Origin of the sequence: Cryptosporangium phraense (assembly GCF_006912135.1) — a bacterium.
GTDB lineage: Bacteria > Actinomycetota > Actinomycetes > Mycobacteriales > Cryptosporangiaceae > Cryptosporangium > Cryptosporangium phraense.
On sequence record NZ_VIRS01000027.1, the window covers coordinates 54,374 to 97,394 of the forward strand.

The following is a 43,021-nucleotide window of genomic DNA, read 5'->3' on the forward strand; positions in this document are numbered from 1 at the left end:
ACGTCGACGCGGTGTTCGAGCAGCGTGTTCTGCGGGGCCTGCCAGTCGACGTGCAGCGTCCGGACGTCGGCCTCGGGGTGAAGGCGGCGGAGAGCGCGCACGGCGGGCGTCACGATGAGGTTGGCGGCGTAGCCGACCGTGATGCGGTTCAGGTCGGCGGCGACGCGGGTGCGCACGGCGGCACGCTCCATGGCGTCCAGAGCGGCGCGGGCGTGCGGGAGGAAGACCTCGCCGGCCGGGGTGAGGCGGGTGCCGTGCGGGGTGCGGTCGAGCAGGCGGGCCCCGACCTGCTGCTCGAGGCGGGTGATCTGGCGGCTGAGGGAAGCCGCGCGTCGGCGTTCTGCTGCCGGTTTCGTTCACCTCGACCCCTTCTCTGGACGCCCACCGGGCGGCCGTGGCGCGCCTGGAGAGCGCGGGGTACCGCGCCGCCTGGGTGAACGAGGTGATCGGGAAAGACGCGTTGGTGCAGGTCGCGGTGTTGCTCGCGGCGACGCGGGAGATGGTGTTCGGGACCAGTATCGCGAACATCTGGGTGCGGCCGGCGCCCACGATGAGTGCCGGGGCGGCGCAGCTGGCGCAGGCGTATCCGGGGCGGTTCGTACTCGGGCTCGGGGTGGGGTACCCGGAGCAGGCGGCGGCAGTGGGCCGGTCGTTCGGTTCGCCGGTGGTGACGATGCGGGCGTACCTGGAGGAGATGGACGTTCCGACCCAGCCGCCGGTGCCGTCGGTGGCGTACCCGAGGTTGATCGCGGCCAACGGGCCGCGGATGTTGGCGTTGGCCGGGGAGTCCGCGGACGGGGCGGTGCCTGCGGGCCAGTCGGCGGAGCGGACGGCGGCTGCCCGGGAGGCGCTGGGGGCGGGGAAGTTGCTGGTGGTGGGTACCGGCCCGGCGTTTGCGGCCGAGCATTTGGCGGCCGGCGCTGATCACGTCCTGGTGATGCTCGACCGAGGAATCGACTACGAAGAGGGCGTCGCCCAGTTCGAACGCCTAGCTCCAGAATTGACGGTTCTCTGAGCCCGGGTGCATGGCGTCGAGCTGTTTGTCGCTGTCCGGCTCCCGTGAGCGAGGATGCCCGGCGCCTGACGTTTGTCATGGGTGGGTGGTGATCGTTGGGACCGGAAGTGCGGCGGGCCGGCTCATAGCTTCGGTACATGACCCGCGCCACCTTCACCACGCTGAGCTGCTGGGCCGTCGGCACGATCCTGTACCACCTCGGAGCCACGGGACTCTTCCTCGCGATCCGCCGCGATCCGCACGCCCTCGCGCACGGCCAGGTCTGGCGCCTGATCTCTCCGGTGCTCGTGCAGCCCGATCCGTGGAGCGCGGTTGTCGTGCTCGCGGTCGGCGCGGCGATCGTCGGTACCGCGGCCGAGCGCGTGTTCGGCACCCCGCGCTGGATCCTGCTGTTCCTCGCCGGTGCCCTGGCCGGGCACACCGCGGGCGAGTTCTGGCAGCCCTACTCGAGCGGGATCTCGGTCGGGTTCGCCGGCCCGCTCGGCGGACTGGTCGCCTGGGTCCTACTGACCCGCGTGCGCGGCCGGCGCTCCGCCCCGCGCCTGGCCCGCGTGCGCGGCCGGCGGTATAGCGCAGCGCCGCTGGTGATCGGCTCGATCGCGATCCTGGCCGGGGCGATCTGGCTCACGATCCGGACCGACATCCACGGCCCCGCGCTCCTGGCCGGCGTCGTCGTCGGGGCCGTGCTCGTCGGCACGAGCAGTACGGTCCGCCAGTGGTCCCCACCGCCTGAACCCGGCCGACGTCCGGCGCCCCACCGTGAAGTGGGCGATGCTGGACGGATGCCGAGTGTGTACGACGAAGCCGGTGGTGACGCGGGCCTGCGTCGCCTGGCCGCGGCCTGGCACGAGCGTGTCCTGGCCGACGAGGTCGTGAGCCACGCGTTCAGTCACGGCTTCCATCCCGACCACACCGAACGCCTGGCCGCGTACTGGGCCGAAGCGCTCGGTGGCCCGCCCCGCTACTCGCGGGACTACGGCGACGAGACGACCGTCGTCCGCATGCACAGCGGGAACGGTCCGCACGAGGAGATGGACCGGAGGGCCATCGCCTGCTTCGACCAGGCGCTCACCGACGCGGGGTTCACCGGTCCGGTGCGCCGGACGCTGTACGACTACTTCGCCTGGGCCACCACGACGACGATGGCCCGGTACCCCGGATCGGCCGACGACGTGCCCGAGGGCCTGCCGATCCCGCGCTGGCCCCGGACGTCCTGATCGACGCCCGGTCAGCCGATCTCCTCGGCCAGCGCGACGATGATCTCAGCCGGGCCGCGGACGTAGCCGAGCCGGTAGCTCGGCTCGAATCGCGCGACCTCCCCGACCAGCTCGCCGCCGTGCGCCCGCAACCGCTCGACGGTGGCGTCGACGTCGTCCACCAGGAACATGACCTGCCGTAGCCCGAGCGTGTTCACGGCCTCCCGCGACCCGCCGACCGCGGCCGGCGCCCGGTACTTCGTCAGCTCCAGCCGGCTGTGCCCGTCCGGCGTCCGGACCATCGCGATGTCGGCCCGCACCCCGTCGAGCCCGCTGAGCCGGTCGACCGACGGACCCTCGACCGACGCCGTGCCCTCCAGCTCCATCCCGAGCTCGACGAAGAACGCGACGGCCGAGTCCAGGTCGTCGACGACAACGGTGGCATGGTCCATCCGACGGATCGTCACCCGGCGAGCCTAGGGGTCGATCGGCCCGAGCGCGGGAGTCCATTGGCGACTGCGCCTACCGTCGAGCTCATGGAGCGACTCGTCGGGGCAGCTGTCCGTCTTCGGGAGGCGTCCGCGCAGGACGTCGGGAGGTTGAGCGAGATCCGGGCCACGCCGGACGTGTACGCACGCTGGCGCGGGGGCGCGGACCTCACCGCGGAGGTGGCCGCCGAGCTCGTCGACGACGACGTCGAGGTGCTCGCCATCGAGTACGACGGACGGGTCGTGGGGGCGATCCAGTGGAGCGAGGAGTCCGATCCGGACTACCGCCACGCGAGCATCGACATCTACCTCGACCCCGCGGTCCACGGCCGAGGCCTGGGGGCCGACGCGGTCCGGACCCTGGCGCGCCACCTGATCGCCCGCGGCCACCACCGCCTGGTCATCGACCCGGCCGCCGACAACGAGGCGGCGATCCGCTGCTACCGCAAGGTCGGGTTCCGGCCGGTCGGCGTCATGCGCCGCTACGAGCGCAACGCCGACGGCGTCTGGTGCGACGGCCTGCTCATGGACCTCCTGGCCGACGAGCTGACGTGAACGACATTGCCAACCGGAGAGGTCTCCGCTAACTTAAGTGGAGAGCTCTCCGGAAGGATGGACGATGCAGTACATCAAGCTCGGCACCACCGGCCTCGACGTCTCCCCGATCGCGATCGGCGCGATGACCTACGGCGACCCCGGCCGCGGCCACCCGGTCTGGTCGCTCGACGAGGAGGTCAGCCGCCCGCTGATCAAGCACGCGCTCGAATCCGGCATCAACTTCTTCGACACCGCGAACCTGTACTCGTACGGCTCCAGCGAAGAGATCCTCGGTCGCGCGCTGAACGACTTCGCGAACCGCGACGAGGTCGTCGTCGCGACCAAGCTGCGCCACCCGATGCGGCCGGGTCCGAACGCGACCGGCCTCTCGCGCAAGGCGATCATGACCGAGGTCGAGCACAGCCTCCGGCGGCTCGGCACCGACTACATCGACCTGTACCAGATCCACCGCAACGACCACGCGACGCCGCTGGAGGAAACCCTCGAGGCCCTGCACGACCTGGTGAAGGCCGGCAAGGTCCGCTACCTCGGGGCCTCGTCGATGCGCGCCTGGGAGTTCGCCAAGGCCCTCCACCTGCAGAAACAGCACGGCTGGGCGCGCTTCGTGACGATGCAGCACCACTACAACCTGCTCGCCCGCGAGGAGGAGCGCGAGATGATCCCGCTCTGCCTCGACGAAGGCGTCGGCACGGTGATCTGGAGCCCGCTGGCCCGCGGCCGGCTGGCCCGCGCCTGGGACGACGCGAAGTCGACCGCCCGGGCCGAGACCGACGGCGCGTACGCGGACCTGCTCTACGTGTCACCCGACGCCGACCGGGCGATCGTCGACGCGGTCGGCGCGATCGCGGACGCGCGCGGGGTCAGCCGGGCGCAGGTGGCCCTGGCCTGGCTACGAAGCCAGCCGGTGGTCACCGCTCCGCTGGTCGGCGCCAACTCGATGGCCCAGATCGACGACGCCGTCGCGTCGCTGGAGATCGAGCTGACCACGTCCGAGCTCGAGCAGCTGCAGCGGCCGTACACCCCCCGCTACGACTGGCAGGGCATCTCCGACGAGGCCGAGCTGCAGAAGCTCAGGGAGCAGATCCCGGGCTACTGAGCCGCTCGACCGCGGCCACCAGCTCGATCAACGGGCGCCGGCTGTCGAGTTCGAGCGTCGCCCGCCGGCGTAGCAGCGGCTCGACCGACCGCACGTACCCCTCGATCTCGGCCCGCTGCTCCGGCGTCCGCCCGTACGGATTCGTCGACCGTCGGCGTACGCGTTCCAGCAGCACGGAGACCGGTGCGCTGAGCAGCACCACGTGCTCGAAGCGGTCGTAGAACCGGCCTTGGTTGTCGACGGCGCCGGACACCACGACGTCGGCATGCTCGGCGAGGAGCCGAGCCATCCGGGGTTCGTTCCAGCGGCCGTCGGGCCCGGTCCAACCGTCGTAGTCCGTGTCGACGGTGAGGTACCCCCGCGCGCGGAGCGCCTCGAGAAGCGACGTCTTGCCCGCACCGGACATGCCGGTGACCAGGATCCGCGCCATCTCAGCTCAGCGTGGCGGTGGCGGCGCGGAGATCGTCGAGGGCGGCCAGCGTGTGCTGGGCGAGGTCGGTGCCGTCGGTGCCGTCGGACCAGTCGGCGAAGCCCTGCTTGAACGCGAGAACCCCGAGCTCGGCCGCGAGTCGCGCGGTCGGGCCGGGGACCCCGCGGCCGACCAGCGCGTCGGTCATCGCGACGGCCAGCCCGACGTGCTTGAGCGCGTCCCGCTCCTGGAGCTCGGCGCTGGCCGCGACCGCGGCCTTGATGCGCGGGCCGAGCTCCCGGTTGGCCGGGCCCATCGCGCCGGACGCGCGCTCGAGGCCGGCCGCCACCGCTTCGAGCGGCGTGGCCTCCGTCGGCGCCTCCCGGATCCCCTCCGCGAGCAGCGTGCTCAACGTCTCCTGGCCTGCGGCCAGGACCTCCCGCTTGTCCGCGAAATGCCGGAAGAACGTACTTCGGGTGACGCCGGCCCGCTCGGCGATCTGGGCGACGGTCGTCTCGTCGTAGCCCTGCTCGGTGAACAGGTCGACGGCGGCGACGACGAGTCGCTCGCGTGCCCCCGGTTCCCATCGCGCCATGCGTGCCATTCTAGGCGATGCGACATGTGTCCCATCGCGGTGTACAGTGATGCGACATGAGTCCCATCACTGTTTTCGTCACCGGCGGTACCGGCACGATCGGCTCGGCCGTGGTCGCCGAGTTGCTCAGCGCCGGCCACTCCGTCGTCGCCCTCGCCCGCTCGGACAGCTCCGAGCAGGCCCTGAAGTCCGCCGGGGCCGAGGTCCTGCGCGGATCGCTGGCCGACCTCGACGTCCTCCGCGCCGGCGCCGCGCAGGCCGACGGCGTCATCAGCCTGGCCTTCGGCCGCGACTACGGCACCCCGGAGGCGCTGGCCGCCTCCATCGCCGAGGAGACCGCGGCCATGGCGACGTTGGGGGAGGCGCTGATCGGCAGCGACCGGCCGATCGTCAGCGTGTCCGGGACGCCGTGGGTGCCCGGGCGGGCGTCCACCGAAGCCGACCCGGCGCCGACCGACGGACCGGTCGGGCAACGCGGCCGGTCGATCAACGCGCTGCTGGCGCTGGCGTCGCAGGGCGTGCGCGCGACCGCGGTGCGGATGCCCCGGACCGTCCACAACCAGGGCCGGGGCGGCTTCGCCGGCCTGCTGACCGAGGCGGCCCGGCGGACCGGGATCGCCGGCTACCCGGGGGACGGGACCCAGCGGTGGCCGGCCGTGCACGCGCTCGACGCGGCGGTGCTGTTCCGGCTGGCGCTGGAGTCGGCGCCGGCCGGGACCGTGTGGCACGCGGTCGCCGACGAGGGGGACGCGGTGCGGGACATCGCGTCGGTCGTCGGGCGGCGCTTGGGGCTGCCGGTGGAGTCCGTGCCGGAGGAGACGTTCGGCCCGTTCGGCCCGATCTTCGCGATGGATCAGCCGTCGAGCAGCGTCCTCACCCGTGAGACGCTCGGGTGGCAGCCGACCCACCCGAGCCTGCTGACGGACCTGGAGAACATCGAGTGACCCGCCCTCGCCCGCGGTGAGTGGGTCGGAGCGTGTCAGGGGGCGGTCAGGGATGTCAGCGGGGTATCAGCGTCCTGGCAGCGGGGCGGGCCAGAGTTCTCACCATGACCACTGACCTGGTGATCGAGGCCGACGGCCTGATCAAGAACTTCGGCGCAACCAAGGCGCTGCAGGGCGTCGACATCGCCGTCGAGCGGGGAACCATCCTCGGCGTCCTCGGTCCCAACGGCGCAGGCAAGACCACTGCCGTGCGCATCCTCTCCACGCTCCTGCGGCCGGACGGCGGCTCGGCCCGCATCGCCGGCTACGACGTCGTCAAGAACGCCGAGCGGGTCCGCGAGGCGATCGGCCTCACCGGCCAGTACGCCTCGGTCGACGAGGACCTCACCGGCCGCCAGAACCTCGAGTTGTTCGGCGTCCTGCTGGACCTGGGCCGGAAGGGCGCCCAGAAGCGCGCCGCCGAGCTGCTCGAGTGGTTCGACCTCACCGACGCGGCCGGACGGCGGGCCAAGACCTACTCCGGCGGCATGCGACGCCGCCTCGACCTGGCCGCGAGTCTGGTCGGCCGCCCGGACGTCATCTTCCTCGACGAGCCGACGACCGGCCTCGACCCGAGCAAGCGCGAAGACATGTGGAACGTCGTCCGGACGCTCGTCCGCGAAGGCTCCACCGTGCTGCTCACCACCCAGTACCTCGAAGAAGCCGAGGCGCTCGCGGACGAGATCACGGTGATCGACCACGGCGTCGTCATCGCCCACGACACCCCCGAGGCGCTCAAGCGCGTCGTCGGTGGCTCGACCCTCGAGGTCCGGCCGTCGAACCCCGAAGACCTGGAAGACGCGGCGAACATCCTCAACCAGGTCTCCACCGGCGCCCCCGCCGACCAGATCCGCAAGGGCGTCCTCGCCGTCCCGGTCCACGACGACGAGGCCCTCACCGCCACCGTCGCCCGGCTGGCCACCGCCGGCATCCCGGTCACCGAGCTCTCGCTCCACCTGCCCAGCCTCGACGAAGTCTTCTTCTCCCTCACCGGCCGGACGGCCTCCGCCGACGACACCACCAAGGAGGTCGCGGCATGACCACCACGCTGACCAGCCCCGACGAGACCCGCACGACCACCGGGTCGGCCCGCACGCGCAAGCCGTTCCGCCTGGTCAGGCACTCGCTGGCGCTCACGAAACGCAGCCTGATCAAGACCTGGCACACGCCAGAGGCGCTGATCGACGTGACGATCCAGCCGGCGATCTTCCTCGTCATCTTCGTGTTCATCTTCGGCAAGTCGGTCTCCGGCACGACCCACGACTACCTGCAGCTCCTCCTGCCCGGCATCCTCGCCCAGAGCATCGCCACCGGCGCGATCGCGATCGGCGTCAACCTCAACACCGACATGGAGAAGGGTCTGTTCGACCGGTTCCGGTCGCTGCCGATCCCCCGCTCCGCGCCGCTGATCGGCGCCGTGCTCGGCGACGTCGTGCGGTACGTGATCGTCACGATCTCGACGCTCGCCGTCGGCTACGCGATGGGCTACCGGATCGACTCCAACCCGCTGGCGGCGGTGGCCGCGGCCGCGCTCGCGGTGGTGTTCGCGCTGTCGCTGAGCTGGGCCTCGGTGTTCGTCGGCATGATCGCCCGGACCTCCGGCGCGGTGCAGGGAATCATGTTCCTGATCGTGTTGCCGCTGAGCTTCGCGTCCAACATGTTCGTCGGCATCGACCAGCTGCCGGGCTGGATGCAGGGCTTCGTGAAGGTCAACCCGATCACGCACCTGGTCAGCTCGATGCGCGGGCTCTTCGACGGCACCCCGGTCGGCAACCACATCTGGTGGACCCTGGCCTGGTGCGTCGGCCTGGTCGCGGTCTTCATGCCGCTGGCGCTGCGCGCCTACCGGCGCAAGGTCTGACCCTCCCGAACGACGCCTGCGGCCTTTCGAGGCCGCAGGCGTTTTGTCATGCGGACGCCTGTCGCGCGCGGTAGTTGCGGGTCTTGTGACGATTGCCGCAGGACTCCATGCCGCACCAGCGTCCGAAGCCGTTGCGTGAGTTGTCGTAGAACGCCCAGCGGCAGTCGGGTGCCGCGCAGAGCTTGAGCCGCTTCCAGTCGCCCCGGGCCACGCTCTCGGCCACGGTCCGCAGTATTTCGTCCATCCACGGCGAGCCCGTGTCGCCGGTCGTGCGTAGCTGGCCCTCCGGGTCCGGGCGGAGTCGCAGCGGGTAGTTCGCCAGCGCGTCGGCATCGCCGGCGACGGCCCGCCGCAGCGCGGTGCGCAGGTCTCTGGCCGCGGTCAGGTCGTCCGACGGCTCCAGGCCGTGCGCGGCCAGCCAGTCCGAGAGCACCTCGGGGGACGTCAACCGGTCGCCGGGCACGTGGATCTCGCCGTGCCGGCTGAACGACCGCTCGTCGACCGTGTTGAGGAACTCCTCGACCACCTTCACGACACCACCGTACCCCGATACCGGTGTTGACGAAGCGGCGACACCGGTATTACGGTTCGCTGGTGTCGCTCACGACGTCTGGAGGAACGATGCTCACCGTTTCCGACGAAGACCTGGAAGACCTGCGGGCGCGCCTGCGCCGGACCCGCTGGGCCAAGCCGTGGCCGGTCGGCGCCTGGGACGCCGGCGTCGACGGTGACTACCTGCGCCGGCTCGTCGAGTACTGGGCCACCGACTACGACTGGCGCAAACACGAGGCCGCGATCAACGCGCTGCCCTGGCACGTCGCCGAGACGTCGCTGCACTACCTACGCTTCGACGCCCAGCGGGACGGCGCACCGGCGCTGCTGCTCGCCAACGGCTGGCCGAGCACGTTCCTGGAGCTGGTCGGTCTGGCCGAGCGCCTCTCGGCCGACTTCACGGTCGTCGTTCCGCTCCTGCCCGGCTACGCGACCTCGCCGCAGCGGCCGGCTCTCGACGGGCCGCACGTACACGAGCTCTGGCACCGGCTCATGCACGACGAGCTCGGCTTCGCCCGCTACGGCGCGCACGGCTCCGACGTCGGCGCCGGGGAGGTCAGCCGGTTGGGCCAGGCCTTTCCCGACGCGCTCATCGGCGTCCACCTGCTCAGCGTCAGCGAGCCGCCGGACGTCGACCAGAGCGAACTGACGGACTCCGAACGCGCCTACCTGAAGTCCCGCGCGGAGTGGGATGCCGCCGAAGGCGGCTACGCCCACGAGCAGCGGACGCGGCCGCTGACCCTGGCCCAGGGGCTGTCCGACTCGCCGTCGGGGCTGCTGGCCTGGATCGTGGAGAAGCACCGGGCCTGGAGCGACGACTTCGCGAGCTTCAGCGACGACTTCCTGCTGACGCAGGCGTCGCTGTACTGGTTCACCGACTCGATCTCGACGTCGTTCCGCCCGTACTTCGAGCGCGGGCACGGCCTGGTGCCGCGTCACGAGCGGGTCGACGTGCCGACCGCGCTGGCGAGGTTCCCGGCCGACCTCGGGGGCGTGCAGCCGCGGAGCTGGGCCGAGCGCTCGTACAACCTCGCCCGGTACCGGGTGATGCCCCGGGGCGGGCACTTCGCCGCGCACGAGGAGCCGGAGCTGCTCGCCGAGGACATCACCGAGTTCTTCCGTCCGCTCACCTGAGGTCGCGCACGGCCGCGGCGACCGCGGCGTAGTCCTTCTTGAGGATCGCACCGTGGTTGCTCGCGACCTTCGCGCTGATCTCGACGTTCGGGTTCCGGGCGGTCACCGCGTCCAAGCTCGCGCGGATCCGTTCCTGCTCGTCGCCCTTGCTGCCGAGCGACGTCCCCGACGCGACGACGTACCGGACCGGCACCGTGATCGCGTCCAGCACCGGGGCCAGCTCGCGTTCGCGGGAGAGCCGGCCGAGCTCGATGTTGCTGTCGGCCATCTCGTCGGCGGTCATCCGCGGGGTCAGACCGGTCGGCCGTAGCAGCGGCGTGAACCAGCTCATCCGTCGGAACAGCTTCCGGATGCGCAGCTCCATGGCGTCGTCGAGCCAGTCGTGCGGGAACGCGCCGTCGACCAGGACCGCGCCCGAGGCGCGCGCCGGGTTGCGGGCCGCCCAATGGGCGGCGAGTAGTCGGCCGAGCGTTTCGAGTGTTTGCCGCGAGCGCGCTCGTCGTAGGTGATGTGCCGGTAGCCGGGGCCCAGGTCGTCGATGACCCGGCGCCAGTAGCCCTGGGTGGCGAACTGGCCGTTGAGGTAGACGACCGGCGTGCCGGTGCCGCCGGTGTCGGTGACGGCCAGGGCGGTGTCGTCGATGGAGACCATGCTGGTGTTCGACATGTCGATTCCTCCGTTACCGGTTGCGGGTGCCGATGGTGACCCGGCCCAGGCCGGTGCTGATCCGGGCCGGGCCGGTCAGGTGGCCGACCGTGACGTCGCCGGTGTGGGCGGTCACCCGGACGCTGGCGGCCTCGTCGATCCGGACGACGCCGTTCGCGCCCTCGCAGACGACGTCGCCGAGGCGACCGACACCGCGGAACTCGGCCGCGACGGCCTTCGCCGCGACGCTCGACCCGGTCGGGACCTGGACGGTCACCTCGACCGAGCCGGACGGACCGACGAGCGGGTTCTTCTCGACCGGACCGGCGATCCGCAGGACGCCGGCGGCGTACTCGACCGTGGTGCGGTCGGCCGCTTTGGCATCGCGGCTCCTGGCGGCGTCGGCGGGCCGGATCTCGACCGTGGTGTCGGTGCGGTCGGCGGCGATGACTCGGATGCGACCGGCGGCGATGTCGAGGGAGAGGGAGATCGGGGCGGTGGTGGCGAAGCGCTTCATCGGGGTGTCCTCCTCGTTCTTTCTGACACCCGAAACGCTACGTTGCGTTTGAAAATTGCTCAATGTAACTGAGGTATTTATGGCGCATCTTGGCCGCTCATAGGCGTGATTTTGTTGCAACCGGGTTGGAATTCAACGCAACGGTTCGTTGCAATGAGATAGAGGGGAACGCTACGCTGACGCCGTGCCCGGAGGCAGACTCACCCAACCTGAACGCCAGCAGATCGCCGTCGGTCTGGCCGATGGTCTCGCCTACGCCGAGATCGCCAGGCGCCTCGACCGCCCCACCTCCACGGTCACCCGCGAAGTACTCCGCAACGGCGGGCCCACTGCCTACCGCGCCGACCTGGCCCAGCACGCCACCGCGCACCGCGCCCACCGCCGCAAGCGTCCCGCCGCCCGGCCGCAGCCCGCGCCGCCCCGTCGTGACGAGGCCGTCCGGGAGTACGAGGAAACGTTCACCGCGCTGTTCCGGCAGCAGGGCCTGCCGACAATGACCGCCCGGGTGCTGAGCTGCCTGCTGATCGCCGACGAGGGCAGCCTGACCGCAGCCCAACTGGTCGCGCATCTGCAGGTCAGCCCGGCCTCGGTCTCGAAGGCGATCGGTTTCCTCGAGGAACAGGGCCTCATCCAGCGGCGGCGCGACGAAGGTCGCCGCGAGCGCTACTTCGTCGACGACGACGTCTGGTACCACTCGACGATCGCCAGCGCCCGGGGCATCGGGCGGCTCGCCGAGACGGCCCGCCAGGGTGTCGACCTCCTCGGCCGCGACACCCCGGCCGGCACGCGCCTGCAGAACATCGCCCGCTTCAGCGACTTCATCAGCGAGAGCATGGTCAGCGCCGCTGAGCAGGTCCGGGAGGTCCTGCACACGAAGTCGTGAACTATCCTTCGTCCGACAAGAAGGACGGACATGGCCCGATTAGTAACGACCCGCGGCGCGGACTTCGCCGAGCTGCTCTTCGCCAGCTACGCCGAGCTCATCGGCGACCCGCTGGTGCCGGAGGGCACGCCTGACCCGGCCGCCTGGCTGTACGAGGCCCCGTTCGGGCTCCTCGCGCACAACACCGACCCCGACCCGACGTTCGTCTACGCGAACCTCACCGCCCAGCACCACTTCGAGTACACCTGGGACGAGTTCGTCGGCCTACCCTCCCGCCTCTCGGCCGGCGAGGAAGACCGCGAGGCCCGCCGGGTGCTGCTCGACGGCGTCCGGGCGCGGGGCTACTCCAACGACTACCGCGGTCCCCGCGTGGCGAAGTCCGGCCGCCGGTTCTGGATCGCCGACGCGACCGTCTGGAATCTGGTGACCGACGCCGGCCTGGCCGGCCAGGCCGCGCTGATCCGTCGCTGGGAGAACGAAGCGTAGGCCAGCGGGGCGGTCGTTGGGGGGTTCAGCTGCAGTAGCTGTAGTCCCAGCAGTCGTTGTGGTGGCGACGCTTGTGGTGGCGGCGGGGGCGGCAGTCGTAGTCGTACGAGTAGTCGTTGCAGTCGTACTGGTAGTCGTAGCAGCCGCTCATGTCGCCCAGCCTCCGTAAGTTCCGCGGGGTGCTTCCCCGTCCTGGAACCAGGTTCGCGCGAACCGGCACGGCTCTCGATCGCCACCGCGACCCCCGAAGCGTTCGGTCGCCGACAGAGTGTTGACGTAATGATTACGTCAACATATCGTCGAGCCATGCTGTTCCCGACTCCAGCGCTCAGCCAGATCGACGAGCGAGTGCTCGGTGAGATCGACAGCATGCGGGACGTGTTGCGACGTCAGCTGCGAAGTACACCGTCGAAATGGACTGACGGCCTCCGGAAATATCTGACGGCCGATGCCGTCGCCGCCTCGAACTCGATCGAAGGCTTCAAGGTGTCGACCGTCGACGTCGAGGATCTGATGGACGGCGAGCGAGACGTCGAAGTCTCCGACGAGAACCGCGCGGAGACCCTCGCCTACCAGCAGATGATGACGTACATCCAGTCGCTCCACGACTACGCGGACTTCAGCTACAGCAAAGGCCTGCTGAACGCACTGCATTGGATGCTCCAGGGACATCGTCACACCGCGCGGAAGCCGGCGGGCCAGTGGCGTCGGGGTCCCGTCTACGTAACTGATCCCCGCGACCCGAGCATCGCCGCCTACACCGGCCCGGACCCCGACACCGTCCCCGGGCTGATGGCCGAACTCATCGATTGGCTCAACGCGGACGACGGCGACCATCCGTTGGTGCGTGCCGCCATGGCGCACCTGCAACTGGTGTCCATCCATCCGTGGGCGGACGGGAACGGACGCATGTCCCGTTCGCTGCAGACGCTCATGATCGCGCGCGAGGGAGTCCTGGCTCCGGAGCTCTCGTCGATCGAGGCGTGGCTCGGCCGGCCCGGCAACACCTGGGAGTACTACCGCGAGCTCAACGCGCGGGGCGCGACCTACCTTCCTGACCAGCAAGTCTCGAGCTGGATCCGGTTCAACCTGACCGCTTACCACCAGCAGTCGCAGACCGTCCAGGGCAGATTCGACCGCTCCGGTCGCGTCTGGACCGCGCTCGTCGATTTCGCCGGGAGCTCCGGCCTCGACGAGCGAATGATGACCGCGCTGCACGACGTGGCGATGACCGGCCGGGTCCGCCGCTCACGCTATGAGCACGCGGAGGGCCTGAGTCTGCAGCAAGCGCAACGCGATCTCCGCGATCTCACCACTGCTCAGCTTCTCCAGCCCATCGGCCGAACGCGGGCGCGCTACTACACGGCCGGCCCGCGATTCCCGGAGTCGGCGCTCGGCGTCGCCCGTACGCCCATGAGCCTGCGCAATCCCTACGTCGACTAGAAAGCGGTGGTCAGGCGGCCGGAGATCACCGGGGACCAGTCGGTCGCGCCGGGGGCGCGGAAGTCCTTGGTCCAGGCGTAGCCGTCGGAGGACGGCGTGTAGGTCGTGCGCGCCTCGCCGCGCGCCGTGGCGCGGTGGAGCACGAGGGTGCCGTCTTCCCAAGTGCCGCGGGAGCACGGGTCCGGCGGGTAGCCGACCGAGTCGAACGAGTACAGCAGGGTCGCGCCGGTGGCCGGGTCGAGCTGGAAGACGTTGACCGCCTCGAACGTGACCTCACCGTCGCGCCGCTGAACCTGCCGTTGGACGACGATCGCGCCGGCGAGCTCGGCCACGCCGGTGACCTCGCCCTCGGCGTCGTGCCTCCCGGTCCACGGCGACGGGTGCACCTGCTCGGCGCCGATGAAGGTGCCGACGAGGAAGTCGAGTGACGACATGGTGATCCTTGGTCTCGACCAACGGTTGGTCAGAACCTAGCATCAGGAGCCATGGATCCCGAAGGGCTCATGGGGCTGACGATCTACCTGCTGTCGCAGACCGCGCGCCTCGGCAAGCGGACGCTGGACGACCGGCTGGCCGAGCAGGGGCTGCGGCTGCGGCACATGGCGGTGCTCGCCGCGCTGGCCGACGGCGGGCCGGTTGCTCAGCAGGAACTGTCGCAACGACTCCGGATCGATCCGGGTGACCTGACCGGGGTGGTCGACGTCCTGGAGGCACAGCACCTCGTGACGCGGACCGTCGATCCCGGCGACCGGCGCCGGCGGGTGGTGAGGCCGACGGACGCGGGGACGCGTCGGCTGGCCGAGCTCGAGGCGCTGGCCGAGGCGGTGGCGGACGAGCTCCTGGCGCCGTTGACCCCGGAGCGCCGTCGCCGCCTGCACGAGGACCTCGACGTAGTACTGCGCGCGGCCCGCGCGCGGCCGAGCTGACGCACCAGACCCCGGAGCGCCCTGTGCTAAAAACAACGTAGTAAGCGTGCTAAAAAGCTGGTTAGAGGTGTGTTAAAACGAAGGTGAGCACCTACGTCCCCCGACTGATCGACATCGAGCTCGCCGAGGTTCTGGCGGCCCACCCGGCCACCCTCGTCGTCGGTCCCCGCGCGTGCGGCAAGACGACCTCCACCCGTCGGCTGTGCCGGTCCGTTCTCCGGTTGGACGTCCCGGCGCAGGCCGCGGTCGTTCGAGCCGATCCTGACGCGGCCCTCCGAGACCTGCCCGAACCGGTCTTGATCGACGAATGGCAGCTCGTCCCGGAAATCCTCGGCGCGGTCAAGCGAGCAGTGGACGACGACCCCCGGCCGGGGAGATTTATCCTCACCGGGTCGTCACAGACGGACCTCACGGTGGCGGGCTGGCCGGCGACCGGCCGGATCGTCCGGCTGACCATGCATCCACTCGTCGGCCGGGAGCGTCACGGTGACCCGACGGCCCCGTCGTTGATCGACCGGCTTCTCTCGGACGGGGGCGACGGCTTGGTCAGTCCCCCGACCGATTGGAACGTGCATCAGTACGTGGCCGAAGCGCTGACCAGCGGATGGCCGGAAGCGCTTCGGGCACCGACCGATCGCGCCCGAGACCGCTGGCTGACCAGCTACATCGACCATCTCGTCACTCGCGAGGCGCCGGGCCTCCGCATCGTGCGAGATCCCGTTCGAATGCGGAGGTACCTGCAACTCCTCGCCGCCAACACAGCCGGGATCCCGACTCACAAACTGCTCTTCGATGCGGTCGGCGTCAGCCGGGAGACCGCCGTCGGCTACGACGACCTGCTGGACACGCTGATGATCACGCAGCGAGTTCCGGCCTGGGCGGGGAGTCGGACCGACCGGGCGATTCGGCAGCCGAAGCGATATCTCACCGATCCGGGATTGTTGGGTCCACTACTCCGCGTCGACCAACGTCGCGTCCTCCGGGACGGAGACCTTTTCGGGCGCCTTCTCGACACCTTCGTGGCCGCCCAGCTACGCGCCGAGTGCGACGCGAGCATCGTCGGTGCTGACCTCTTCCACTACCGGGATGCGAACGGCCGTCACGAGGTCGATCTGATCGTCGAGGCCCGCGACGGCAGCCTCGTCCCCATCGAGGTGAAAGCGGGCGCCGCGCCGTCTCTCTCCGATGCCAGGCATCTTCGATGGTTCCAGGAGCGCGCCGGGTCGAATTTCGCGGTCGGACTCGTCGTCCATACCGGACCGCGGGTCTTCCGGCTCGCCGACAAGATCCTCGCCGTTCCCATTGCCAGCCTTTGGACGTGACGGCTGACCCAGAATGGAGCCGTGGGCGACGTCGAATTGAGTGGTGGTGGGCGGACCTCGGTCCATCGCCGGGGGGACGTCGTCGTCCGGGACGCCGGACCGTGGACTCCGGCCGTCCATCACCTCCTCCGCCACCTCGAACGGGTCGGCTTCGACGGCGCTCCGCGCCTGGTGGGCTCCGGGTTCGACGCGGCCGGCCGCGAGACCCTGACCTTCATCGACGGCGAGTTCACCCAGCCCGGCCCCTGGAGCCTGGAGGGCGCCGCCGCCGTCGGCGACCTCCTCCGGCGGCTCCACCTCGCCACGGCCGACTACCGGCCTCCGCCCGGCGCGATCTGGTACCCGTGGCACAGCCGCGGCCGCGGGTTCGGGCACTGCGACGTCGCCCCCTGGAACATCGTCGCCCGCGACGGGCTCCCGGTCGCCCTCATCGATTGGGAGACCGCCGGTCCGGTCGACCCGGAGGTCGAGCTCGCTCAGGCCTGCTGGCTGAACGCCAAGCTCCACGACGACGTCGTGGCTGAGCGCGAAGGGCTTCCTCCGGTCGCCGACCGGGCCCGCCAGCTCCGCGCGATGGTCGACGCCTATGGTCTGCCGCGGAGCGCGCGCCAGGGTTTTTTCGACGTTCTGGTCGAGTTCGTCGTGCACGACACGGTCAACGAAACCGACGGGATCACGCCGGAGACGACGTCCCCGACCGCGCTGTGGGCGATCACCTGGCGGGCCCGGGCGGCCGGCTGGCTGTTGCGCAACCGCCGGGTGCTCGAGAACGCGCTCGTCTGATGCGCCTCCATCCCGGGGAGCCCGAGGCCACCGGCTGGCGGGTCGTGCCCATCGCGGAGGTCGTCGGGCGCCTGCGTGCGACCGCGCCCCGGATCATCGGGATCGACGGCCGCGGCGGCGCAGGCAAGACGACGCTGGCCGAGCGGCTGCGCGTCGCGGTGCCGAACTCGGCCGTCGTGCACACCGACGACGTCGCCTGGAACCACGCCTACTTCGACTGGGCCGGCGTGCTCACCGAGAACATCCTGCGGCCGGTGCGCCGGGGCGAAGCGGTGGACTTCCGCCCGGACGCCTGGGTCGCCCACGGCCGGCCCGGTTCGATCACGGTCCCGGCCGGCGTCGACGTCGTCTGGGTCGAGGGCACCGGGGTCATCCGCGCGGAGCTCGCCGAGTGGCTGGACGCGTCGATCTGGATGCAGGGTGACCTCGACGAACAGGAACGCCTCCTGGTGCTCCGCGACGGCGACTCGCCCGATCAGCGGGAGCACGTCAGGAGGTGGCTCGAGGAGGAACTGCCGTTTCTGCTCCGCGAGCAGCCTTGGGCCCACGCGACCCTGCTCGTCGCCGGGCCGCCGCACCTGCCCCACGACTCGGCTACCGAGCTGATCGTCACCGTTCCGCGACCCCCGGCTGGGGGGATGCTGGCTCGGTGACTCCCGTCGAACTGCTGCGACCTCGGGCTCTGACGCCGGGGGATCTCGTCGTCGTCGCGTCGCTGTCCGGGCCGCTGGAGGCGGCGTACGTGCCCGACCTCGAACGGGCGGTGGGCGTGCTCGAGCGGATGGGATTCCGGGTGCGTCTCGCGCCGCTGCTCCAGGCCGGGCGACGCCGCTGGTGGAGCGCGGCCGATCCCGCGGAGATCGCCGACGAGCTCAACGTCCTGCTGCGTGACCCCGAGGTCCGGGCGATCATCGCGCACGACGGAGGCCAGACGGCGTTCGGCTACCTCGACCTGATCGACGTCGAGGCGATCACCGCCGACCCCAAACCGATCCTGGGCTACAGCGACATCTCGCTGTTGCACCTGGTGCTCTACGCCCGCACGGGCTTGGTCGGGTTCCACGCCGACCTCGCCACGCCTGGTCTCGGTGGGGCTTGGCAGGCGGCGTCCGTGGCCCGCCAGCGGGAACTGGAGACGCTCTACGCAACGCTGCTGACCAGCGTCGAGCCGATCGGTGCGCTGCCGGGCGGACCGTCGTGGGAAACCTGGCGTCCCGGTCGCGCCGAGGGGGTGCTGATCGGTGGGGTGATCAATCGGATCGCGCTGGTTCAGGCGACGCGTTATGCGCTGCCGCTCGAACGGTTCGACGGGGCGGTGCTGTTCTGGGAGGAGATGGGCGGTCAGGCGGCCTACGTCTGGAGCTATCTGCAGGTGCTGCGGCACGCCGGCATCCTTGACCGGATCGCCGGCATGGTCGTGGGCATCCCGCGCGAGATCGCCGGACTCGACGGGTCGCCGACTCTGGCGGAGATCGTCCTCGACGTGCTCGGCGACCGCGACATCCCGGTCTTGGGAAACGTCGAGTTCGGCCACGCCGGGCCGAACCTGCCGATGCCGGTCGGCGTCCGGGTGGCCCTCGACGCGCACGAGCGGAGCTTGTCGCTCCTGGAGCCGGCCGTACGCCCTATGACGCCAGCTGAGCGCTGCGCGCCGGCTGGTTGATCTCGGCCCAGACGGCGTCGAGAGAGAGACCGACGACGTCGGCGATGGCGGCGACCGTCGGGAACGCCGGGGTGGCGACGCGGCCGGACTCGATCTTCCGCAGGGTCTCCGGCGAGACGCCCGCGTCGAGCGCGGTGTCGAGCATCGAGCGTTCGCCCCGGGCCCGGCGCAGCAGGGCCCCGAGGCGCTGCCCGCGTTCGACCTCTTCGGGAGTGAGCGGCAACCTGACCATGGTGGGATTCTAATACCGGGATACCATGGCCGGGATAGTTATTGGTTTCGCGAGTCGAGGCGCTACATGATCGAGATCCTGAACCCCACCGACCTGCCCCGCGCCCGGGAGACCGGTGCGCTGGTGGCGCGCATCCTGCAGACGATGAAGAGCCGGAGCACGGTCGGCACCAACCTGCTGGACATCGACCGGTGGACCCAGGAAATGATCGTCGAGGCCGGCGCGCAGTCCTGCTACGTCGACTACGAACCGTCGTTCGGACGCGGGCCGTTCGGCCACTACATCTGCACGTCGGTCAACGACGCCGTGCTCCACGGCAAGCCGTTCGACTACGCGCTCGCCGACGGCGACCTGCTGTCTCTGGACCTGGCCGTTTCTCTCGACGGGGTGGTGGCCGACTCGGCGATCAGCTTCGTCGTGGGCTCGTCCGGAACCCCGGCGGACCAGGCGATGATCAGCGCCACCGAGCGGGCGCTGAAGGCCGGCATCGCAGCCGCGCGCCCGGGCGCCCGGATCGGCGATCTGTCGTACGCGATCGGTACCGTCCTGAGCGAGGCCGGCTACCAGATCAACACCGAGTTCGGCGGGCACGGCGTCGGGTCGACGATGCACCAGGACCCGCACGTCTCGAACACCGGCCGGCCCGGCCGCGGCTACAAGCTGCGTCCCGGTCTCCTGCTGGCGCTGGAGCCGTGGATCATGGCCGACACCGCCGAGCTGGTCACCGACAAGGACGGCTGGACGCTGCGCAGCGTCACCGGCGCCCGGACGGCCCACAGCGAGCACACGATCTTCATCACCGAAGATGGGGCGGAAATCATGACGCTGCCGAAGTAGGAGATCGTTTCGTGCATACCGAACGGTGGGGGACCGGGCCCCGGCGCGCGCTGCTGATCCATGGAGTCACGTCTTCGGCGGCGACGATGTGGGAGCTGGGCGAAGGTCTCGCGGCTTCGGGCTGGTCGGCCGTGGCGGTCGATCTGCCCGGGCACGGTGAGAGCGGGCCGGCCTCGTCGTACCGATTCGCGGACGTTGCCGCTTCGGTCGCCTCCGAGGTGGGCGCGGGGTGGGACCTCGTTCTGGCCCACTCACTCGGCGGGGCGGTCGCGGTTCAGCTGCTGGAGCCGTCGTTCGCGACCCGGGCGTTGTTCGTCGACCCGGCGTTGGTGGTTTCCGACGACGTCGCCGACGGGCTGGCTCCCGAGTTGGAGCAGGACCAGATCGCGCAGACCGAGGCGTCGGTCGCGGCGGCGAACCCGCACTGGCATCCGCGGACCGTCGCCGAGCGGGTTCGGTCGACGCAGGCCACGTCGGTCGAGGCGGTGCGGGGGTACGCGTCGGACAACCGCCCGTGGGACGTCCGGGAACAGGCCCGGGCGGTGACCGTGCCGGTGCACGTCCTGGTGCCGACGGACGGGCCGGTCGTGAGTTCGGCGCTGGTGGACGAGTTGTCCGGGAAGTTCTGGACGTTCGAGACCGTCGCGGACACCGGTCATTCGGTGCACCGGGATCGGCCGGAGCTCGTGGTGGAGCGGGCGGTTCAGTAGGCGGTGCCCCCGGAAAGCGGGCGTTATTTCGTCGTCGAGCGGGCTATTCAGCGCGGTGCCGGAAACGGTCACTCGTGTAGCTCAGGTTCGAAGAGGGACGAATATGGCTTCGCAAGCTGGGGCGCCTCGCCGGCGTCGGTCGTGGTGGCTGCTGATCGTTTTAGTGGTCGTGCTGATTGTGCTGTTGTTGTTCGGTGTTTCCCGGTGCGGCAACGACTCTGATTCGGGCTCGTCAACTGCGTCGCCCGCGTCTGCGTCTGCATCCGACGGGTCGGCCGGCGGGCTCACCGTCGGGACGTCGGACTTGCTTTCGGACGGGTCCGCGACGGCGGACCTCTCGCAGTACGACGGGCAGCCGGCGACCGCGACGGCGGTGAGCGTGCAATCGGTCCCGGCCGACGAGGGGTTCTGGATCGGGACGAGCGAGACCGACCGGATCTGGGTGCAGCTCACCGGCCAGGGCGAGTCGCCGTTCAAGGTGACAGCGGGGCAGACGGTGTCGTTCACCGGGACGGTCGTCGCGAACGGGGCGGGCTTCCCGGCCAAGGTCGGCGTCACCGCGGCCGAGGGCGCGGATCAGCTGACCGCGCAGCAGGAGCACGTGAAGGTGGAACGCTCCGCGCTCAGGATTTCGGGCTAGCGCGGTAGCCGTCGAAGAGCGGGCCGCCGGCTCGGGCGAGGACGTCCTCGGCGAAGGCGGCCGGCTCCTCGCGGGCGGCGAGCCAGCGCTCGGCGAGGTCGGGGTCGAGGGCGCGGAGCTCGCGCAGCAGCGTCGTCGCGATCACGGCGCGCTCACCGACGTCGGACGTGTGCTTGTGGCGTCGTGCAGGTCGGTCAGGCCGTAGCGGAGCCAGTCGAGCTCGGCCGTGGTCAACGGCGGCGGGCCGTCCGCGAGGGTGCGCGCGCAGCGCGCCTGCAGGTCACTGGGGTCGCCGACCAGGACGACGCCGTCGGCGAGCATTCGGTGTGAGCTGGGCTTGCGCGCGGCCAGTTCGCTCGCGAGGAACGCCTCTAGCTGCGCGGGGTGGTGGACGAACAGCTCGACCGGCCAGCCGCGGAAGTACAGGCTCTCGCGGAAGCCGGGCGGGTCGAGGCGCATCACGACGATGTCGAGCGTCTTTCCGGGCGTTCATGTCCACAGTCGATCATGGCTACGGTGCGGGCTATGAAATTGCTGCTGACGTCGGGCGGGGTCACGAACTCGAGCATTCGATCGGCGCTGGTGGAGCTGCTCGGGAAGCCGATCGAGGAGTGTCACGCGCTGTGCATTCCGACGGCGCAGTGGGGCCATCCGATGTGTAATCCGGGGTCGGTGCGGCGCTTCATCAACGGGGGCTTGCCTGGATTGGGGTGGGCGTCGGTCGGGGTGCTCGAGCTGACCGCGCTGCCTTCGATCGGATCGGATCGGTGGGTCGACTGGGTTCGGCAGGCCGACGTCCTGCTGGTCGACGGCGGGGATGCGACGTATCTGGCGCATTGGATGCGTGAGTCGGGGCTTTTCGACCTGTTGCCGTCGCTGCCCGAGATGGTCTGGGTGGGGGTGAGCGCGGGAAGCATGGTGATGACGCCGCGGATCGGGGCGTATTTCGTGGAGTGGCCGTCGGCGCCGGATGATCGCGCGCTGGGGATCGTCGACTTCTCGATCTTCCCGCACCTGAACTTGTTTCCGACGAACACCCCGGCGGATGCGGAGCGGTGGGCGGCTGACATCGAGGGTCCGGCGTATGCGATCGACGAGCAGACCGCTATTCAGGTCGTCGACGGCCGGGTCGAGGTGGTCTCCGAAGGGGAGTGGACGAGGTTCTGACGGGTTCCTCGGACTACGACGAGCGCGGAGAAGATGGCCGCGGTGCACCAGACCGTCCAGGTCAGCACATGCCCGGCGGTGCTGTCGGGCGGCGGTAGGAGGATCATGCTGAGGCTCGCGCCGATCGGGACGACGAGTGAGGCGAGGAGCCCGGCCGGCCCCGGCCGTCGGATGGTGGCGCCGATCGCGCCGAGCGGGGGCCCGAGGATCAGGCTGGCGATCAGCCAGAACTGCTGAATCGTGCCGCAGACCGCTCTACCCAGTAGTGGACGGTCGGGACTGCCGACAGCGAGACGCAGGCGGCCGCTGCTGATCGGGAGGGTGCGCGGACCACCCATCCGACGGTCACGGCCATTGCGGCCCAGGCCCAGCCGGAGTCGAGGATCAGGCTCGCGAACTCGGCGAGTTGCGCCCAACCGCTCCGCTCGGCGCGAGGGGTGCCGACCTCGCCGAGCAGGCTCGGAACGGCGTTGGCCAGGCAGGCGCCGATGCTGAGCGCCGAGCCGGCGATCAGGGCGACTGCCAACCACCGGGCTGATCGCACCGGCACACACTAACGGCCCGGAGCTGTGCTCCGGGCCGGTGTTGTCGGGGGTTCAGCTGCAGTAGCTGTAGTCCCAGCAGTCGTTGTGGTGGCGACGCTTGTGGTGGCGGCGACGCGGGCGGCAGTCGTAGTCGTACGAGTAGTTGTCGTTGCAGTAGTCGTACGAGTTGTCGTAGCAGCCGCTCATGTCGTCCAGCCTCCGGGAAGTTGGTGGGTTCCTCGTGTGCCTTCAGCGTGGCCCGGGCCGGGCGACCACTCGATCGGCGTCGCAACGCCGGGAACGTTCGGTTGCGAACACAAGCTGGAACTGATTCCGACGTCCTACGCGGTGAACAGGTCGGAGAGGGAGTACGGAGCGCGCGGGCCGAGGAGCATCTCCTGCGTCCCATGCGCATCGGTGTAGGCGTCGGCCGCGCGGGAGAACATCGCCTTCTCGTAGACGGCCAGCGCCGCCTCGAGGTCCCCCGGATGCGCGACCAGCGCCAGCGCCAACTCGGCCCCGTCGAGCATCGCCAGGTTCGCGCCTTCGCCCGACGGCAGCATCAGGTGCGCCGCGTCCCCGAGCAGCGTCACGCCGGGCACGCGCTCCCATCGGTGGCCGTCCGGCAGCGTGTACAGCGGCCGCACCACCGGCGCGGTGTCGGAGTCGGTGATCAGCGCGGTCAACTCAGGCGCCCACCCGTCGAACTCGGCCGGGAGAACGGCGGGATCCCAGCTTTCGGGCCGGTTCACCTGGACGTAGGTGTGCAGGACCCCGCCGGCTTCCCGGTGCGCGATGATCCCCTGCCCCGGCGCCAGCGCGTACATCGCGCCTGCGCCGACCACGGCGGCGGTCCGCTCGTCGGCGTCGTACAGGTAGGTCTCGATCGACGTCGTGCCCGTGTAGGACGGCTCCGCGTCCGACACCAGCGGCCGAACCCTCGACCAGGCGCCGTCGGCGCCCACCAGTAGGTCCGTGCTCGCGGCCAATTCCGATGCCTCCGCGCGGCTGATCTTCGTGCCCCACTGGACCGTCCCGGCCGGTAACGACTCGAGCAGGATCCGACGTAAGTCGCCGCGCAGGACCTCGGGCTTCGCGGCGGCGCCATCGTCGGGGAGGTCGACGAGGACGGTGCCGTGCTGGTCGAGCACGCGCGTGGCCTCGGCGCCCGCGTGGACGATGCTCCGGAACTCGTCGATCAGGCCGGCCGCCTGGAGCGCGACCTGCCCGTTGTAGTCGTGGATGTCGAGCTGGCCGCCCTGAGTGCGTGCGGCGGCCGATTCGTCGGCTTCATAGATCGTGGAGGGAATGCCGTGGATGTGGAGGATGCGCGCGAGCGTGAGTCCGCCCAAGCCCGCGCCGATGATCGTGACCATGAGATTAGCATCGACCTAATTTTAGAACGATGTCAAGATTGACTCTGGTATAACTTTGGCGTGGGGCTCCGGGAACGCAAGAAGCGCGAGGCACGACAGCACATCTCCGACGTCGCCACCGGCCTGTTCGCCGTCCGCGGGTTCGACGCGGTGACGATCGTCGAGATCGCCGAGGCGGCCGGCGTCGCCAAGGCGACGGTCACCAACTACTTCGCGCGCAAGGAAGACCTGGTCCTCGACCGTCAGGTCGAGACCGAAGGACTTCTTGTGGACGCGATCGGCGCGCGAGCCGCGGGTCAGTCGGCGGCGGAGGCGGTCCGGGGGTTGCTGCACCGACTCTTGGACGAGGGGCACGGGCTGGTGGCCGGGGCGCCGAGGATGTTCGGGCAGCTGGTGGCGGACAGCCCAGCGTTGCTGGCCCGGGCCCGGGAGCAGCGGGAGCAGTTGGAGTTGTCGGTCGCGCGGCTCCTGTTGGACGAGGGCGACGACCCGGTGGCCGCGGATCTGATGGCCCGGGTGCTGCTGGCCGCCGTCACGACGGTCGTCGTGGTGCCGGCCCGGCGGTTGCTGGCCGGGGAGGATCCGGCGGCGGTCGCCGCGGGCCAGAAGGCCGTGATCGACCGAGTCTTCGACCTGCTAGGCGGCCAGCACTCCCAATAGAAGCTCAGCGAGACCGAGCCCGCCGAAGATCACCAGGGAACCGATCCGGATGCCGGTGACGGACTCCAGAGGCTGCTCGCCCCCGACTGCCCTGCGGTGACGATCGGAGAGGCGAGTCGCGGCTCCGCCGACGTCGAGCCCGCCGACGAGTCCGAGGGCCAGGCTCAGACCTCCGACGACGATCTGGATCACCGGCTGCCCCGGCGCGCGCACCACCATGGTGACGCACAGGACGAGGAAACCGATGACCGTCGCGAGCAACAGCGACCGATGAAGCATCGTCATACCGCCACCATGTGCGAGCACTATCCACAATACTCTCCATCGACACATCAATGGACGAGACGCGGCGCCCGGGATCGCCTACCGTGGTTCTCGTGACGAGCACGAACCCCTGGCGAATCAGCTAATCCGCCGGTCCCTCCGAGGCAGCGCCCGCGACCGGCGACGTGGGGCGGCGATCCGCCGTGCCATCCGCTGACGAAGGGTCTTCCGTGCACGTCCTCGTCCCTGGTCTAGTTCTCCCTCCCATCACCGTCGGATCAGCCGGGCAGCGCGTTCGAGAGCTGACCGCGCAGCGGGCTCGCGAGCTGGCCGTCTGGGCCGCGCCGCTCCCGAGCCGGCGACCCAACCGCGCCCGGGCGGACCGCCGCCGAGCCATCACCCCGCGGCGCCGACGGCGAGTCACCCCGGCAAGGCGCCGTCGGAGCCACCCCGACTGAGCTTCGTTCGCCTAGGCGGCTATTTCGTCGTGCTCGATCGGTGGTTCTTCAGCCAGTCGGTGACGCTGTCGTTCCGGATGGAGTCGAACAGCTGAGGCGCCAGGACGGGGTCGAGCTCGACCGCCGGTCCGTCAGGGGTGTTGAGATCAGCACGTTTGACCGGGACGGTCGCGAACTCGACGTTGCCGGGCCGGATGTGGCGGATGGAGAGCGCGAATTTCGAGACGTCGAGGCCTTCGTCGACGGTGAGCGCGTCGGCGGTGGTGCCGAGGAGTTTGTTGAGCTTGAGGGGGTTGGCCAGGACTCCGGCGCTGGAGGCTTTTTCGATGAGGGCTTTCACGACCCGCTGCTGGTCGTTGATGCGGTCGAAGTCGCTGCCCTGGCCTTGTTTGCGCTCCCGCATGAAGCTTTCGGCTTCCCCGCCGTCGTAGTTCCGGCACCCCTTCTTACGGACGCCTCCGCCGGGCAGGGGCTCGTCCGTATTGATGCAGATCCTGACGCCCCCGACGGCGTCGACGAGCTTGTTGACGCTGTCGAGGTTGGCGATCATGGCGCCGTCGAGCTCGATCTGAGTCAGCTGAGTGACGGTCTTGGCCACCATGACGGGTCCGCCTAATACGACGGCGCGGTCGAGCGTGGTCTTGCCGCCTGGCCAGGAGCCGCCGCGGGGAACGTTCACGTAGGAGGCGCGGGGGATGGAGACGACGGTGGCGCGGTCGAGCGCCCGGTTCAGGTGAATGACCATGATCGTGTCGAGCTTCCGCCCGTCGACGTCAGGGCTGTCGCTACTCGAGTCGGCACCGAACAGAAGGAGGTCGAGCGGCCCATCGCCCCAATCGACGGGCGCGGCCGGCTGGTCAATGAGGGGCTGCCGTTCGACCTGGCTGTCGTAGTACTGGACCAGCCCGAACGCGGTTCCGCCAACGATCAGGACGAGCGCCAGGAGTCCGATCAGCAGGTTCTGCCACCATCGCAGCCCACGCCGCTGGCGTTGAGTGCCCGGCTTCGGGTCGGCCGGCGCCGACTCGAACTCGGCCACGGGCTCTGCGGCCTTCGAACGTCCGGTGTACATCCCGCCCCCGACCCCTCATACAGGACGCCGAAGCACCCCTCCCGCCAGTCCTTGACGGACATCGCTCAGTTCGTCCCCAACGCACGAAGCCGCTCGAAGCATCGTGATGCGGCCGTTCCCAAACTGACCGTCAGTTCACGCAAACGCGACCGCAACGGAGCAGATGACCCCTAGTTGGACGGCACCTTGGTCGGGTTGGCAGCGATCCAGTCACCGACGGTGTCGTTCCGGATCGCGGCGAACAACGCCTTGGACTTCGCGGTATCCAGCTGCACAGCTGCGCCGGCCGACGTCCGCAGGCTCGCGCTGGTGTACGGAACGGTCGTGTACTGAACGTTGGCGGGCCGTAAGCCCTTGAGCGATACCGCGAGCTCGCGAAGACTTACGTTCTCGTCGATCGTCAGGGCGTCGGCCACGGTGCTCAGGAACCTGTCGAGCTTGAACGGGTTGGTCAGCATCCCGCCGTCGGTGACCTTCTGGATCAGTGCCTTGATCACCAGCTGCTGGTCGTGGATCCGGCCGAAGTCCCCGCCCGGGACCGAGTAGCGCTGCCGCATGAGGTCTTCGGCCTGGTCGCCGTCGAGCTTCTGGCAGCCCTTCTTGAAGACGTGCTGCGTATGGATCGACCGCACCTCGTAGGGCAGGCACACGTTCACTCCACCGACGGCGTCGATCATCTTGTGCACGCTGGCGAAGTTCGCGATCGTCGCTCCATCGAACTGAACTCCAGTCAGACGTGTGAGCGTCAGGGCAGTAAGTGGCGACCCGCCGAAGGCAAAGGCAGCGTTAATCTTGTTCATCCCACCCCGCCAGTCCTCACCGGCCGCCGGTACGTAGACGTAGCTGTCGCGGGGTACAGAGATGACGTAAGCGTGGTCGAGGTTGCGACTGACGTGGACCAGCATTATGGTGTCCGACCGCTCGCCGATGGAACTGTAGGGGTCGTCCTCCGTTGCCCTCGAGTCTGAGCCGAGCAACAAAAGATTCAGCGGGCCTCTATCCCAGCGGGTATCATCTCTCGGTCCAGCTGCGGCGCCAAGAAGATCACCCTTCTTGACCTTGTTCTCGTAATGGCGAGTGAGGCCGTAGACGCTGACCACCAAACCGACCCCAAGAAGAGCGATGAGGGCAGTCAGGATGACGAGAGCCCTCTGCCATCCAGACATACGCAAGCGCCGACGGCTATGACCCCCATTTGGAGGTACCGAACCCTGATCCTGTGTCGCAGTTGTTGACATGAGGCGTCTCAATCCGACTCGGAAACACAGGGCATTCTCCAGGCTCAACGTAGCCGATCAGGCCAGGCAAGAGTGATGCTAATCATTGGCCGTCCAGGGCCAACCAGCCACCAAGCGGTTGAGGGGACGCTGCTCGTTCGTTTGAGCCTCGACTGCTAAGTGAGCTGCCGACCCCTAGGCGACTATACGCAATCAGTCTCATCCTAAACACCGACGTTGCCAGCGTGTTTCATCACGAAGCCAATCGAATAACAGTGACATCACCCTTCGGCTTGCAGTCGCGACGCGTCCGCCGAGTGGACACCCGCACTCAACTAAAGCGGTGATCACCCTGCCAGTAGATGGCGTAACACGCATTGACCACCGTTTCGTGGTCAGGCGAAGCCGACTTCGCGGATGGCCGTTGATGACTCAACTCCTTCGTGGGCTATCGTGGGCGGCCGTTACAGGTTGGGGGCCCGTGACGCAGCGACGGTGGGTAGGCGGTCAGCATCAAACAGCGACTCAAATCGGCCGGACAACGAGCGGATCACAGGGGGAGGCAGTGAGACACAGCCGAGACAATTCCTAGGCCAACGGTCATGACGACAATCGAACACCAGACTGCATACCACGAGCTCTCTTCGCCTATCAGCGGAAGTGAAAAGTGCCTGAACTGCTACGGATGGAATTCAATAACCTACCACTTCGGGCGTTCGCGCAACACATTCTGGACAGAGCGGACGCCGCAGAAAGAGCCGAGCTGGTCGCGACAGCTAATGTCGATCACATAGTGGAAATGCGCCGAAATTCAGAGTTTAGATCTGCATACGAATTCGCGTCTATCAGGCTTCTGGACGGTGTTCCGATCGCCAAACTCGCGCAGTGGAAGTGGCGACAGGCGTCCCATAAGGTCGCTGGTTCTGACCTCCTTCCGGCTGTAGCGGGCATAGCAGGTAAGCGCAGCCAGCGAATATATATTGTCGGTGGCATGTCGGCCGTGGCGGAGGCAGCGAAAGATCGGCTTGAAGATGCAAACCCCGGTCTGATCGTTCACGTCGACTCTCCTCCTCGCGGGTTCGATCAAAATAAAAGCTATCTAGAAGAAATTGCCGCCCGAATACGCGCCGCCCAGGCCCGCATCATATTTGTATGCTTGGGGGCCCCTAAACAAGAACTATTCGTGTATAGAAACGCGGCGATTCTACCGCCCGGAATTTATGTCGGCGCGGGCGCGGCGGTGGACTTCGCCGCTGGCAACGTAACTCGCGCCCCACAGGGCATGCAGCGAGCGGGGCTTGAGTGGCTCTATCGGTTGGCTAAAGAACCCCGACGCCTTTCACACAGATACCTAGTAAGAAGTTGGTCGGCCATACCGCTGTTCGCACAAGAATTACGCGAAAGACGCGTGCCGCAGGCAGGGGCGGAATGAGCCCGGAAGCGAGAAATCGGCGCGGCCGGAGGCATCGACTGGTAGTACATTACGGCCCGGATACAGCAACAATTGGCGGGATGGCAACCGTTATTTCCCGCCTCACGGAAGCGCACGGTGCCACACCATCAATGGCCGAGGCTACATGGGCACCTAACGACAAGTTTCGGGGCTTCGCGCGGGTCCCGCGGCTATTAGCGAGACTCTCTCGCCTCAGATTTAAGAACGATGTTCTAGTGCACGTTCATCTATCTGAAGGTGGATCTCTCCTGCGAGAAGGAGCGATAGCGATGTACGCCAAAGCGATCGGATGCCGTACAGTGGGGACCTTACACGGTGCTGACTTCGCCTCGTCTTACAAGGCGCATCCGAATCTTGTTTCGCGTGTGTTAAGAAGTCTAGATCGTACCGCGGTGCTGGATCAGGAAACGGCTCGAATCTTGCGAGAAGCGGGATTCGAGAGCTTTACGGTTCGCAATCCCGCCCCCAGGGCCCATGCGGCGACGGCGCCTCCGTCGCAAAGCGAATACCTGCTATTCGTCGGGGAGGTCGGTACGCGAAAGGGCGCCGACGTCCTGGCAGATGCATGGCCCGCGATACACGCTCGGTTTCCCGACTTACGCCTTCGCGTCCTTGGGCCACCAACTAGTTACGAATTACCCGAGCTACCGGGGATCGAAATGCACGGACCACAATCGTGGGCGAGCGCTCAGCGAATGATCAGTGAATGCCGACTCTTGGTCTTGCCGAGCAGGGCCGAGGTTTTGCCGATGGTACTCCTCGAGGCTATGGCTGCTGGCCGGCCGTGGATTTCGACCTCAGTGGGTGGAGTACCACTGCTCGAAGAGACGCGAAGCGGTCTCATTATCAAGCCGGGCGACGCGATCGCACTATCAAACGGTTGTATTGCGCTACTGGAATCGAGCGCCTGTCTAGACCGGCTCGGCGAGGCTGGAGCGACCGCGGCTAAGGCAGCGTACTCGACGGATTCTGTGCTGGCGCGCTATCACGAGATCTATTGGACACCGGACTCTGTCAGGAGCTGACGAGGCCTAACGGCCCATGGCTGAAGGAAGAAAACAATGAAAGTCGGAATACTAATTAGCTCATGGCGCGGTGGGGGTGCCGAGTTTGTCGCGCGAACGTGGGCAGACAAACTGGTGGAACGTGGCATAGAGGTCGTTAGATATGACTACGCCGGCACGGGCGATATCCCTGGAATTCATGTGAAACACTTCCCGAGACGTAGTGCGCTGCAAAGCGCCCTAGCATTACCGGGGTGGCTACGAGCCTCCGCCTTGCAAGATGAGATCGATGTGATGCTATCGATGCTCACGTACTCAAACCTCGCGGCGCTTGTGGCGAAAGTGAGGGGGATGAAGACGCCTCTCGTTATAAGCGAGCGGAATCTCGCAAGTACATTCCTACCGCTCGAAGGCAGATCAGGCAAGATCGAACTGCGCATTGCCGAGCGACTTTACCGCCGCACAGATCGTGCGATCGCGATCTCACACCCCGTCGCAGCCGAGTTGGTAAGCAGATTCTCGATTGCACGCGATCGGGTAGATGTGGTGCCGAATCCCGCACTTCCGGAGAACCCGAGACGGGTACCTCGCTCACCTAAGCTTCGTATCCTGGCAGTGGGCCGATTCGTAGAACAGAAGAGACCGCTGCTATTCGTTGCTGCTCTCGCTGTGCTTAGCAAACGGGGCCACCCGGTATCTGGTGTTTTTGTCGGTTCTGGGCCTATGGCGCAAGAGATCGTCGGGCTGGCGGAAGACGTGGGCGTAGAGATCGAGCTGCTGGGATGGCGGGAGCCTTGGTGGCAGGCAATTGACTCAGCTTCATGCCTGCTACTCGCCAGCTCTGTGGAGGGTTTTGGGAACGTGCTCGTTGAAGCCGCTGCGTGCGGTATCCCTTCGGTCGCCGTCCCGAGTGCTTTGGGGGTCGCGGATGCCATTGTGCCAGGACTGAGCGGAATACTAGCCAGTGACGACTCGCCGGAAGCGCTGGCCGATGCTGTTCTAGCTGCAAGCAAACTCCCAATGCCGACTAGCCCAATTAATGCGTGGCTTCAGCGATTTAGTGTAGAGAATAGCCATCGAATTCTTCATGATACGCTATTGCGGGCCGCGTCCCGTGAGTAGAGAAGATCGCAATTCAGTGGCAGGGTGGCAACCCGCGCGGAATAGAAAGTTCGCGCGTTCCGAGGTGCATCGAGCGTTCGGCCCGAATGAGAATGGCGGGCACCCGGAGACTGATGGGCTCGCCGGACGCGGAAGGTACATGCGCCTTGCCGTAGCATCTGCAATTGGTGCGGCACCCGGGTTCTTCTTGTCATTCGCGATCGCCGCGGTTGTCTCATCGGATGTGAGCGATACCTTCTTCTTGGTTCTTGCAGTAACTCAGCTGCCTGCGACCGTCGCTGCAACAGTAGGTGAAAGCTACGCCACGAGGGTTACGCCGAGTCTAACTGCGGTAAACCGCGACGATGTACCCCGATGGGCTTTGAGTCTGCGCTATGGCGGATTGTGGCTGGTAGCCGTACCCGCGTGCCTAGTCCTCTCGATTTGGCTTGACGGTGGCACTTCCAATAACGTGCCGCTCCTTGCCAAGCTTGTTCTAGTGTTGCTCGTCCCGCTGAGTGCGACCGCTGGATGCGCAGCCGGAACTCAAGTGGTGACCGGTTCTCAGCTACTTTCAGTCAGTACTCAGGCCTTCCGGGGCGCTGGCGGCTTTGCCGGTCTTTGCCTAGGTCTATTCGCTAAGGACCACATACTGACCTACGTGGCATTCGGCATGTTCCTCGGGGAGCTCGGAAGACTGATCGCAAATGCCCAGAGCGGGCATAGTGGAGAGCAAATTGCGAGCGTTCCGGCCAGAACCCTGATTGCACGGAACACATTCGCTCACGTGCTAGCGATGGGGACCGCGAACGTAAGCCCCTTGACCGACCGGCTAGTTGCATCGCACGGCGGCGCGGGGGGCGTGACTGCTATCGAACTAGCTGACAAGGTCATCTTCGCCATCGTCACGCTCGTGTCCGCGGCCCTCCTTCCGGTCGCCACACGCGAGTGGTCGTGGAGGATCGCGTCCACCGACGATCGACCAAGCCAGCTCCGCAATGTCTGGAAGTCATGGCAAAGATATCGCCGTCGAGGTATCTACGCCGGCGGTGGGATATCCGCTCTCTTGGCTGCGGGAGCGATGGCCCCCATTCTCGGTTTGGTGTCACCACCCGGGGTTCCCGGCAAATTGGCGTGGATATGTATCGCGATCGTCGGGCTGGGGGCAGGGTTCGCGACGACAGTGAACCTAGGAGCGCGGTTGATGGTACTTCTGGCCAAAACGTCGCTTCTGCCGATCTTTGGCGTCTGCAATGTCGTGGTGAATCTTGCTCTCGACGTGGCACTCTTCGCCATCCTTGGGGTCGCCGGCGTCGCGTTATCGAGCACAATCCTGCGCGCTTTTCAAGTCTTTTTGTATAGTGTGGTCCTACGCCACGAGTTGCGTGCGGGCTCTGACTCCTAGATGGGGCGTCTAAGAGTAGGGGCAGGAGCGGGGATGGCCAAATGAAGTCGATCGCCGCATGGTTTGCATCGGCGGGGGTCGCCGCTGCGGCCATCGGTACGCTGGCTGGGGTTGCGCCCATCTATGCCATCGCGGTTGCTGCTGCAGTCCTATTTGTCCCAACATTATTCCGGCCGAAGCTTCTCGTCCTCGCCGCGCTTCTTATGGTCTACGCCGCACGCGAAGTACCGCGGGCCACGGGTGTGGAGGTGTTCGGGTATCTGGATGAGTTGGCTGTGGTCCTCGTTGCGACGCTGCTTCCGCTACACAGGCTCGCTGGCGGCGAGCGGCTTAGAAGATACCCTGGGCTATTACCATTTTCGGCTTTCGTGGCAATTGGCCTACTAAGTGCCCACCTGAACGGCGTCGCGGCTAGTCTAGCGGTTCAAGGAGCATTTCTGGTCGTAAAAGGCGTCTTGTTTGGATACGCTCTTGCGCAGGTTGACTGGCGTCCTTCGGATCTGGCTATATTCGCTAAGGGCGGACTTGTGGTTGTCGTCGTGTCATTGGTTACTGCGTTGATCAATATGGTGCTGCCGGCGCATTGGTACGCTTTGATGACCAACGGCCTTTTGCAACCTGACTATCGCGGCCCAGTGGCTTCTCTAATCGGGCCACTCCCGCACCCGGGCGACTTCGGTATTGTCATGAGCCTCCTGTCAATCGGACTGTTCGCTTGGGCCAAGGAAGTTCGGTCGAGCCCCTTGATCTGGTTTGGCGTGGCCGTCACATCAGTCGCGGCTTTGCTAAGTTTCCGGCGAAAGTCGATTCTGGGGATAGTTGCTGCTGTGTCAACGCTGCAAACGCGAGTTTCCCGCGGTGCCGCAATTTCCCTCTTAGGTCTAGCGGGGCCGCTGTTGTTGTTTGCGCTATGGGGCACCGTATCGGATGTAATTAGCTACACTCGGCTCGAATATTCAGATCCAACGGCGGCTGCCCGAATTGTTCTGACCGTCGATTCGTGGCAAGTAGCGGTTCAGCATTTTCCCTTTGGAGCCGGATTCTCTCGATTTGGGACCGCGCTAGCCCGAGATCACTACAGTCCCGAGTATGTGAAGCTTGGCTATGAGTCGATTTGGGGACTTGGGAATACGCCCGATAGCAATCATTTTCTCACCGACACTTCGTGGCCTGCGCTGCTCGGCGAGGCGGGCGTTTTCGGCGCAATTGCCTTTGTCTTAGGTCTTGCCTCGATCTTCCGCAGTGTCCGCGGCTTTCACACGAGCGCGTCGCCGGGGTTGCAGCGATGGTTAGGATTGACGGCGCTGGGTTGGTTTGTGCAGTTCATCGTTGAGTCTGCAGCCGCACCGGTGTTCTCGGCAGCGCCGACAAACGTTCTACTTTTCGGAATCGTCGGCGTCCTCGTCGGACTAGACGCTGATCGCATGCCGGATGCGCGTGATGTGGTGCGGTGTTCGAGCGGAAGCAATGTTCGGGGCTATGGTGCAGGCGCCTCGGCATTCGTGGATAAGAGGAAATTATGGCATTAACTCCGTACATTCACGCCTTCCGTCGGCAGTGGATCATGCTACTCCTCTCTGTCGTTCTTGGCGGCGGCGCCGCCGCGGCGCTTTCGTATATGCAGACGCCAATCTATCAGAGTGACACCCGGTTGTTTGTGTCAACTAATGGTATTGGGTCAGACGGAAACCAGCTGAATCAAGGAAGCAACTTCACCCAACAGCGTGTGAAATCGTACGCGGATATCGTGTCCAGTCCGGCCGTTCTTGGCCCGGTGGTCGCGAAGTTGGGTCTAGGCGAATCTGTCTCCGATCTGTCGAAGATGGTGTCGGCTACGGCCGCGCCGGACACCGTGATTCTTGAAATCGCCGTCAGAGATTCTTCTCCGAATCGTGCTCGCGACATCGCGAAGGCGGTAGGCGAACAATTCATCTCGTTGGTGGAAGATATCGAAAGGCCGCCGAGTTCCGCTGTCTCGCCCGTGAAGATTTCCGTAGTGGAGGAAGCGGAGATCCCTCAGGGGCCCGTGGCGCCCAGAAAAAAGTTCAGTGTTAGTGTGGGTCTAGCGCTAGGTCTTGCGATCGGGGGCGGGATCGCAATCGCGCGCGACTCCTTCGATAAGACGGTTCGCTCTAGAGATGCTGCAGCGGATCTTACTGGTTCGCCGATATTGGGCGCGATCCCGCAGGACACAGCGATGCATTCGCATTCGCTACTATTGCCATCAGAACATCCGACGCTTGGTGCCGAGGCTTTCAAACGACTGCAGGCGAACATCCGCTTTCTGTCGGTCGATAGGAAGATCCGAAGCCTCGTTGTGACCGGCTCAGTTCCAGACGAGGGGAAAACCACGACCGCGGCGAACCTCGCGGTGGCGCTGGCGCAGGCGGGTGATCCCACGATTCTGGTGGATGGGGATCTTCGCAGGGGACGACTCTCGGACCTATTCGCCTTATCGCGCGGAGTGGGATTGACGAGCGTGCTTCTCGGCGATGTCGCGGTAAGCGACGCCGCGCAGAGGTGGCGACATGACTTGCCGTTGCTTATCCTGCCTTCAGGTCCGACCCCGCCAAACCCGGTCGAACTACTCGGGTCTACACGTCTTTCTGACACGGTAGACGCATTGGTAGATGATGGATTCACGGTGATCTTTGATTCGCCGCCGCTCGTTCCAGTAGTCGATGCTGCACTTCTAGCGCAGGCAACTGATGGGGCGTTGCTTGTCGTCCGCGTTGGCAAGACGCGATCTGACCAGATCATTAGCTCGGTAGAAGCGTTGCGCGCGACGGGTAGCCAGATTCTAGGCGTCGTGGCAAACCGGGTACAGAGGGAGCCTGGGCATTCGTACTACTCTGATGTGTACGGGGTCTCCGGGGCGTAGTTGCCGGACGAGCTACGCGCCGCCCGGTGATGAATTGTGCGGTCTGCGTTTGCCTCCGGCAACCTCTAAATATGGCTGTCCCGCTGTTCGATTGCAGGCGCGGGTTCAACTGAACGATGTCCAGGGCCTGGTGGTCAAAAGACTCGGGCTGAAGATCCTTCTTGGCTGTGAAACGAGGCGTGACCACCTAACAGACCCCATTGACCGTTAGTGGCGAGTGACGTGATTGCTTCATCCGTTGCGGTTGCGGTGGCCGGCTCAGTGTTCTGGGGACGTGGGCTGACCAGGGCGGCCGTCCGCAGCGGCAACTCGCCGATCCGGCTGGCGCGCGAAATGCACCTGAACGGACGACGCCTAGTTCGCGCGCTTTTAACAAATGCGGCCTACGGTGAGTGGTAGGTCCGGCGGGGGGAGCTAGGCCGAGAAGGCTTAGGTGTCGGGCGCCATAGCTGTTACGCGACGTGGGGGTAGTTTAGGTGTCACGCGTAGGTGGGCGTGTGCTCATGCAGGCGGTTAGCTGATGACGGCGAGTCGTGGCCAGCCATCGCTCGTGTGCGGATACTCAAGTGCCGAGGGGGCGGCGGCGGTTGCATCTGTCCCACCTCAGCGTGGCTCTACGAATGAGGCGATTGAGGCCACAACGGTAGAGTTGCAGAAGCTCCGTTCCGATGGATCAGTCGAGGGGCGCGCCAGGGCAATTCGCTGGCAGCGTCAGTATGTGGTACGACTGGTGGCAGTTGACTTACAGGTCGGACTGGCTGCGGGTCTTGCGGCGTACCTGCTTCGTTTTGGGCAGGTGCCGGCGGCGAACTGGCCATATCTGGCGGCGGCGGTCGCGCTTCCGCTTGCCTGGGTGGTTGCGCTGCTTATGAACCGCACATACGAGACTCGTTTCCTGTTTGCTGGAGGCGAGGAGTACCGACGGGTTCTGAACGCCGCAGTGTTTCTTACTGCCGCGATCGCGGTTTTCGCTTATTGTACAAACACGGCATTCGCTCGTGGATATGTGTTGTTGTCCATGCCGTTGGTGCTCGGACTGGACCTGGGATTGCGGTACCTGCTGCGATTGGGGCTCAACCGACGTCGGGCGCGGGGCGATTGCATGCATCGCGCCGTTGTTCTGGGCTACGGTCGCCAGGTCCAGGCGTTCACGAAGCAGTTGCGGCGGGAGCCGTACCACGGGATGAGTGTCGTGGGTTGTTGTCTACCTGCTGATGAGGCGGCAAATGCGCCCGGAGGCATCGAGGTTCCGGTATACGGATCGTTTGATGACGTGATCGTCGCCATCCTGGAATCCCGTGCGGATACCTTGATCGTGTTGCCCTCCCCTGACATGGATCCGGCGGCGATGCGCGCGCTGTCGTGGGATCTCGAGGGAACTGGCGTCGATCTGGTCCTGGCCAACGCCCTGCTCGACATCACTGGGCCCCGCACGAGCATCCGGCCCGTTGACGGGCTTCCGTTGCTGCACGTGGAGCCCGCTGCTCTCACCGGCGCCCGGCGGGTGGTGAAGCGGGCGTTTGACGTCGTGCTCGCCGGAATGTTGCTGTTCTTCCTTTCACCAATCTTGCTTATCGCCGCGCTTGTCGTTCGGCTCAGCAGCAAAGGGCCAGCGCTGTTCGTGCAGACACGGGTGGGGAAGGACGGCAAAGAGTTTCGGCTGTTCAAGTTCCGCTCGATGTACGCCGACGCGGAGGAGAGGCTTGCTGAGCTGCAGCATCAGAACGAGCACAGCGGCCTGATGTTCAAGATCAAGGACGACCCGCGGGTCACTAGGGTTGGTAGGTATCTGCGGCGATTCTCGGTCGATGAGCTGCCTCAGCTGCTCAACGTGGTCCGGGGCGACATGAGCCTTGTTGGGCCGCGGCCGCCATTGCCTCGGGAGGTTGCGCAGTATGCGCACGACGTGCGGCGGCGACTCGCCGTCATCCCGGGGCTCACCGGGCTTTGGCAGGTCAGCGGGCGGTCGAACCTGTCGTGGGACGACTCGGTTCGGTTGGACCTGAGGTACGTGGAGAACTGGTCATTGAGCTTCGACCTGGTGATCTTGCTCCGGACTGCGTTGGCGGTCGTCCGCTCTTCGGGGGCGTATTAGCCAGTCGCCGGCGGCCCTTCGGTGCAACCCATCTGGGGGAGGGGCCGCCGGCGGCTCTTGAAACGATAGCTGTTCGTGGCTGCGGCCAAGCGGCATGACCCCGGTGACAGGGCCTGCGGCACCGAAGCGGTGAGGCCGGAGTGCGCTGCGCACTCCGGCCTCGTTCGTTGCCGTGGGGTTCAGCTGCCGATGCTCCTATGTTCGTCAGTTGGAGTGGGTGAGGTGTGGGCGGCGGTGCGGAGTGGGCGGCGTAGGGCCCAGATTTCGCGGGCGAGTAGGCGTTTGAGGCAGCGGATGATTTCGCGTCGGGTTTTGCCTTCGAGGGTGCGTCGTTGCAGGTAGGCGCGGGTTGGCTCGTGGCTGCGGAGGCGGGTGATGATGACGCGGTGCAGCGCGGCCTTGGCTTGTCGGTGTCCGCCGCGGGATAGGCGGTGGCGGGTGGTTTTGCTGGACGAGGCGGGAATCGGGGCGACGCCGCAGAGCCGGGCGAAGGCCGGTTCCGACCGGATGCGGCCGGCGTTGTCTCCGGCGGTGACCAGGAGGGTCGCGGCGGTGTCGGGGCCGATGCCGTAGGCGTCGGTCAGCTGGGGCGCGGTGTCCTGGGTGAGCTGGGCCAGCAGCCTGCTGTGGGCGCTGATCTCGGTGATCTCGGCGTCGAGGTGTTGCCAGCGGCGGCCCAGAGCGCGCAGGGTGTGGCGGGTGGCGGCGGTCACGGTGGTGACCGGCCCGGTTCGTAAGCCCGCGCAGTGCATCCAGGGCGTCGTCTTTACCGCGCGGACGCCGGACCCGCCGGTTGGGCCGGGATACCTCCACCTCCATGGTGCGCCGGTGCCCGGCCTGGCGGATCGTCGCGACCAGACCGGCGCCGTAGCTGCCGGTGCCCTCGATGCCGAACAGCAGCTCCGCGTCGTTCATCCCCGTCTGGAGGCTGGTCGCCCACTCCAGGAGCTGCTGATAGCCGGCCCGGTCAGCCGGAAACGAGCGGTGGTCCAGTCGTCCGCCGATCGCGTCCAGCGCAACCGCGACATGGGCCTGTTTGTGAGTGTCGACGTCGATCACGACTCGACGCCGCCGTGGATCCTCGGTCATGGTGGTCACGCGCGGTCCTCCGCCTTCGGCGGCAAACGGGTCGCGATGCCGGCCGGGCGGGTGGACAAGATTGAGAGGGGACCTGCTGCGATCAGGCTCCTCTGAGGTCACTACCCTCCCGGCCGGCACCGCGAGGGTGCTGCCCGCGAGCAGACGACGGATCTGCAGCAAGACACCCGAAACCCCCCCGGCACGAAACTCCGCGCGAGGGGTCGATCGAGGCCAGTAAGAGTATGAGTCAGGCCGCTCACGGACGAGCGTGAGTCTCTAGTAGGTGTAGTCCCAGCAGTCGTTGTGGTGACGACGCTTGTGGTGACGCCGGCGCGGGCGGCAGTAGTCGTCGTACGAGTAGTCGTTGCAGTAGTCGTACGAGTTGTCGTAGCGGTATCTCTAAAACCCCTACATAATTGAGGTATGACCAAAACACCTGGTAGGGCGCGGTACACAGGGGATCCGGCCTCGTTACGGGGGTTGCGGGTTGGGGCGTATGCGCGGGCGTCGCGGGCGTACGGCGAGCAGTCGGTCACCGGTCAGGCGAATGAGGCTGAGGCGTGGGCTGAGCGTCACGGGTGTGTGCTGGTCGGGGATGAGGTGTTCATCGATAACAACCTGTCCGCGTCGCGGTTCGCACAGAAAATCCGTAAACGGTTCGTGGATTTGATGGAGCTGGTGACGCGGGGGGAAGTTGACGTCCTGTGGTTCTCGGAATTGTCACGCTCGCAGCGTCGGCTGTCGGTGTTCGCGGACCTGCGGGACGTCTGCCGGGAACGGGGCGTGTTGTGGGTGATCGCGGGCCGCGTTTATGACTTGGCGGACCCGATGGAGGGCGCGCTGCTGGGGTATCAGGCGGTGGGCTCGGAGATGGAAGCGGAGTTGATCTCCGCACGCGTGAGGCGGGGCAAGGGAACGGCGGCGAATGCGGGCCGTCCGGCCGGACCGAAGACCTACGGATACCGGCGGTTGTACGACTCGGAGACTCGCAAGCTCGTCCGGCAGGAACCGGATACGGAGTTGCGGACGACGGTCGGGGTGGATGGCACGGTGGTGCAGTGGTCGCCTGCCGGTGTGGTGGCCGAACTGTTCGCGGGGTTGAAGGGCGGTAAGACGCTCTCGCGGATGGCTCGGGAACTCAACGATGCGGGGATTCCGACGCCTCGGGGTGCGCGGGCGTGGACACAGCTCGTTATCCGGCGGCTGTTGCTCAACCGGGCGTATCTGGGTGAGCGGCTGCACAACGATCAGGTCGTGGCTACCGACTGCTGGGAAGCGCTGGTGGATGCGGAGGATTTCTGGACGGTGCATCGGGTGCTGACCGATCCGGCGCGGCGGAAGTCGCTTCCGGGTCGTGGGGTGCATCTGGTGTCGTACGTGCTCAAGTGCGGGGTGTGCGGGGGTCCGACTGGCGCGACCCGTAAGGACGGGGAGGTGCACACGTTGCACTGCACGGAACGGGGCTGCGTGGGGGTGAACTACGCGGCCACGGAGGCCTACGTCGAGGACGTGGTGGTCCAGTGGCTGACCCGCGCGGATGAGCTGGTGAGCCTGCGGGGCGCGGCCGATGATCGGCAGGCAGTGCAGGCACGCGCGGAGGTCGAGCGGCTGCGCTCGGAACTCCAGGGCTTCGTGGCGCAAGCGGCGGCGGGAAAGATCAAATCGGCGTCGTTCGCGGTGATCGCTTCGGGCCTCGAAGCGGAGATCGAGAAGGCGGAAGCTGCGGCGGAGGCGGTGAGCGTGGACCCGGTGTTGCGGGGCCGGACGGGTCCAGGTGCGGCCGAAGCGTGGGCGGGGATGGACGTGGTGGCGCGTCGGACGCTGCTGCGCACGGTGGCGCTGATTGAGGTCATGCCCGCTGGGGGGCGTCGGCGGGTTCCGGTGGCGGATCGGCTGCGCTGGACGTGGCTACTCGGTGACCCTGACGACGGCACGGGCTCGGATGCCGAGAAAGAGACCGGGACGGACTCCGAGGCTGGGGCGGTATTGCGGTCGGCGTGAACCTTCCCCGTGCCGGTCGCGTGTGGAGTGCTGTTCCCGCGATTGCCGGGCGGTTGTTCCGATCGGCGGGCAAAGATCGATGACCCCGTAGGGTCGCTGCGGTAGAGCCGCTGCCAAATTTCCGGGCCGCTGTGATGCGGTCTCGTGTCCGCGATTCGCCTGCTGCGCGAATCCGCTTTCCTGCTGGTCCGCGTGCTGAGCGGACCGAACATCTTTCTTCTTTCCTCGCGTGATGCGGGCGCGCTGCTGCCGTGCCATTCGATGCCAACTCTTGCGGTTCTGACTTGGCCGGTCGTGAGGTGAGGAGGCGCGGCGTGACTGGCTGTCGTGAGAACGGTGGCGACCTGGGCGGGGTCGTCGGCTCGACGGATGAGGGCTCGCCGGGTGCCTGCGGTGGCGGTCGGAGTGCGCGCTTTGCTGATTGCCGGGCCTGCCATGACCGGGACTGGTGCGTGGATGCGTACAACGCGCGTCGGGCGGCGGAGACTGCGGCGGCGGCTCCGTTTCCGACTGCCGATCAGGTGCGGACGTTGCGGCGGCTGCTGGCTCCGGCGAGTACCGGGATTGAGCGATGGCGGGGCGCGGCATGACCGGCCTCAGTGCGCTCGACCTGGTCGTGATCGTCGTCGCGCTGCTCGGGGTAATTCGGCCGGCTGTTGGATTGGTGCGGCGACTGCTGCACAGACGGCGGCCCGGTGGTGTGCTCCCGTCGGCCGTCGTCCCGCCGATAGGGAGCGGGCCAGCGGCGGGGCTGCCCCCTGACAGCTCGTCCTGTCACGTGCTGCCCGGTCGGTGGGCGGCCCCGGTGCTGGGCTGCTCGGCTTGCCCGGGTCGATGGGCGGCGGGAGCACACCACTCCTCACGGTCACCCCCAACCGGGCGGTTCCCCGGCGGCGTACCGCGTCTTTCCCTGCTGCTCTCAGAGCGCCCGAGGGAATCCGTTGCCTTTATTCACTCGATGAGTCCTCGCGCTATTGCGCTGGCCGCCCCTGCTGCGGGCCTGCCCATTCACGGAAGCGAACGGAGGTGCGATCCGACCAGGAGAGGAAGAGGACGATGGGCAGGCATGCAACCCCCGGCGACGACGAACCCAACGGTGTTGAACCGAATGGCATCGACGGCTCGGGATCCGGTGACGAGAGCAACCAAATCCGCGGGGGTTCTCGGCGCGGATCGAGCTGGACGGATGAGGAGAACGTCCAACTCGTCGACGGGGTCCGAGCGGGTCGGAGCATAAGCGAATTGGCGACGGTGCATGATCGTTCGTCGTCCGGTATCAGGGCTCAGCTCGCGGCGATGTGCCCGGCCGAACTCGGGCTCGCCCGATCGCTGGCCGCTGAGTGGACGGTCCGCCGGTTGCAGCGCGGGGACGGTCACTACGACTGGCGGCGCTCGCTGCGAGCCAAGCGGCGGGTGTACTGGTCGATGGACGACGACCAACTCTTACGGACGGCGTGGGCCGATCGGGAAGCGCTGCCGGTCGTGGCGGCGCACTTCGGCTACGTCGAACACGACGTGCACAAGCGGCTGACCGAACTCGGGCTCTCGACGTCGTATCAGGCAACGCTGACCCAGATGGGCGCCACCCCGACCGGCGTCGTGTCCGCGCGGGCTCGGCGGGAATCGGCGCTCCCGCCGTTATCGGTGACCGTGCTGCAAGTGACCGGGATGGCGTCGGCCTCTGGGCCGGTACCGGTCGCGGTGTCGCTGCACTCGTCCAGAGATGCGGCGTACATGGCGCTGCGGGAGCTGACCAGGCTGCACCAAGCACACTCGGCCCGGCTGCGAATGGGTCCCGCGTCCTGGTGGATGTGGCCGCGCCTGGTCGACTCTCACCGACCGATCGGCCGCGATGAGTCCGGCAGCATCGCCCCGGCCGCGTCGTAACGCCGACGCAGGAGCACGACCGGACGCGCTCTCGACGGTGTGTCCCGTACAGCAGAACTGCTGTAAATGAAAGATTTCTGCCGTTCTATGCAGTTGAGCCCGGCGGTCACCCGCCGATGGCTAACTCAACTGGCGGTACCGCCAGTTGAGTAGGCACGCAACGGTTTTTTTTAAGGCGGAGTTGTCATCAAGTCGCGACCAGAGAGCGACTAAGACAGCGGTCAAGCTGGCAAGGAAAAGCGCTATGACCTGCGACGCAGTCGGCATCTGGTTCCAGCCGGAGAGAGCGCCTGCGATTGGACCAACGGCGATGGCCGTCCGGGCGGCGGCGCGGCGGCGCTTCGTCACTCGGTCGTTCGGTCGTCTGCCCTGCGACATGAATCCGATTATGACGCTTCTCCG

The 43,021-nt window shown here is 67.1% G+C and carries 47 protein-coding genes and 4 pseudogenes (1 of these 51 only partly in view); 32 read left to right on the forward strand and 19 right to left on the reverse strand.

From position 1 onward, the window contains the following. Positions 1–323, reverse strand: a pseudogene (locus FL583_RS43155) (LysR family transcriptional regulator) (its annotated part extends 226 nt beyond the left edge of the window); the annotation flags it as partial. Positions 324–340: 17 nt separating this feature from the next. On the opposite strand from FL583_RS43155, the gene FL583_RS30080 reads away from it, so the two are divergent. From FL583_RS30080 to FL583_RS43165, 3 genes and pseudogenes are all read left to right on the forward strand, one after another. Further along, positions 341–1,015 (forward strand): LLM class flavin-dependent oxidoreductase, encoded by a 675-nt coding sequence (locus FL583_RS30080; protein ID WP_142708237.1) that lies wholly within the window; start codon positions 341–343, stop codon positions 1,013–1,015. A gap of 137 nt (positions 1,016–1,152) precedes the next feature. Next, a pseudogene (locus FL583_RS43160) lies at positions 1,153–1,695 on the forward strand (rhomboid family intramembrane serine protease); the annotation flags it as partial. Between the two features lie 102 nt (positions 1,696–1,797). Further along, positions 1,798–2,232 carry a group II truncated hemoglobin gene (locus FL583_RS43165; protein WP_420843222.1) on the forward strand — a complete coding sequence of 145 codons (435 nt, stop codon included), beginning with the start codon at positions 1,798–1,800 and terminating at the stop codon, positions 2,230–2,232. A gap of 11 nt (positions 2,233–2,243) precedes the next feature. On the opposite strand, the gene FL583_RS30090 is transcribed toward FL583_RS43165, so the two are convergent. Beyond that, the gene (locus FL583_RS30090; protein WP_205752581.1) at positions 2,244–2,678 is read right to left on the reverse strand and encodes a VOC family protein; all 435 of its coding nucleotides are present in this window, start codon (positions 2,676–2,678) and stop codon (positions 2,244–2,246) included. A gap of 69 nt (positions 2,679–2,747) precedes the next feature. On the opposite strand from FL583_RS30090, the gene FL583_RS30095 reads away from it, so the two are divergent. Next, positions 2,748–3,254, forward strand: coding sequence for a GNAT family N-acetyltransferase (locus FL583_RS30095; RefSeq protein ID WP_142708239.1), 507 nt, complete (start codon positions 2,748–2,750; stop codon positions 3,252–3,254). 64 nt (positions 3,255–3,318) lie between these two features. Then, entirely contained in the window at positions 3,319–4,353 is a 1,035-nt protein-coding gene (locus tag FL583_RS30100) for an aldo/keto reductase (RefSeq protein ID WP_142708240.1), read from the forward strand. On the opposite strand, the gene FL583_RS30105 is transcribed toward FL583_RS30100, so the two are convergent. Further along, positions 4,328–4,783, reverse strand: coding sequence for an AAA family ATPase (locus FL583_RS30105; protein WP_142708241.1), 456 nt, complete (start codon positions 4,781–4,783; stop codon positions 4,328–4,330). The two genes, FL583_RS30100 and FL583_RS30105, sit on opposite strands and share 26 nt — an antisense overlap. Before the next feature lies 1 nt (position 4,784). After that, entirely contained in the window at positions 4,785–5,357 is a 573-nt protein-coding gene (locus tag FL583_RS30110; protein ID WP_142708242.1) for a TetR/AcrR family transcriptional regulator, read from the reverse strand. A gap of 65 nt (positions 5,358–5,422) precedes the next feature. Between FL583_RS30110 and FL583_RS30115 the strand changes: the two genes are divergently transcribed. The 3 genes from FL583_RS30115 (at position 5,423) to FL583_RS30125 (ending at position 8,201) form a co-directional block, all read left to right on the forward strand. Further along, entirely contained in the window at positions 5,423–6,301 is an 879-nt protein-coding gene (locus FL583_RS30115; protein ID WP_142708288.1) for an SDR family oxidoreductase, read from the forward strand. A 104-nt stretch (positions 6,302–6,405) separates the two neighbouring features. Then, a complete protein-coding gene (locus FL583_RS30120) occupies positions 6,406–7,380 on the forward strand; it encodes an ATP-binding cassette domain-containing protein (RefSeq protein ID WP_142708243.1) in 975 nt (324 codons plus the stop codon). Beyond that, positions 7,377–8,201, forward strand: coding sequence for an ABC transporter permease (locus FL583_RS30125; protein ID WP_142708244.1), 825 nt, complete (start codon positions 7,377–7,379; stop codon positions 8,199–8,201). The genes FL583_RS30120 and FL583_RS30125 overlap by 4 nt, the downstream gene beginning before the upstream one ends. A gap of 46 nt (positions 8,202–8,247) precedes the next feature. Here FL583_RS30125 and FL583_RS30130 read toward each other — a convergent pair whose 3' ends face one another. Beyond that, the gene (locus FL583_RS30130; protein ID WP_142708245.1) at positions 8,248–8,733 is read right to left on the reverse strand and encodes a CGNR zinc finger domain-containing protein; all 486 of its coding nucleotides are present in this window, start codon (positions 8,731–8,733) and stop codon (positions 8,248–8,250) included. A gap of 89 nt (positions 8,734–8,822) precedes the next feature. Between FL583_RS30130 and FL583_RS30135 the strand changes: the two genes are divergently transcribed. Next, the gene (locus FL583_RS30135) at positions 8,823–9,887 is read left to right on the forward strand and encodes an epoxide hydrolase family protein (RefSeq protein ID WP_142708246.1); all 1,065 of its coding nucleotides are present in this window, start codon (positions 8,823–8,825) and stop codon (positions 9,885–9,887) included. Here FL583_RS30135 and FL583_RS43170 read toward each other — a convergent pair. Together FL583_RS43170 and FL583_RS30145 are read right to left on the reverse strand one after the other, a co-directional pair. Continuing rightward, positions 9,880–10,553, reverse strand: a pseudogene (locus tag FL583_RS43170) (alpha/beta fold hydrolase). The gene FL583_RS30135 and the pseudogene FL583_RS43170 overlap by 8 nt on opposite strands. Positions 10,554–10,566: 13 nt before the next feature. Then, complete coding sequence (locus tag FL583_RS30145; protein ID WP_142708247.1) at positions 10,567–11,049, reverse strand: DUF4097 family beta strand repeat-containing protein; 483 nt, start codon at positions 11,047–11,049, stop codon at positions 10,567–10,569. A 184-nt stretch (positions 11,050–11,233) separates the two neighbouring features. Here FL583_RS30145 and FL583_RS30150 point away from each other — a divergent pair, with 184 nt between their 5' ends. Continuing rightward, positions 11,234–11,932 carry a GbsR/MarR family transcriptional regulator gene (locus FL583_RS30150; protein WP_142708248.1) on the forward strand — a complete coding sequence of 233 codons (699 nt, stop codon included), beginning with the start codon at positions 11,234–11,236 and terminating at the stop codon, positions 11,930–11,932. A gap of 30 nt (positions 11,933–11,962) precedes the next feature. Beyond that, entirely contained in the window at positions 11,963–12,418 is a 456-nt protein-coding gene (locus FL583_RS30155; protein WP_142708249.1) for an MEKHLA domain-containing protein, read from the forward strand. A gap of 25 nt (positions 12,419–12,443) precedes the next feature. Here the strand turns inward: FL583_RS30155 and FL583_RS42575 are convergent, their stop codons facing one another. After that, on the reverse strand, positions 12,444–12,569 hold the full coding sequence (locus FL583_RS42575) for a hypothetical protein (protein ID WP_276611648.1): 126 nt from the start codon (positions 12,567–12,569) through the stop codon (positions 12,444–12,446). A gap of 155 nt (positions 12,570–12,724) precedes the next feature. Here FL583_RS42575 and FL583_RS30165 point away from each other — a divergent pair, with 155 nt between their 5' ends. Next, entirely contained in the window at positions 12,725–13,861 is a 1,137-nt protein-coding gene (locus FL583_RS30165) for a Fic family protein (RefSeq protein WP_142708250.1), read from the forward strand. Here the strand turns inward: FL583_RS30165 and FL583_RS30170 are convergent. Next, positions 13,858–14,295 carry a DUF1579 domain-containing protein gene (locus FL583_RS30170; RefSeq protein ID WP_142708251.1) on the reverse strand — a complete coding sequence of 146 codons (438 nt, stop codon included), beginning with the start codon at positions 14,293–14,295 and terminating at the stop codon, positions 13,858–13,860. The genes FL583_RS30165 and FL583_RS30170 overlap by 4 nt on opposite strands. A gap of 51 nt (positions 14,296–14,346) precedes the next feature. Here FL583_RS30170 and FL583_RS30175 point away from each other — a divergent pair, with 51 nt between their 5' ends. The 5 genes from FL583_RS30175 to FL583_RS30195 all read left to right on the forward strand — a co-directional run bounded on the left by FL583_RS30175 (position 14,347) and on the right by FL583_RS30195 (position 18,555). Further along, complete coding sequence (locus tag FL583_RS30175; RefSeq protein WP_142708252.1) at positions 14,347–14,787, forward strand: MarR family winged helix-turn-helix transcriptional regulator; 441 nt, start codon at positions 14,347–14,349, stop codon at positions 14,785–14,787. An 83-nt stretch (positions 14,788–14,870) separates the two neighbouring features. Then, the gene (locus FL583_RS30180) at positions 14,871–16,109 is read left to right on the forward strand and encodes an ATP-binding protein (protein WP_142708253.1); all 1,239 of its coding nucleotides are present in this window, start codon (positions 14,871–14,873) and stop codon (positions 16,107–16,109) included. A gap of 21 nt (positions 16,110–16,130) precedes the next feature. Beyond that, positions 16,131–16,892: a phosphotransferase gene (locus FL583_RS30185; RefSeq protein ID WP_205752584.1), complete on the forward strand. Its 762-nt coding sequence runs from the start codon at positions 16,131–16,133 to the stop codon at positions 16,890–16,892. Then, positions 16,892–17,545 carry a uridine kinase family protein gene (locus FL583_RS30190; RefSeq protein WP_142708255.1) on the forward strand — a complete coding sequence of 218 codons (654 nt, stop codon included), beginning with the start codon at positions 16,892–16,894 and terminating at the stop codon, positions 17,543–17,545. Before FL583_RS30185 ends, FL583_RS30190 begins: the two co-directional genes overlap by 1 nt. Beyond that, on the forward strand, positions 17,542–18,555 hold the full coding sequence (locus FL583_RS30195; RefSeq protein ID WP_142708256.1) for a S66 peptidase family protein: 1,014 nt from the start codon (positions 17,542–17,544) through the stop codon (positions 18,553–18,555). Before FL583_RS30190 ends, FL583_RS30195 begins: the two co-directional genes overlap by 4 nt. Here FL583_RS30195 and FL583_RS30200 read toward each other — a convergent pair. Further along, the gene (locus tag FL583_RS30200; RefSeq protein WP_142708257.1) at positions 18,518–18,787 is read right to left on the reverse strand and encodes a helix-turn-helix transcriptional regulator; all 270 of its coding nucleotides are present in this window, start codon (positions 18,785–18,787) and stop codon (positions 18,518–18,520) included. The genes FL583_RS30195 and FL583_RS30200 overlap by 38 nt on opposite strands. A gap of 66 nt (positions 18,788–18,853) precedes the next feature. Between FL583_RS30200 and map the strand changes: the two genes are divergently transcribed. The 3 genes from map (at position 18,854) to FL583_RS30215 (ending at position 20,974) form a co-directional block, all read left to right on the forward strand. After that, complete coding sequence (map, locus tag FL583_RS30205; protein ID WP_142708258.1) at positions 18,854–19,624, forward strand: type I methionyl aminopeptidase; 771 nt, start codon at positions 18,854–18,856, stop codon at positions 19,622–19,624. A gap of 11 nt (positions 19,625–19,635) precedes the next feature. Further along, on the forward strand, positions 19,636–20,334 hold the full coding sequence (locus FL583_RS30210) for an alpha/beta fold hydrolase (protein WP_142708259.1): 699 nt from the start codon (positions 19,636–19,638) through the stop codon (positions 20,332–20,334). Positions 20,335–20,638: 304 nt separating this feature from the next. Further along, complete coding sequence (locus FL583_RS30215; RefSeq protein ID WP_205752585.1) at positions 20,639–20,974, forward strand: hypothetical protein; 336 nt, start codon at positions 20,639–20,641, stop codon at positions 20,972–20,974. On the opposite strand, the gene FL583_RS40450 is transcribed toward FL583_RS30215, so the two are convergent. Together FL583_RS40450 and FL583_RS30220 are read right to left on the reverse strand one after the other, a co-directional pair. Beyond that, positions 20,958–21,119, reverse strand: coding sequence for a hypothetical protein (locus tag FL583_RS40450; protein WP_170323942.1), 162 nt, complete (start codon positions 21,117–21,119; stop codon positions 20,958–20,960). The genes FL583_RS30215 and FL583_RS40450 overlap by 17 nt on opposite strands. Next, positions 21,116–21,436 (reverse strand): hypothetical protein, encoded by a 321-nt coding sequence (locus tag FL583_RS30220; RefSeq protein ID WP_142708261.1) that lies wholly within the window; start codon positions 21,434–21,436, stop codon positions 21,116–21,118. Before FL583_RS30220 ends, FL583_RS40450 begins: the two co-directional genes overlap by 4 nt. 63 nt (positions 21,437–21,499) lie before the next feature. Here FL583_RS30220 and FL583_RS30225 point away from each other — a divergent pair, with 63 nt between their 5' ends. Then, positions 21,500–22,141 (forward strand): Type 1 glutamine amidotransferase-like domain-containing protein, encoded by a 642-nt coding sequence (locus FL583_RS30225; RefSeq protein ID WP_142708262.1) that lies wholly within the window; start codon positions 21,500–21,502, stop codon positions 22,139–22,141. 220 nt (positions 22,142–22,361) lie between these two features. Here the strand turns inward: FL583_RS30225 and FL583_RS30230 are convergent, their stop codons facing one another. From FL583_RS30230 to FL583_RS30235, 3 genes are all read right to left on the reverse strand, one after another. Further along, positions 22,362–22,685 (reverse strand): hypothetical protein, encoded by a 324-nt coding sequence (locus FL583_RS30230; protein WP_142708263.1) that lies wholly within the window; start codon positions 22,683–22,685, stop codon positions 22,362–22,364. 52 nt (positions 22,686–22,737) lie between these two features. Then, positions 22,738–22,872, reverse strand: coding sequence for a hypothetical protein (locus FL583_RS42580; protein WP_276611539.1), 135 nt, complete (start codon positions 22,870–22,872; stop codon positions 22,738–22,740). A 134-nt stretch (positions 22,873–23,006) separates the two neighbouring features. Next, a complete protein-coding gene (locus tag FL583_RS30235; RefSeq protein ID WP_142708264.1) occupies positions 23,007–24,041 on the reverse strand; it encodes an FAD-dependent oxidoreductase in 1,035 nt (344 codons plus the stop codon). 60 nt (positions 24,042–24,101) lie between these two features. On the opposite strand from FL583_RS30235, the gene FL583_RS42585 reads away from it, so the two are divergent. Beyond that, positions 24,102–24,701 carry a TetR/AcrR family transcriptional regulator gene (locus tag FL583_RS42585; protein WP_142708265.1) on the forward strand — a complete coding sequence of 200 codons (600 nt, stop codon included), beginning with the start codon at positions 24,102–24,104 and terminating at the stop codon, positions 24,699–24,701. On the opposite strand, the gene FL583_RS30245 is transcribed toward FL583_RS42585, so the two are convergent. The 3 genes from FL583_RS30245 to FL583_RS30255 all read right to left on the reverse strand — a co-directional run bounded on the left by FL583_RS30245 (position 24,678) and on the right by FL583_RS30255 (position 27,595). Beyond that, positions 24,678–24,986: a hypothetical protein gene (locus FL583_RS30245; protein WP_142708266.1), complete on the reverse strand. Its 309-nt coding sequence runs from the start codon at positions 24,984–24,986 to the stop codon at positions 24,678–24,680. The two genes, FL583_RS42585 and FL583_RS30245, sit on opposite strands and share 24 nt — an antisense overlap. A 456-nt stretch (positions 24,987–25,442) precedes the next feature. Beyond that, the gene (locus FL583_RS30250; protein WP_170323943.1) at positions 25,443–26,462 is read right to left on the reverse strand and encodes an LCP family protein; all 1,020 of its coding nucleotides are present in this window, start codon (positions 26,460–26,462) and stop codon (positions 25,443–25,445) included. A 203-nt stretch (positions 26,463–26,665) separates the two neighbouring features. Continuing rightward, positions 26,666–27,595, reverse strand: a complete 930-nt coding sequence (locus FL583_RS30255; RefSeq protein ID WP_205752586.1) for an LCP family protein — start codon at positions 27,593–27,595, stop codon at positions 26,666–26,668. Between the two features lie 802 nt (positions 27,596–28,397). Here FL583_RS30255 and FL583_RS30260 point away from each other — a divergent pair. From FL583_RS30260 to FL583_RS30290, 7 genes are all read left to right on the forward strand, one after another. Continuing rightward, positions 28,398–29,144, forward strand: coding sequence for a WecB/TagA/CpsF family glycosyltransferase (locus FL583_RS30260; protein ID WP_142708269.1), 747 nt, complete (start codon positions 28,398–28,400; stop codon positions 29,142–29,144). 290 nt (positions 29,145–29,434) lie between these two features. Beyond that, on the forward strand, positions 29,435–30,190 hold the full coding sequence (locus FL583_RS43175) for a glycosyltransferase family 4 protein (RefSeq protein WP_420843221.1): 756 nt from the start codon (positions 29,435–29,437) through the stop codon (positions 30,188–30,190). Between the two features lie 36 nt (positions 30,191–30,226). After that, positions 30,227–31,291, forward strand: coding sequence for a glycosyltransferase (locus FL583_RS30270; RefSeq protein ID WP_142708271.1), 1,065 nt, complete (start codon positions 30,227–30,229; stop codon positions 31,289–31,291). A gap of 139 nt (positions 31,292–31,430) precedes the next feature. Continuing rightward, positions 31,431–32,675: an MATE family efflux transporter gene (locus FL583_RS30275; protein ID WP_142708272.1), complete on the forward strand. Its 1,245-nt coding sequence runs from the start codon at positions 31,431–31,433 to the stop codon at positions 32,673–32,675. 41 nt (positions 32,676–32,716) lie between these two features. Further along, complete coding sequence (locus FL583_RS30280) at positions 32,717–34,204, forward strand: hypothetical protein (RefSeq protein WP_142708273.1); 1,488 nt, start codon at positions 32,717–32,719, stop codon at positions 34,202–34,204. Beyond that, the gene (locus FL583_RS30285; protein WP_142708274.1) at positions 34,195–35,556 is read left to right on the forward strand and encodes a tyrosine-protein kinase domain-containing protein; all 1,362 of its coding nucleotides are present in this window, start codon (positions 34,195–34,197) and stop codon (positions 35,554–35,556) included. The genes FL583_RS30280 and FL583_RS30285 overlap by 10 nt, the downstream gene beginning before the upstream one ends. A 730-nt stretch (positions 35,557–36,286) precedes the next feature. After that, positions 36,287–37,651, forward strand: a complete 1,365-nt coding sequence (locus FL583_RS30290; protein ID WP_205752587.1) for a sugar transferase — start codon at positions 36,287–36,289, stop codon at positions 37,649–37,651. A gap of 179 nt (positions 37,652–37,830) precedes the next feature. On the opposite strand, the pseudogene FL583_RS43340 reads toward FL583_RS30290, so the two are convergent. Beyond that, positions 37,831–38,740, reverse strand: a pseudogene (locus FL583_RS43340) (transposase). 414 nt (positions 38,741–39,154) lie between these two features. Between FL583_RS43340 and FL583_RS30300 the strand changes: the two are divergent. The 3 genes from FL583_RS30300 (at position 39,155) to FL583_RS30305 (ending at position 42,619) form a co-directional block, all read left to right on the forward strand. After that, on the forward strand, positions 39,155–40,732 hold the full coding sequence (locus FL583_RS30300) for a recombinase family protein (protein ID WP_142708276.1): 1,578 nt from the start codon (positions 39,155–39,157) through the stop codon (positions 40,730–40,732). Positions 40,733–40,876: 144 nt separating this feature from the next. Then, the gene (locus tag FL583_RS40460) at positions 40,877–41,035 is read left to right on the forward strand and encodes a hypothetical protein (RefSeq protein WP_170323945.1); all 159 of its coding nucleotides are present in this window, start codon (positions 40,877–40,879) and stop codon (positions 41,033–41,035) included. Between the two features lie 939 nt (positions 41,036–41,974). Then, a complete protein-coding gene (locus tag FL583_RS30305) occupies positions 41,975–42,619 on the forward strand; it encodes a hypothetical protein (RefSeq protein WP_142708277.1) in 645 nt (214 codons plus the stop codon). The last annotated feature ends 402 nt before the right edge of the window (positions 42,620–43,021 follow it).

Coding starts and splice junctions, on each gene's coding strand:
- FL583_RS30235 (WP_142708264.1), bottom strand. CDS start 24,041: ATGGTCACGATCATCGGCGCGGGCTTGGGCGGACTCACGCTCGCGCGC.
- FL583_RS42575 (WP_276611648.1), bottom strand. CDS start 12,569: ATGAGCGGCTGCTACGACTACCAGTACGACTGCAACGACTACTCGTAC.
- FL583_RS30095 (WP_142708239.1), top strand. CDS start 2,748: ATGGAGCGACTCGTCGGGGCAGCTGTCCGTCTTCGGGAGGCGTCCGCG.
- FL583_RS30155 (WP_142708249.1), top strand. CDS start 11,963: ATGGCCCGATTAGTAACGACCCGCGGCGCGGACTTCGCCGAGCTGCTC.
- FL583_RS43175 (WP_420843221.1), top strand. CDS start 29,435: ATGTACGCCAAAGCGATCGGATGCCGTACAGTGGGGACCTTACACGGT.
- FL583_RS30200 (WP_142708257.1), bottom strand. CDS start 18,787: ATGGTCAGGTTGCCGCTCACTCCCGAAGAGGTCGAACGCGGGCAGCGC.
- FL583_RS30105 (WP_142708241.1), bottom strand. CDS start 4,783: ATGGCGCGGATCCTGGTCACCGGCATGTCCGGTGCGGGCAAGACGTCG.
- map (WP_142708258.1), top strand. CDS start 18,854: ATGATCGAGATCCTGAACCCCACCGACCTGCCCCGCGCCCGGGAGACC.
- FL583_RS30170 (WP_142708251.1), bottom strand. CDS start 14,295: ATGTCGTCACTCGACTTCCTCGTCGGCACCTTCATCGGCGCCGAGCAG.
- FL583_RS30300 (WP_142708276.1), top strand. CDS start 39,155: ATGACCAAAACACCTGGTAGGGCGCGGTACACAGGGGATCCGGCCTCG.
- FL583_RS30270 (WP_142708271.1), top strand. CDS start 30,227: ATGAAAGTCGGAATACTAATTAGCTCATGGCGCGGTGGGGGTGCCGAG.
- FL583_RS30175 (WP_142708252.1), top strand. CDS start 14,347: ATGGATCCCGAAGGGCTCATGGGGCTGACGATCTACCTGCTGTCGCAG.
- FL583_RS30135 (WP_142708246.1), top strand. CDS start 8,823: ATGCTCACCGTTTCCGACGAAGACCTGGAAGACCTGCGGGCGCGCCTG.
- FL583_RS30190 (WP_142708255.1), top strand. CDS start 16,892: ATGCGCCTCCATCCCGGGGAGCCCGAGGCCACCGGCTGGCGGGTCGTG.
- FL583_RS30225 (WP_142708262.1), top strand. CDS start 21,500: ATGAAATTGCTGCTGACGTCGGGCGGGGTCACGAACTCGAGCATTCGA.
- FL583_RS43165 (WP_420843222.1), top strand. CDS start 1,798: ATGCCGAGTGTGTACGACGAAGCCGGTGGTGACGCGGGCCTGCGTCGC.
- FL583_RS30280 (WP_142708273.1), top strand. CDS start 32,717: ATGAAGTCGATCGCCGCATGGTTTGCATCGGCGGGGGTCGCCGCTGCG.
- FL583_RS30145 (WP_142708247.1), bottom strand. CDS start 11,049: ATGAAGCGCTTCGCCACCACCGCCCCGATCTCCCTCTCCCTCGACATC.
- FL583_RS30260 (WP_142708269.1), top strand. CDS start 28,398: ATGGAATTCAATAACCTACCACTTCGGGCGTTCGCGCAACACATTCTG.
- FL583_RS42580 (WP_276611539.1), bottom strand. CDS start 22,872: ATGAGCGGCTGCTACGACAACTCGTACGACTACTGCAACGACAACTAC.
- FL583_RS30100 (WP_142708240.1), top strand. CDS start 3,319: ATGCAGTACATCAAGCTCGGCACCACCGGCCTCGACGTCTCCCCGATC.
- FL583_RS30110 (WP_142708242.1), bottom strand. CDS start 5,357: ATGGCGCGATGGGAACCGGGGGCACGCGAGCGACTCGTCGTCGCCGCC.
- FL583_RS30125 (WP_142708244.1), top strand. CDS start 7,377: ATGACCACCACGCTGACCAGCCCCGACGAGACCCGCACGACCACCGGG.
- FL583_RS30120 (WP_142708243.1), top strand. CDS start 6,406: ATGACCACTGACCTGGTGATCGAGGCCGACGGCCTGATCAAGAACTTC.
- FL583_RS30165 (WP_142708250.1), top strand. CDS start 12,725: ATGCTGTTCCCGACTCCAGCGCTCAGCCAGATCGACGAGCGAGTGCTC.
- FL583_RS30285 (WP_142708274.1), top strand. CDS start 34,195: ATGGCATTAACTCCGTACATTCACGCCTTCCGTCGGCAGTGGATCATG.
- FL583_RS30275 (WP_142708272.1), top strand. CDS start 31,431: ATGCGCCTTGCCGTAGCATCTGCAATTGGTGCGGCACCCGGGTTCTTC.
- FL583_RS30245 (WP_142708266.1), bottom strand. CDS start 24,986: ATGACGATGCTTCATCGGTCGCTGTTGCTCGCGACGGTCATCGGTTTC.